Annotated in this window: 52 protein-coding genes and 1 other annotated feature; of the genes, 2 read left to right on the plus strand and 50 right to left on the minus strand. The window is 38.7% G+C overall.

All coding sequences use genetic code 11. The features are described 5' to 3' along the window. Window positions 1-129: 129 nt before the first annotated feature. From J2S08_RS17400 to J2S08_RS17620, 45 genes are all read right to left on the minus strand, one after another. Window positions 130-489: a hypothetical protein gene (locus tag J2S08_RS17400; protein WP_307231786.1), complete on the minus strand. Its 360-nt coding sequence runs from the start codon at window positions 487-489 to the stop codon at window positions 130-132. A 98-nt stretch (window positions 490-587) separates the two neighbouring features. After that, window positions 588-1,223, minus strand: a complete 636-nt coding sequence (gene pyrE, locus J2S08_RS17405) for an orotate phosphoribosyltransferase (RefSeq protein WP_307231788.1) — start codon at window positions 1,221-1,223, stop codon at window positions 588-590. Window position 1,224: 1 nt separating this feature from the next. Continuing rightward, window positions 1,225-1,935: an orotidine-5'-phosphate decarboxylase gene (gene pyrF, locus J2S08_RS17410; protein WP_307231790.1), complete on the minus strand. Its 711-nt coding sequence runs from the start codon at window positions 1,933-1,935 to the stop codon at window positions 1,225-1,227. Between the two features lies 1 nt (window position 1,936). Continuing rightward, window positions 1,937-2,848 (minus strand): dihydroorotate dehydrogenase, encoded by a 912-nt coding sequence (locus J2S08_RS17415; protein ID WP_307231792.1) that lies wholly within the window; start codon window positions 2,846-2,848, stop codon window positions 1,937-1,939. Continuing rightward, window positions 2,845-3,624, minus strand: a complete 780-nt coding sequence (locus tag J2S08_RS17420; protein WP_307231794.1) for a dihydroorotate dehydrogenase electron transfer subunit — start codon at window positions 3,622-3,624, stop codon at window positions 2,845-2,847. Before J2S08_RS17420 ends, J2S08_RS17415 begins: the two co-directional genes overlap by 4 nt. Then, window positions 3,621-6,833, minus strand: coding sequence for a carbamoyl-phosphate synthase large subunit (carB, locus tag J2S08_RS17425; RefSeq protein WP_307231796.1), 3,213 nt, complete (start codon window positions 6,831-6,833; stop codon window positions 3,621-3,623). Before carB ends, J2S08_RS17420 begins: the two co-directional genes overlap by 4 nt. After that, on the minus strand, window positions 6,826-7,917 hold the full coding sequence (locus tag J2S08_RS17430) for a carbamoyl phosphate synthase small subunit (protein ID WP_307231798.1): 1,092 nt from the start codon (window positions 7,915-7,917) through the stop codon (window positions 6,826-6,828). Before J2S08_RS17430 ends, carB begins: the two co-directional genes overlap by 8 nt. Further along, a complete protein-coding gene (locus J2S08_RS17435; RefSeq protein ID WP_307231800.1) occupies window positions 7,914-9,200 on the minus strand; it encodes a dihydroorotase in 1,287 nt (428 codons plus the stop codon). Before J2S08_RS17435 ends, J2S08_RS17430 begins: the two co-directional genes overlap by 4 nt. 11 nt (window positions 9,201-9,211) lie before the next feature. Beyond that, the gene (locus tag J2S08_RS17440; protein WP_307231802.1) at window positions 9,212-10,096 is read right to left on the minus strand and encodes an aspartate carbamoyltransferase catalytic subunit; all 885 of its coding nucleotides are present in this window, start codon (window positions 10,094-10,096) and stop codon (window positions 9,212-9,214) included. A gap of 118 nt (window positions 10,097-10,214) precedes the next feature. After that, on the minus strand, window positions 10,215-11,543 hold the full coding sequence (locus J2S08_RS17445; protein ID WP_307231803.1) for a solute carrier family 23 protein: 1,329 nt from the start codon (window positions 11,541-11,543) through the stop codon (window positions 10,215-10,217). A gap of 226 nt (window positions 11,544-11,769) precedes the next feature. Beyond that, window positions 11,770-12,309 (minus strand): bifunctional pyr operon transcriptional regulator/uracil phosphoribosyltransferase PyrR, encoded by a 540-nt coding sequence (gene pyrR / locus J2S08_RS17450; RefSeq protein WP_307231804.1) that lies wholly within the window; start codon window positions 12,307-12,309, stop codon window positions 11,770-11,772. Between the two features lie 177 nt (window positions 12,310-12,486). After that, complete coding sequence (locus J2S08_RS17455) at window positions 12,487-13,398, minus strand: RluA family pseudouridine synthase (protein ID WP_307231806.1); 912 nt, start codon at window positions 13,396-13,398, stop codon at window positions 12,487-12,489. Then, complete coding sequence (gene lspA / locus J2S08_RS17460) at window positions 13,370-13,861, minus strand: signal peptidase II (RefSeq protein WP_307231911.1); 492 nt, start codon at window positions 13,859-13,861, stop codon at window positions 13,370-13,372. The genes J2S08_RS17455 and lspA overlap by 29 nt, the downstream gene beginning before the upstream one ends. A 175-nt stretch (window positions 13,862-14,036) precedes the next feature. Continuing rightward, window positions 14,037-16,796, minus strand: a complete 2,760-nt coding sequence (gene ileS / locus J2S08_RS17465; RefSeq protein WP_307231808.1) for an isoleucine--tRNA ligase — start codon at window positions 16,794-16,796, stop codon at window positions 14,037-14,039. 159 nt (window positions 16,797-16,955) lie between these two features. Then, window positions 16,956-17,185 (minus strand) — a binding site (T-box leader). Between the two features lie 276 nt (window positions 17,186-17,461). Continuing rightward, the gene (locus tag J2S08_RS17470) at window positions 17,462-17,983 is read right to left on the minus strand and encodes a DivIVA domain-containing protein (RefSeq protein ID WP_307231810.1); all 522 of its coding nucleotides are present in this window, start codon (window positions 17,981-17,983) and stop codon (window positions 17,462-17,464) included. Between the two features lie 161 nt (window positions 17,984-18,144). Then, on the minus strand, window positions 18,145-18,921 hold the full coding sequence (locus J2S08_RS17475; protein WP_307231812.1) for a YlmH family RNA-binding protein: 777 nt from the start codon (window positions 18,919-18,921) through the stop codon (window positions 18,145-18,147). 191 nt (window positions 18,922-19,112) lie between these two features. Next, a complete protein-coding gene (locus J2S08_RS17480; RefSeq protein WP_307231814.1) occupies window positions 19,113-19,373 on the minus strand; it encodes a YggT family protein in 261 nt (86 codons plus the stop codon). Window positions 19,374-19,378: 5 nt separating this feature from the next. Continuing rightward, window positions 19,379-19,828: a cell division protein SepF gene (locus tag J2S08_RS17485; protein WP_307231816.1), complete on the minus strand. Its 450-nt coding sequence runs from the start codon at window positions 19,826-19,828 to the stop codon at window positions 19,379-19,381. 19 nt (window positions 19,829-19,847) lie between these two features. Then, window positions 19,848-20,522 (minus strand): YggS family pyridoxal phosphate-dependent enzyme, encoded by a 675-nt coding sequence (locus J2S08_RS17490; RefSeq protein ID WP_307231817.1) that lies wholly within the window; start codon window positions 20,520-20,522, stop codon window positions 19,848-19,850. A 185-nt stretch (window positions 20,523-20,707) separates the two neighbouring features. Continuing rightward, window positions 20,708-20,986, minus strand: a complete 279-nt coding sequence (locus tag J2S08_RS17495; RefSeq protein ID WP_307231820.1) for a YlmC/YmxH family sporulation protein — start codon at window positions 20,984-20,986, stop codon at window positions 20,708-20,710. Between the two features lie 367 nt (window positions 20,987-21,353). Next, a complete protein-coding gene (sigG, locus tag J2S08_RS17500; protein WP_307231822.1) occupies window positions 21,354-22,130 on the minus strand; it encodes an RNA polymerase sporulation sigma factor SigG in 777 nt (258 codons plus the stop codon). Between the two features lie 199 nt (window positions 22,131-22,329). After that, window positions 22,330-23,040: an RNA polymerase sporulation sigma factor SigE gene (gene sigE, locus J2S08_RS17505; protein ID WP_370875711.1), complete on the minus strand. Its 711-nt coding sequence runs from the start codon at window positions 23,038-23,040 to the stop codon at window positions 22,330-22,332. A 211-nt stretch (window positions 23,041-23,251) separates the two neighbouring features. Beyond that, a complete protein-coding gene (gene spoIIGA / locus J2S08_RS17510; RefSeq protein WP_307231827.1) occupies window positions 23,252-24,181 on the minus strand; it encodes a sigma-E processing peptidase SpoIIGA in 930 nt (309 codons plus the stop codon). A 188-nt stretch (window positions 24,182-24,369) separates the two neighbouring features. Next, window positions 24,370-25,500: a cell division protein FtsZ gene (ftsZ, locus tag J2S08_RS17515; protein WP_307231828.1), complete on the minus strand. Its 1,131-nt coding sequence runs from the start codon at window positions 25,498-25,500 to the stop codon at window positions 24,370-24,372. 220 nt (window positions 25,501-25,720) lie between these two features. Beyond that, on the minus strand, window positions 25,721-27,004 hold the full coding sequence (ftsA, locus tag J2S08_RS17520) for a cell division protein FtsA (RefSeq protein ID WP_307231830.1): 1,284 nt from the start codon (window positions 27,002-27,004) through the stop codon (window positions 25,721-25,723). A 101-nt stretch (window positions 27,005-27,105) separates the two neighbouring features. Next, window positions 27,106-27,468: a small basic family protein gene (locus J2S08_RS17525; protein WP_307231832.1), complete on the minus strand. Its 363-nt coding sequence runs from the start codon at window positions 27,466-27,468 to the stop codon at window positions 27,106-27,108. Between the two features lies 1 nt (window position 27,469). Further along, window positions 27,470-28,189 carry a DUF881 domain-containing protein gene (locus J2S08_RS17530; RefSeq protein WP_307231834.1) on the minus strand — a complete coding sequence of 240 codons (720 nt, stop codon included), beginning with the start codon at window positions 28,187-28,189 and terminating at the stop codon, window positions 27,470-27,472. A gap of 46 nt (window positions 28,190-28,235) precedes the next feature. Continuing rightward, complete coding sequence (locus tag J2S08_RS17535; protein ID WP_307231836.1) at window positions 28,236-28,946, minus strand: DUF881 domain-containing protein; 711 nt, start codon at window positions 28,944-28,946, stop codon at window positions 28,236-28,238. Next, complete coding sequence (locus tag J2S08_RS17540) at window positions 28,924-29,715, minus strand: cell division protein FtsQ/DivIB (RefSeq protein WP_307231838.1); 792 nt, start codon at window positions 29,713-29,715, stop codon at window positions 28,924-28,926. Before J2S08_RS17540 ends, J2S08_RS17535 begins: the two co-directional genes overlap by 23 nt. Window positions 29,716-30,233: 518 nt before the next feature. Beyond that, entirely contained in the window at window positions 30,234-31,337 is a 1,104-nt protein-coding gene (gene murG / locus J2S08_RS17545; protein WP_307231840.1) for an undecaprenyldiphospho-muramoylpentapeptide beta-N-acetylglucosaminyltransferase, read from the minus strand. A gap of 135 nt (window positions 31,338-31,472) precedes the next feature. Then, window positions 31,473-32,573, minus strand: coding sequence for a stage V sporulation protein E (gene spoVE, locus J2S08_RS17550; RefSeq protein ID WP_307231842.1), 1,101 nt, complete (start codon window positions 32,571-32,573; stop codon window positions 31,473-31,475). 50 nt (window positions 32,574-32,623) lie between these two features. Continuing rightward, window positions 32,624-33,976: a UDP-N-acetylmuramoyl-L-alanine--D-glutamate ligase gene (murD, locus tag J2S08_RS17555; RefSeq protein ID WP_307231844.1), complete on the minus strand. Its 1,353-nt coding sequence runs from the start codon at window positions 33,974-33,976 to the stop codon at window positions 32,624-32,626. A 1-nt stretch (window position 33,977) separates the two neighbouring features. Continuing rightward, window positions 33,978-34,952 (minus strand): phospho-N-acetylmuramoyl-pentapeptide-transferase, encoded by a 975-nt coding sequence (gene mraY, locus J2S08_RS17560; RefSeq protein ID WP_307231846.1) that lies wholly within the window; start codon window positions 34,950-34,952, stop codon window positions 33,978-33,980. A gap of 2 nt (window positions 34,953-34,954) precedes the next feature. After that, the gene (locus tag J2S08_RS17565; protein WP_307231848.1) at window positions 34,955-35,404 is read right to left on the minus strand and encodes a hypothetical protein; all 450 of its coding nucleotides are present in this window, start codon (window positions 35,402-35,404) and stop codon (window positions 34,955-34,957) included. A 104-nt stretch (window positions 35,405-35,508) separates the two neighbouring features. Continuing rightward, window positions 35,509-36,969, minus strand: a complete 1,461-nt coding sequence (locus J2S08_RS17570; RefSeq protein WP_307231849.1) for a UDP-N-acetylmuramoyl-L-alanyl-D-glutamate--2,6-diaminopimelate ligase — start codon at window positions 36,967-36,969, stop codon at window positions 35,509-35,511. Window positions 36,970-37,323: 354 nt separating this feature from the next. After that, window positions 37,324-39,237, minus strand: coding sequence for a stage V sporulation protein D (locus J2S08_RS17575; protein WP_307231851.1), 1,914 nt, complete (start codon window positions 39,235-39,237; stop codon window positions 37,324-37,326). A 176-nt stretch (window positions 39,238-39,413) separates the two neighbouring features. Next, entirely contained in the window at window positions 39,414-41,630 is a 2,217-nt protein-coding gene (locus J2S08_RS17580) for a penicillin-binding protein (RefSeq protein WP_307231853.1), read from the minus strand. After that, entirely contained in the window at window positions 41,627-41,995 is a 369-nt protein-coding gene (gene ftsL, locus J2S08_RS17585) for a cell division protein FtsL (protein WP_307231856.1), read from the minus strand. The genes J2S08_RS17580 and ftsL overlap by 4 nt, the downstream gene beginning before the upstream one ends. Before the next feature lie 160 nt (window positions 41,996-42,155). Further along, window positions 42,156-43,100: a 16S rRNA (cytosine(1402)-N(4))-methyltransferase RsmH gene (gene rsmH, locus J2S08_RS17590; protein WP_307231858.1), complete on the minus strand. Its 945-nt coding sequence runs from the start codon at window positions 43,098-43,100 to the stop codon at window positions 42,156-42,158. Between the two features lie 180 nt (window positions 43,101-43,280). Then, the gene (gene mraZ / locus J2S08_RS17595; protein ID WP_307231860.1) at window positions 43,281-43,712 is read right to left on the minus strand and encodes a division/cell wall cluster transcriptional repressor MraZ; all 432 of its coding nucleotides are present in this window, start codon (window positions 43,710-43,712) and stop codon (window positions 43,281-43,283) included. A 146-nt stretch (window positions 43,713-43,858) separates the two neighbouring features. After that, window positions 43,859-45,487: a bacillithiol biosynthesis cysteine-adding enzyme BshC gene (gene bshC / locus J2S08_RS17600; RefSeq protein ID WP_307231862.1), complete on the minus strand. Its 1,629-nt coding sequence runs from the start codon at window positions 45,485-45,487 to the stop codon at window positions 43,859-43,861. Between the two features lie 353 nt (window positions 45,488-45,840). Beyond that, window positions 45,841-46,236: a DUF3397 domain-containing protein gene (locus tag J2S08_RS17605; RefSeq protein ID WP_307231864.1), complete on the minus strand. Its 396-nt coding sequence runs from the start codon at window positions 46,234-46,236 to the stop codon at window positions 45,841-45,843. 3 nt (window positions 46,237-46,239) lie between these two features. Continuing rightward, window positions 46,240-47,133 carry a 2-dehydropantoate 2-reductase gene (locus J2S08_RS17610; protein ID WP_307231866.1) on the minus strand — a complete coding sequence of 298 codons (894 nt, stop codon included), beginning with the start codon at window positions 47,131-47,133 and terminating at the stop codon, window positions 46,240-46,242. A 546-nt stretch (window positions 47,134-47,679) separates the two neighbouring features. Beyond that, window positions 47,680-49,203 carry an acyl-CoA carboxylase subunit beta gene (locus J2S08_RS17615; protein WP_307231867.1) on the minus strand — a complete coding sequence of 508 codons (1,524 nt, stop codon included), beginning with the start codon at window positions 49,201-49,203 and terminating at the stop codon, window positions 47,680-47,682. Window positions 49,204-49,421: 218 nt separating this feature from the next. Continuing rightward, complete coding sequence (locus tag J2S08_RS17620; RefSeq protein WP_307231869.1) at window positions 49,422-50,762, minus strand: acetyl-CoA carboxylase biotin carboxylase subunit; 1,341 nt, start codon at window positions 50,760-50,762, stop codon at window positions 49,422-49,424. A gap of 308 nt (window positions 50,763-51,070) precedes the next feature. On the opposite strand from J2S08_RS17620, the gene J2S08_RS17625 reads away from it, so the two are divergent. Continuing rightward, the gene (locus J2S08_RS17625; RefSeq protein WP_307231871.1) at window positions 51,071-51,550 is read left to right on the plus strand and encodes an N-acetyltransferase; all 480 of its coding nucleotides are present in this window, start codon (window positions 51,071-51,073) and stop codon (window positions 51,548-51,550) included. A gap of 113 nt (window positions 51,551-51,663) precedes the next feature. On the opposite strand, the gene J2S08_RS17630 is transcribed toward J2S08_RS17625, so the two are convergent. From J2S08_RS17630 to J2S08_RS17640, 3 genes are all read right to left on the minus strand, one after another. Beyond that, window positions 51,664-52,263: an RsfA family transcriptional regulator gene (locus tag J2S08_RS17630; RefSeq protein ID WP_307231873.1), complete on the minus strand. Its 600-nt coding sequence runs from the start codon at window positions 52,261-52,263 to the stop codon at window positions 51,664-51,666. A 190-nt stretch (window positions 52,264-52,453) separates the two neighbouring features. Continuing rightward, complete coding sequence (gene rpmF, locus J2S08_RS17635; RefSeq protein WP_307231875.1) at window positions 52,454-52,627, minus strand: 50S ribosomal protein L32; 174 nt, start codon at window positions 52,625-52,627, stop codon at window positions 52,454-52,456. Between the two features lie 35 nt (window positions 52,628-52,662). After that, entirely contained in the window at window positions 52,663-53,202 is a 540-nt protein-coding gene (locus tag J2S08_RS17640) for a YceD family protein (RefSeq protein WP_307231877.1), read from the minus strand. A gap of 1,058 nt (window positions 53,203-54,260) precedes the next feature. Between J2S08_RS17640 and J2S08_RS17645 the strand changes: the two genes are divergently transcribed. Next, window positions 54,261-55,481, plus strand: coding sequence for a nucleotidyltransferase (locus tag J2S08_RS17645; protein ID WP_307231879.1), 1,221 nt, complete (start codon window positions 54,261-54,263; stop codon window positions 55,479-55,481). Window positions 55,482-55,534: 53 nt separating this feature from the next. On the opposite strand, the gene J2S08_RS17650 is transcribed toward J2S08_RS17645, so the two are convergent. Together J2S08_RS17650 and J2S08_RS17655 are read right to left on the minus strand one after the other, a co-directional pair. Further along, window positions 55,535-56,587, minus strand: coding sequence for a SepM family pheromone-processing serine protease (locus J2S08_RS17650; RefSeq protein ID WP_307231881.1), 1,053 nt, complete (start codon window positions 56,585-56,587; stop codon window positions 55,535-55,537). Further along, window positions 56,577-57,374 carry a patatin-like phospholipase family protein gene (locus J2S08_RS17655; protein WP_307231882.1) on the minus strand — a complete coding sequence of 266 codons (798 nt, stop codon included), beginning with the start codon at window positions 57,372-57,374 and terminating at the stop codon, window positions 56,577-56,579. Before J2S08_RS17655 ends, J2S08_RS17650 begins: the two co-directional genes overlap by 11 nt. Between the last annotated feature and the right edge of the window lie 297 nt (window positions 57,375-57,671).

A 57,671-nucleotide genomic window follows, 5' to 3' on the forward strand; every position in this document is an offset into this window, starting at 1 on the left:
TTTAATGCAAAAGTTATCAAAGCCGGTGAAATTTTACTCGTCGTAAAATTTCACCGGCTTTTTCATGTCAGAGGTGGGTTTTGTCCCAACCTCTTCTTCTTTTTTATCCATACACAATATATGAAAATATTAAACTTTAAATGTCTTATTCTTCCATTTATCAAGGCGATCAAGGCGCTGATCATTTTTTTTCACGCGCTTTTTTAAATCATTTTGATCGATTAAAATAGTCGCATTATGTGCATCCAAACTTACTTTCATACTTCCTGTCAATCCAGTAAGATCGTCAACTTTCGCTGTTAGATGTGTTATTTGAACACCTAATTGCTGTATAGAACCACCCATTTGTTCAAAACGTTTGTCTACCTGTCCGAAACGTTCATCTACTTGCTCAAAGCGTTGATCCACCTGCTGAGAACCTTGGCTCATCTCGCCGCGCATTTCTTTTAACTCTTTCATCAGCTCGCCGAACATTTCATTTTCAGTCATGTTTTTCGCCTCCTTATGAACTCTATCATAAGATATATATTTTGAAAAATCAATCACTTTATACAACAAGCGTTCGAATGGATTTCGAACGCTATTCATTAAGATGAAAAATGGTTTCCCCATGCACTTGGATTTTGCCGCCAAGCTTTTAGTGTTTCCATATCACTTTCATGAATGATTGCCAGTTTCAGTGCTGCATCAAGCAAAGCTGAATAATTTGTTAAGGAGTGCGCTTCAATGTTTGCCTCTGTCAATTGCTGCGCTGCTTTTTCTAATTCATAAGTAAAAATAGAGGCAACACCTAAAACGTCGCACTCAGCTGCACGGAGCGCTTCTACTGCTGTAAGTACACTTCCTCCCGTTGAAATTAAATCCTCTACAACGACTACTTTTTGACCACTTGCCACTTTGCCCTCAATTTGATTGCCTTTTCCATGTGCTTTTGCTTTAGAACGTACATAACTCATTGGCAGCTCCATTAGATCACTTACCCATGCTGCATGAGGGATACCAGCGGTTGCTGTTCCAGCAATCACTTCTACATCAGGAAAATGCTGCTTGATCAAAGTCGTTAAACCTCTTGCAATTTCTTTCCTAAACTTCGGATACGAAAGTGTTAAACGGTTATCACAATAAATAGGGGAGCGTAGTCCAGAAGACCATGTAAACGGCTTATCAGGCTGTAAAAAAACGGCTTTAATCTTCAATAAATCCTCTGCAATCTTATGCTTCATATTATTTCTCCTCCCATGCTTCTTTTATCTTCAAATATGCGGTTAATGGTGATGCTGATTCCGTAATCGAACGCCCTACAACAATCCCTGTCGCACCTAATTTTCGAGCATCTTCTGGTGTCACAACGCGCTTCTGATCATGTACTGCTTCACCTGGCAACCGAATGCCTGGGGTTACACGCAAAAAATGTTCATTTGTTTCGCGGCAAATGTGTGCTGCTTCTAAAGCGGAACAAACAACGCCATCTAAACCAGCCTCATACGTAAGCCGAGCATAATGAACGACTGACGTTTGCAGTGTTTTTGAAATCAGCTGCTCTTTTTGCATTTGCTCCTCAGTCGTACTTGTCAGCTGTGTTACAGCAATCAACAAAGGCCGCTGCATCCCTGCTGGAGTTCCAGCCTCAAGCCCTTCTAATGCTGCCTTCATCATATTCATTCCGCCTGCTGCATGAACATTTACCATGTCGATTTGCAAAGCTGCTAATCCTTTCAGTGCTTGATAAATAGTATTTGGAATATCATGAAGTTTTAAATCTAAAAATATATGGTGGCCTTGAGCCTTGATTGTTTCAACGATAGTTGGACCAGACTGATAAAAAAGTTCCATGCCCACTTTAACAAATAATCTTTCATCATGGAAAGACTGCAAAAACAGCTTAGCCTCTTCCCAATTTGAATAATCTAGTGCAATAACCGGCCTTTCTTCCATCTTATTTCCAGCTCCTTCCCGTAAGTTCTGAAATATGTTCGACACCTAATTCATCTAATTTATCAGGAAGTGCTGCAATCAATTTTTCACATATATAAGGATCTATAAAATTAGCCGTTCCTATTGCTACAGCGCTTGCTCCCGCATAAAAATATTCAATCACATCATCAACAGAATGAATGCCTCCCATTCCAATAATCGGAATATCTACCCGCTGGCTTACTTCATAAATCATACGAATCGCCACTGGTTTAATCGCTGGACCAGAAAGCCCCCCTGATCCGTTTGCAAGAATAGGCTTACCAGTTTTCAAGTCAATTCTCATCCCTAATAATGTGTTGATCATCGTTAAACCATCCGCCCCAGCTTCTGCCACTGCAACTGCCATCTCAACGATATTTGCGACATTAGGAGAAAGCTTTACATAGACAGGAACACTAGAAACTTCCTTCACCTGTTTCGTTAATACGTGTGCAACTTCCGGAATCGTCCCAAACGCAATTCCCCCTGTTTTCACATTCGGACAAGAAATATTCAATTCTAATGCGTGGACGTTGTGAGCGGTAGAAATTCTTTTTGCGACTTCTACATAATCTTCTACTTGTGAACCAGCAACATTAGCAATAATTGGGACATCATATTGTGCCAACCAAGGAAGTTCCTCAGCCATAACGTGCTCCAGACCAGGATTTTGCAGTCCAATTGCATTTAGCATTCCTGAGGGTGTCTCGGCTACTCGCGGTGTCGGATTCCCAAATCTTGGTTCAAAGGTTGTTGCCTTTATCATGATTGCTCCGAGGATACTTAAATGATACAACTGGCTAAATTCTTTTCCGAAACCAAAGCAGCCTGAAGCAGGCATAATTGGGTTTTTTAAAGATAGTCCTGGTAATTCAATATGAAGTCGATTCATAATACCACCTCACCAATCGGGAAGACAGGGCCGTCGCTGCATATTTTACGGTATGCAATGCCAGTCTTATCATTAGCAACATGACATACACAGGCAAAACAAGCGCCAATTCCGCAACCCATCCGCTCTTCTAATGATAGAAATGCTCTGCGATCAGAATAGCGCACCTCTAAAGCCTTTAACATCGGTGTTGGGCCGCAAGCATAAAGACAATCAAAGGAAAGTCCATTCTGATCAATCACATCTGTGACAAAGCCCTTCGTTCCTAACGTGCCATCAACAGTAGCAACATACGTTTCACCAAATTGAGAAAATTTTTCTATATAGAAAGCTTTATCCGTTGTTTCAAAACCTAGTATATGGGAAACTTGAATGCCGTTTTCTGTTAGCTGCTTTGCAAGCTCATATAAAGGTGGAACACCAATGCCGCCTCCAATTAATAATGCGTGCTGTCCAGCAGCAAGTGCATCAACAGGAAAACCATTTCCTAATGGTCCTAACACATCCACTCTATCACCTGCATGCTTCTGGGAGAGTATTTTCGTTCCTTTTCCCTCAGTTCGATAAATAAGGGTCAGCTGCTGCTTTGCTTGCTCAAAAGTGGCAATGCTAATTGGCCTTCGCAATAGTGGATCATGACCATCATGAGACCGGACATGTACAAATTGTCCAGGTTCCTTCATTTCCTCCACTAATGAGCCTTCTAATGTCAACTCATATATATCTTTGGCAATTTGCTTCTGACAGACTACTTCCATCTCATCTTGTTTGATCATTCTTGCATAACCTCTTTCTTGTCATTTAAATGTGGCATTGGCTGAGCTGTAAAAGTCATCGACTCTAAAACACCTAATATCGCACTCGCCGTATCTAATGACGTTAAACAAGGAACACCATTTTCAACAGATTCACGGCGAATACGGAATCCATCTCGCTGCGGCTGCTTTCCTTTCGTTAATGTATTGATGATCATTTGCGCTTTTCCTTGTCGAATGATATCCAATAAAGTCGGCCCTTCTGAACCAATTTTTGCAACAATTGCTGCTTCCACACCATTCTCTAGCAAAAATGCGGCTGTTCCTTTTGTTGCCATCAACGTATAGCCAATATTTGCAAAGCGTTTTGCAAGTTCAAGTGCTTCTTCCTTGTCTTTATCAGCTACTGTCAATAGAACTGTCCCGTATTCCCTCATTTCCATTCCCGAAGCAATCAACCCTTTATATAGTGCTTTTTCGAGGGTAAAATCTTTCCCCATTACTTCCCCAGTTGATTTCATCTCTGGTCCCAGAGAAATATCAACTCTCCGTAACTTTGCAAACGAAAAGACAGGTACCTTTACGTAAACACCTGCTTTTTCCGGAATAAGTCCACCTTCATAGCCTAATGTTTTTAACTTTTGTCCTAAAATCACTTTTGTCGCTACATTAGCCATTGGCACATTCGTAATTTTACTCAAAAATGGCACCGTTCTACTCGATCTTGGGTTTACTTCAATAACATAAACCTCATCCCCATAAATTACATATTGAATATTAAGCAACCCAATAATACGCAAACCCTTCGCCAGCCTTATTGTATAATCAACAATCTTTTCCTTTAGTGCATCTGAAATATTTTGTGATGGATAGACAGCAATCGAATCTCCAGAATGAACTCCCGCTCGCTCAATATGCTCCATAATTCCCGGTATTAGCACATCAATTCCATCAGAAATGGCGTCTACTTCAATTTCTTTTCCAACAAGATAACGATCAACAAGTACTGGGTGCTCTGGATTTACCCTGACCGCATTTTCCATATAGTGAAGCAATTCAGATTCTTCGTATACAATTTCCATCGCTCGGCCGCCAAGCACGTAAGATGGGCGAACGAGAACTGGATAGCCGATATCGGAGGCAATCTTGATAGCTTCTTCAATAGAAAAAGCCGTCTTTCCTTTTGGCTGCGGGATTTTTAACATACTCAAAGCCTGCTCAAATTTATCACGGTCTTCCGCTTGGTCCAAACTTTCCAGTGAAGTGCCAAGAATACGAACACCACGCTCGACAAGAGCAGCAGCAAGGTTAATCGCAGTTTGTCCGCCAAATTGAACGATGACGCCTTCAGGCTGTTCTAAATCGATGATATGCATAACATCTTCTATTGTTAGCGGCTCAAAATAGAGCTTGTCAGAAATGCTAAAATCAGTTGATACTGTTTCAGGATTATTATTCACAATAATTGCTTCAAAACCAGCTTCCTGAATTGCCCAAACCGAATGGACAGTAGCATAGTCGAATTCAATTCCTTGGCCAATCCTGATAGGGCCAGAGCCAAGTACGATGACACTTTTATGGTCGTTTTTAAGTGATTCATTTTCTTCCTCATACGTTCCATAATAATAAGGCGTTTCAGAGGAAAATTCGCCTGCACAAGTATCAACCATCTTATACACTGGCATTATCTTGTGCTCTTTCCGCCATTCGTAAATTACTTTTTCTGTTGTCTGCCACAGTTTTGCAATTGTTTTATCTGCAAAGCCCATCGCTTTTGCTTGCTTTGCTATCTCTTTATTAAATGCTGCTTGACCCAATTCTCTTTCTAGTGTAATCAGCTTCTTTAACTTGTAAAGAAAAAATAGATCAATACTGCTCCAATCATGAAGTGTTTCAATTGCTATCCCTCTTCGCAGTGCTTCTCCTAGATAAAAAAGTCTTTCGTCTCCAGCTTTTTTAATTCTTTTTTCTAATAAAACATCAGCAATCATTTCCCCATCCTGCAGTTCAAGATGATAGACATTGCTTTCTAAAGAACGAACTGCTTTCAAGAGTGATTCTTCAAAAGTTCGGCCGATTGCCATTACTTCTCCTGTTGCCTTCATTTGTGTTCCTAAATGTCTGCTTGCCGATTCAAACTTATCAAACGGCCACCTTGGGATTTTTGTCACAACATAATCTAAAGCCGGCTCAAAGCAAGCATAAGTTTTACCGGTAACAGGATTCATCATTTCATCTAAAGAAAATCCTACAGCAATTTTTGCAGCTAACTTAGCAATTGGAAAACCAGTTGCCTTTGATGCAAGTGCGGAAGAACGGCTGACACGAGGGTTTACTTCAATCACATAGTATTGAAAACTCTTTGGATCAAGTGCAAGCTGGACGTTACAGCCGCCTTCGATGCCAAGTTCCCGAATGATTTTTAATGATGTATTTCTTAACATTTGATATTCGCGATCACTCAATGTTTGACTAGGTGCAACGACAATGGAGTCTCCTGTATGAATACCAACTGGATCAACATTTTCCATATTGCAAACGACAATCGCATTATCATTTGCATCACGCATTACTTCATATTCGATTTCTTTAAAACCAGCAATGCTTTTTTCAAGGAGGCATTGATGCACTGGACTCTGTTTTAAACCACTGGAAACAATATCAATTAGTTCTTCTTTATTTTCACAAATGCCGCCGCCTGTCCCGCCGAGTGTGTATGCGGGACGTACAATAACTGGATAACCAACTTTCTTAACAAACAGATATGCTTCTTCTAATGAATGAACGATGTCGCTATCAGGAACTGGTTCATGAATATCGTTCATCAACTGTCTGAAAAGTTCACGATCCTCTGCCTGTTCAATCGCATCAAGCTTTGTACCCAGTACCTCAACTTGACATTCCTCCAAAACGCCTGCGTTGGATAATGCAATTGCTAGGTTAAGTCCCGTTTGTCCACCTAGCGTTGGTAAAATTGCATCGGGACGCTCTTTTCGAATAATGCGGCCTACAAATTCAACGGTGAGAGGTTCTATATATACAGCATCTGCCATTTCAGGATCGGTCATAATCGTTGCAGGGTTAGAGTTAACAAGAATAACGCGATATCCTTCCTCTTTTAATGCAAGACAAGCTTGTGTGCCAGCATAATCAAACTCTGCCGCCTGTCCAATGACAATCGGACCTGAACCAATTACGAGAATACTTTTAATGTCTGTACGTTTAGGCATGATTGCTCTCCTCTCTTTTTCTCACTTCAATCATTTGTAGAAACTCGTCAAACAGATATTTAGCATCCTCAGCTCCCGGAGATGCCTCTGGATGAAACTGGACACTAAAAGCAGGATGTATCTTGTGAACTAAACCTGCAATCGTATGATCATTTAGGTTTCGATAGGTAATTTTTAATGAAGTTGATAGTGCATCATCTTCTTTCACCGTATATAGATTGTTTTGTGCAGTAAAAATTACTTTATTTGTATGTACATTTTTTACTGGATAACTTGAACCATGATGGCCAAATAACATTTTTTCAATTTCAGCGCCATTTGCAAGTGCGAATAACTGATGGCCAAGACCGATTCCAAACAGAGGGATTTTCCCAAGTATTGTTTGAATCATTTCTATTGTTTCTGTTGCATGAAGCGGATTTCCGGGACCATTTGACAGCAGCACACCATCCGGCTTTAATGCAAGAATATCTTGAGCAGATGTATCATAAGGTAAAACTGTTACATCACATTGACGCTGATTGAGCTCGCGTAAAATCCCATGCTTTAATCCAAAATCAACTACCACGATGTTATAACCTCTTCCAGGACTTGGGAAATGTTTTTGTGTAGATACTTGCTTTACTTGATCCTTTGGGAGGGGGGTTGCTTTTAAACGAGCGACAATATCGTCTGTCTTTTCATCCACATTGCAGAATGCACCTTTTAAGATGCCTTTTGATCGAATCATTCTCATTAGCTTCCTAGTATCGATGCCAGCTAACCCAGAAATGCCTTTTTGCTGCAAAAAATGATCTAGTGTCATGTCACTTCGCCAGTTTGAAGGAAATTCAGCCGCTTCTTTTACAATCAATCCCTTTATTGTAGGATGAATTGTCTCAAAATCATCACGATTAATGCCGTAATTGCCAATTAGTGGATAAGTCATCAATACTATTTTCCCATGGTTAGTAGGATCGGAAATTATTTCTTGATAACCTGTTATGCTCGTATGAAACACAACCTCTCCAATGCATTCACGTTCACTTCCAAATGCCGTTCCTACAAAGACTGACCCATCCTCAAGGATAAGCTGCTTTTTCATTCAAACTCACTTCCTTCCGCCCATTTTAATATGCCATCCACAAATGTTGCTACGGGCCATCCTTTACATATCCAACCTGCAAATGGTGTATTTTTTCCTTTCGAAGCAAATTCGGCAGGGTCGATGTTTTTCTCTTTGTTTAAATCGAGAATAACGATATCAGCAACATTACCAATTTTTAACGTACCATACGGAAGCGCAAAGGTTTCTGATGGAATGACTGTTAACCAATCAATAAGCTGTTTCAGTGAAAAGATTCCTGTTGCAACAAAATGAGTATAAAGTAGAGGAAATGCCGTTTCGAGGCCAACAATTCCAAATGGCGCCATTTTCAAGCCTGCCTGTTTTTCCTCTTCTGTGTGCGGCGCATGATCTGTAGCAATAAAATCAATTGTGCCATCAAGCAAGCCTGCGATTAATGCTTGTTTATCTTCTATGCTTCTTAAAGGCGGGTTCATCTTAAAGTTCCCATCATCGCCGGGAATATCATGTTCACTTAAAAGCAAATGATGAGGGGTAACCTCAGCTGTCACCCTTATTCCTGCACGCTTCGCATCACGTACAACTCGAACAGATTCTTTCGTACTAATATGGCAAACATGATAATGGCAATTGGCTGCTTCCGCCAATAGCACATCTCTTGCAATATGAACAGATTCACAAACAGACGGGATGCCAGGGATGCCATGTTTTCTCGAAAATTCCCCCTCGTGAACTGCTCCACCATATATAAGAGAATTATCCTCACAATGAGCGACAATTGCCATGTCAAGGTTCGCAGCAAGCTTCATCGCTTCTAACATTTTACTAGCTTCTTGCACTCCAACTCCATCATCTGTAAAAGCGAAAGCGCCTGCCTTTTTTAAACCGTGGAAATCGGTTAGCTCACGGCCAAGCTGGCGCGTCGTAATCGCACCATAAGGCAATACTCGAACATGTCCTGTCTCTTTTGCTCTTTGAACAACCCACTCCATTTGCTCTGGCGTGTCTGGGACTGGACGGGTATTTGGCATCGCTGCTACTGTTGTAAAGCCCCCTTTTGCTGCAGCCATTGTCCCTGTTGCAATTGTTTCTTTCTGTTCTCCTCCTGGTTCTCGCAAATGAATATGTAAATCTACAAACCCTGGAGATATAAGAAAACCTGTGGCATCAAATTCTTTTTCACCATTGTTAACGAGATTTGGTGCAATTTCCGCTATTTTCCCATCTATGATTCTAATATCAACTATTCGCTCTTCTCCATTTTGCTCAATGATTGTCCCATTCGTTATGAACCAATTCAATTTAACCCCTCCTAGTGGCTGAGCACTCTTTTTAAAATTGCCATTCTGACGAAAACACCATTTTTAATTTGTTGAAAAATACGAGATCGTTTGCATTCTACTAATTTATCTGCGATCTCCACATTGCGATTGACTGGGGCTGGATGCATAATAATGCTATCTTTTTTCATCCGTTTTTCCCGTTCTTCTGTCAACCCATATCGTTGGTGGTATTCTTCTTTTGAAAGGGCAGCAGTTTCATGATGGCGCTCATGTTGGATGCGTAGAAACATACATACATCTGCATGCTCTACCACTTCATCAATTTCCAAGTATTCTCCCGCTTGTAAATAAGATGTACGAAACCATTCCTTCGGGCCTGAAAACATGACATTTGCACCTAGCCTTTTTAACACTTCTGCATTGGAACGAGCGACACGGCTATGCATAATGTCCCCAACAATTGCGACATTGAGATTTTCAAAGCTTCCGAATTCTTGTTCTATTGTAAATAGATCAAGCAGTGATTGTGATGGATGATGACCACAACCATCGCCGCCATTTATAAGCGGAATTTCTAAGTTATCAACAAGTTCCTGATAAAAACCATCTTGATCATGACGGATTACAGCAACATCTACTCCTACTGCTTCAAAAGTTTTTACCGTATCGTACAAAGATTCGCCTTTCGTTAAGCTAGATTTGTCTATTTCAAAAGGTATTACCTCTATGCCAAGCTTTCGTTCCGCTATTTCGAAACTGCTTTTTGTCCGTGTGCTTGGTTCAAAGAAAAGATTGACTGCATATCTTTTCTCCGCTGGGAACCATTGGGCCCCTTTAGAAAACTGATTCGCATCTTGTAAAAGCTCCTTGATTTCAATAATGGTTAAGTCATTTAACGTAAGAAAATTGCTCATTTTCAGTTTCCTCCAGTCACTTCAATTTACGGGGCATAAATCTGTGCCTTAAAGATCAATTTCCATTATGAACACTTATAAATAAGGGTGGGGAATCCCCGCTTATAGAAACGGGGAGCTATGCTGCATGATCAGATTGATCTCCAAACATATTCTTTCCTTCCACTTTGTCTCGTCCTGGAAGGACAAGATTTAAAATAACTCCAATGATTGCCGCTAGCGCCATGCCTGAAATCTGCATCTGATCACTTACTTGAATAAAAGCCCCACCAACACCGATCACCAAGATGACAGAAGAAATAATTAAATTTCGTTTTTTGCCAAAATCAACTTGTTGGTCAATTAACATGCGCAAACCGCTGGAAGCGATAATCCCGAATAGGAGAATTGAAACGCCTCCCATCACCGCAGAAGGAATCGTTCCTATCAAAGCTGTGATTTTTCCGATAAAACCGAAGCAAATTGCTAGTACTGCTGCTCCGCCAATAACGAAGACACTGTATACTCTAGTAATAGCCAAGACACCAATGTTTTCTCCGTATGTTGTATTAGGCGGCCCCCCAATTAGTGAGGCAATCACTGTCGCGATTCCATCCCCAAGGATAGAGCGATGCAAACCTGGTTTTTCAAGAAAATTTCGCCCGACTACTTTACTTAACACCATTTGATCACCTGTATGCTCAGCGAGCGTAACAAGGGCAACAGGCACCATTATAAAGACAACCTCCCACGAAAAAGATGGAGTGTAGGTTACAAACGGAATCACAAAGTCTGGTATTTCAAAAAAGGGTGCAGCGATAACTGAAGTAAAATCTACTAAGCCAGCAATAACTGCTATCGCATATCCGCCTGCGATGCCAATGAGTATTGGTATTAGTCCAAAAAACCCTCGTAAAAACATCGTGCTTATAATCGTAATTGCAAGAGTTGCTAATGCTACCAATAAGTGTTTTGTACTATAAATGAGTTCCGCAGGTGGTGCTCCAGGATTTTGATATGTTGCCATTTCAATTGCAGTTCCTGCTAATCCAAGACCAATGACGATAATGATTGGACCAACGACGACTGGAGGCAATAAATGCATCAGCCATTTCAACCCCATTTTCCATATAAAGAGCGCCACTAGTCCATAAACAAGACCAGCCAAAAACGTTCCCAGCATCGCTGCTTCCGCGCCTCCTAATGATTTAGCAGCGATGATTGGCGCGATAAAAGCGAAAGAAGAACCTAAGTAGGCCGGAATCTGTCCTTTCGTAATAAACAAATAAGCGATTGTTCCCAGCCCGCTTGAAATAAGGGCAACGCCAGGGCTTAATCCGACTAGCATTGGTACAAGGACAGTTGCACCGAACATTGCAAATAAATGCTGTAAACTAAGTGTCAGCCATTGAGAGAATTTCGGTACTTCCTGTACTTCTAATATTGCTTTTTGTTCATTGTTTTCCATGATGATTCCTCCCTGCATGATGTTTTTTATCAACATATTTTCCAGTCAAGCTATAGTCACATATTGTAATTTATCGATTGCCGCCTCATAAAAAAACACCCTCAATTGTTCAAAAAAGACACAAAGAGGGTGTGGTAGCCAAAAAATGCTCTCAAGCAAGCTGCCCCCTTTGTCAGCCTCACTGGACTGCTTTTAAAAGAGGTTATATGATAAAGTTTTTAGACACTCATTTCTCAAAAATCGTTACTTGATCAGATTGATCGACTTCTATTAATTCAACAACGATTCGTTCTGCACTTGAAGTCGGAACATTTTTACCTATGAAATCTGCACGAATCGGTAATTCACGATGGCCTCGATCTATTAAAACAGCAAGCTGAATTTGCGCAGGCCGTCCAACATCCATAAGGGCGTCCATAGCGGCACGCACTGTTCTACCCGTATACAAAACATCATCGACTAAAATCACTTTTTTATTCGTAACATCAATCGGGATATCAGCGCCCTTCACTTCTGGTTCCCCATGATGATGTTTTTTAGATAAGTCATCTCGATATAATGAAATATCCAGTTCACCGACTGCAATCGGCTGTCCTTCAATCTTTTCTATTCGTTCCGCTAATCGGTTTGCGAGGTGGATGCCACGAGTTTTTATACCAGCTAATAAACAATGTTCAATCCCTTTATTTCTTTCAATGATCTCATGTGCTATTCGAGTTAATGCACGTTGGATCGCTTTGTCATCTAAAATAATTGCTTTTTGCATCATTTTCCACCTCTCTTTCCATTAAAAAACCTCACGCCAGAGGCGAGAGGTATACGTATCCTACAGTTGCAGGCAGCACAAAACAAAAGTACTGCTGATCGTTCCTTCTCAGCCTCACGGGACTGTATTAAAGGCTTATTTAATTACTAATAGTTTAATGCTAATTCCCCTGCTTTGTCAATCATTTTTTCGAAGAGATGCAAGCAATGTTGTAAAATATGCTGGCAACGGCGCTCGAAATTCTAAATATTCCTCTGTTCTTGGATGTTGAAAACCAAGTAATCCTGCATGCAAAGCTTGCCCTTCAAGCTGCAATGTCTTCTTAGGACCGTAAGTCGGATCACCGACAAGTGGAAACCCTATATATTGCATATGTACGCGGATTTGGTGTGTCCGCCCTGTCTCTAATGTACATTCCAACAAAGTATAGTCCTGAAACCGTTCTAAGACATGGAAATGTGTCACTGCTTTTTTCCCATTGTCCACAACAGCCATCCGCTGTCGATGTTCGGGGTCCCGACCTATTGGTGCATCTACTGTCCCGTCATCATGTGGGACGCGTCCATGAACGAGTGCACAATATTTCCTTGTGACTGTTTTATCAACAAGCTGTCCTACTAACTGTTGATGAGCTTCATTATTTTTTGCTGCCATTAGCAGCCCCGAAGTATCTTTATCGATTCTGTGTACAATTCCTGGGCGAAGGGGCCCATTTAAATCCGACAGTTCTCCGCAATGTGCTTTTAAACCATTTGCCAACGTTCCGCTGCTATGGCCAGCTGCTGGATGTACAACCATCCCTTTTGGTTTATTAATCACGATGACATCATCATCTTCATAGGCAATGTCAAGATCCATCCTTTCTGGAGAAACAATTAATTCATCTTTTTCAGGCACTTGAATGGTAATGTCATCTCCTGTTGTACATTTGTAATTTGCCTTTGATTGGCGATTATTTACAAGTACATTGCCATCTTTTATCCATTGCTGGACTTGAGAACGAGACCATTCCTTATGTAAACTTGCAACAACTTTATCAAGGCGCTCCTCATGCTGATGTTCAAGAATGGTATATTTTTTTATTTCCACGGCTGCTCTCCTTTGCTTTTCGTTCTTCCAAAAACATTTGAATCAATAAAAGTATGACACCAATGGTCAATGCCGAATCGGCAATATTAAAGATTGGAAAGTCATAAGTAAAAATATATGTGTTAATAAAATCAACAACTTCTTTACGAAACAAACGATCAATAAAATTGCCAATTGCGCCTCCAAGAATGAAAGCAAGACTTATACCTAATAGAGGCTTCCCTTTTGCATGTTTATTCATGTAATATAAAATCCCGCACACAACAATCACTGTTATAATGTAAAACAGCCACATTTGCCCTTCTAAAATACCCCATGCAGCCCCTTTATTGCGATGTGAAGTGAGATAAAGAAAATCATCAATAATCTTGATCGTCTCTCCCACTTCCATTCGTTGAACAACCAACCACTTTGTCCATTGGTCTAACCCAATGACAATCAGCGCCACGATATAAAAGTAAATCACAAAGTCAACCTCCATCTCCAATAACTGCTATGTAAGCATTTTAACATAAAAGAAATCAAGGGAACAATGAACTGAAAATGCTAAGAACCAAAAAAGCCTCGAAAAAAACAAACTCTTTCGAGGCTAATCTGTGTTTGACAAACGGTTATTGTTTTTAATGAATAGTTATTTCCTAATTTTTCACAACCGTAGCACAGCGCGCACAAAGTGTCGGATGATCTTTATCCATTCCTGTATCGGTTGTTACGACCCAACAGCGTTCACATGTTTCTCCTTCAGCCTTTTCCACGACAATGGCAGCGTGCTCCAACTTTAATGCATGATCTGGAGCGTCTTTCAACATGCCGCCAATTTTAAAGTCAGAAACAATAAAGAGCTGCTTCAGATTCGCATCCACTAAACTTGCTAATAAATCCTTCGTCTCCTCTGTTACATAAAGTGTCACTTTTGCAGTCAACGATTTTCCAATCACTTTTTCGTTTCTCGCTTCTTCCAACGCTTTTAGTACATCGTCACGCAGCTTTAAAAATTGCTGCCATTTTTCTGTTAAAGCCTCTGCATTCGGCAGTTCCTTCACTACAGGCATATCTGTCAATTGAACACTATCTGCTTCCACATGTGGAATATAGGACCAAACCTCATCTGCTGTGTGAGCTAAAATCGGAGAAAGCAATTTTGTCAAAGCAATAACCGTTTCATAAAAGACGGTTTGCATTGCACGTCTCTCTAAATTATTTTCCGTTTCAATATATAAGATATCCTTTGCAAAATCTAAATAGAAGGAACTTAAATCAACAGTGCAGAAATGATTCACATGGTGATAAATGTTTGCAAATTCATAATGCTCATAAGCATGAAGAACATCTTTCACCAAATTATTTAATTTCACAAGCATAAACTGGTCTACTTCACGAAGTTTATCAAAAGCAATAGCATCTGTTTCTGGGTGAAAATCTGCTAGATTTCCGAGTAAGAAACGGAACGTGTTTCTGATTTTACGGTAAACCTCTGTTACTTGTTTCAAAATCGCATCAGAGACACGCACATCAGATTGATAATCAACAGAAGCCACCCAAAGTCGAATAATATCTGCTCCTAATTGTTTAATTACTTTTTCAGGAACAATAACATTGCCTAACGATTTACTCATTTTCCGCCCTTCTCCATCAAGTGTAAAACCGTGGCTGAGTACACCTTTATATGGAGCCGTTCCTGTTACCGCAACCGCAGTTGTCAGTGAAGAGTTAAACCAGCCGCGATACTGATCAGATCCTTCTAAATAAAGATCAGCTGGCCTTTGCAAATCCTCTCTTTCCAGCAACACTCCTTGGTGAGAAGAACCAGAGTCAAACCAAACATCCATAATATCCATTTCTTTTGTGAAAAGTCCATTTGGACTGCTTGGATGTGTAAAACCTTCAGGCAGCAAATCCTTTGCTTCCCGTTCAAACCAAACGTTTGACCCGTATTGTCTGAAAAGGTTAGATACATGGTCAATTGTTTCATCTGTAATAATGGCTTCCCCATTTTCTCCATAAAACACAGGAATCGGAACACCCCAGATACGTTGGCGTGAAATACACCAATCTCCTCTGTCACGCACCATATTAAATAATCGGGTTTCGCCCCAAGCTGGAACCCACTTTACATTCTTAATGGCTTCTAATAGTGCTGGACGGAATTTCTCAATTGACGCAAACCATTGAGAAGTTGCTCGATAAATAACCGGCTTCTTTGTCCGCCAATCATGAGGGTACGAGTGAGTAATGAAAGTTAATTTTAAGAGCGCACCCACTTCTGTTAATTTGTCAGTAATTTCTTTATTCGCTTTATCATAAAATAAGCCTTCAAATCCAGGTGCTTCGTCTGTCATGACACCTTTAGCATCAACTGGAGAAAGCACACCCAACTCATATTTCTGACCGATAAAAAAGTCATCCTCACCATGACCAGGCGCTGTATGAACACAACCAGTACCTGAATCAGTTGTCACATGCTCGCCAAGCATCACAAGAGAATCCCTTTCATAAAATGGATGTTTTGCGACAATATACTCCATTTCATTTCCTTTTAACTTTTTGATTACCTTCGGATTTTCTTCCCAGCCGACTACTTCTGAAACCTCTTTTAACAGTGATTCTGCCACAACATATTTTTCATTCTCTACTTCAACAACTACATAAGTAAAATCTGGGTGGATGGCAATCCCTAAATTTGCAGGAATGGTCCAAGGAGTAGTCGTCCAAATAACCATTTTCGTTCCTTGGTCAAGGACACCCTTTCCATCGGTCACCGTAAATGCTACATAAATAGATGGCGATCGCTTATCTTTATATTCAATTTCAGCTTCTGCAAGTGCAGATTCACTGCTTGGCGACCAATACACCGGTTTTTTTCCTTTGTAAATGTAGCCTTTTTTCGCCATTTCACCAAACACTTTAATTTGTTGGGCTTCATAAGCAGGTTTCAAGGTAACATACGGGTTTTCCCAACACCCGCGAACACCTAGCCGTTTAAAGGAAGAACGTTGATTATCAATCTGTTCATATGCATACTCTTCACAGCGTTTGCGAAATTCAGCTGTGCTCATTTCTTTGCGTTTTACTCCTTTGTTTGCCAACGCATGTTCAATTGGCAAACCATGAGTATCCCATCCAGGCACATATGGTGCACAGTAGCCTGTCATAGATTTATAACGAACAATGAAATCTTTTAACGTTTTATTTAGAGCATGTCCCATATGCAGATCACCATTTGCATATGGAGGACCGTCATGAAGAACAAACAATGGCCTTCCTTTTGTACGATCCTGCACCTTTTCATAAATATTCATTTCTTCCCATTTCGCTTGAATTTCAGGTTCTCTTTTTGGTAAATTGCCTCGCATCGGAAATTCCGTTTTCGGCATAAGCAATGTATCTTTATAATCCATTTTTATCCTCCTTGTATCATTTAACCTACATCTCATTGTCGAGCCAGCTCTCTACCTCAAAAATATGTGCAATAAAAAAGTATAGGTGAGGAATATGTGACTCTCACTGATGGAAGTTTCAGTTTATAATAAATGGAACAACAAAAGCCTTCTCATCCCGAAAGGGACGAGAAGGCTTCTTCCCGTGGTACCACCCTAATAGACAAAAAAAGTTTTTGTCCACTCTATCATTCATAACGTGAATGAATCGCTCATAACTACTTGCATATCGCTTTCACTTTGAGTACTCAAGGGTGATATTCCAGTCCTTCATTTATCAGGCTTCCACTCTCCCTGAATCGCTGTTCTGCTTTTTCGAAGTACTGTACTGTCCCTATCATCGTTTTTACCATTTATTCCCTTATAAAAAGTAAGAAATGAACTTTTCCTCACTTTTAATCATTATATAAACAGCATATAGGAATTCTCTTTCATAGCCATAGATAAAGTCATCGTTTCTTTTATAACAAATCCTTTACAAAAAAACTAAAAATTCTTTACTGTTAAAGTTCATTTATCTTCCTTAACCTGTTTGAATTTCACTCAACTAACGAGATAGTCCCGCCCTAGTTGTGTTTCACTTATTTGTTTATTATAAGTGACTTTTTTCTCTGTCGTCAAGCGAATTATAAATCTTCTTCCAATACTTTCAAGTCAGCTACCTTTAAATCAGTTGCATCAATGTCAAATTCCATTAAATGATCCCAATCATCGCTTTTTAATAAATCAAGCTGTGCTTCGATTAACATTTTTAAACGGGTGCGGAACACTTTCGCTTGTTTTTTCAGTTCTTCTATTTCCAACGCAATTTTACGAGCTTTTGATAACGATTCGTTGACAATTCGATCTGCATTTTTCTCTGCTTCTTTTAGAATGATCTTTGCTTCTTTTTGTGCGTTTCCTTTAACATCCTCTGCTGCTTCTTGTGCAACAACAATCGATTTATTTAATGTTTCTTCAATATTTGTAAAGTGGCCTAAGCGTTCTGTTTGTGCGTTTAGTTTCTCCTCTAATTCTTTTTTTTCACGTATGATCTGCTCATAATCTTTAATAATTTGATCAAGAAACTCATTCACTTCGTCTTCATCATAGCCGCGAAAACCTTTACTGAATTCCTTATTATGTATATCAAGCGGCGTTAAAGTCATCTATGCACACCTCCACTACATTCGTCTTCGTATTTCTCTATATTATACTAATTTTCGACGACTTGTGGGAAAAAACCTGCAAAGAATTCATTTTATCTTTTATATCATATTAGTGGCAGAAGCAAGGATCTTTGAGGTTTATTACAAGCTTTACAAACCGTTTACTTTAATTTACCAATTGTTAATCGCCATTTATCCTTCTTTGTCCTTCCATCTATTTTCACTATTTTACCTCTACCAAAGCCTCTTGCAGAAATAATATCTGCTTCCCTACATTCAAAAGCAGGCTGTTCTACTAAATGCCAGTTCACTTTAACTTGGGTTTGCTGGATCATCGCAGCAGCTTTTTGACGTGAAATTCTACAGATAGCGGCAAGCAAAACATCTAAACGTAATGAGCTGGCAGTAACTGTAAATGTTTCCCAATTGTCAGTCGTTATTATTGCCTCTTCTAGTTGTTTTTCTATCAAAGCAACTTTTACATTTCCTATTCTATTTAAATGCAGATATAAGTATTCCTGCATTTCTTTGCAAATAAAAAACTGTATTCGATCATGATGAAATAGAATATCTCCAAATTTTTCTCTTTTTAACCCCAAAGACATCAAAGAGCCTAATACATCTCGATGTTCTATTCGGACAAATTTGCTTGGATACTGTACTTCTAATAAGGTAAGTTGAAAATCTGCTATTGAAGGCTTTAAATAGTCAGGATGTATCCATGCCCGCTTTCTCTCTGCCTTTTCAGTTCCTCCAAAGATTTTAACTTTGATTTCTTCATGTTTGCCAATTACTGATTGAACGATGAACACTTGACGTGGATCTAAAAAATCTGTCAACTTTCCGGTATAGCTGTCTTCCACAAATTGGCGCCAAGAGAGCACTTGATCAATAAATTCTTTTTCCTCCGCTCTAAAATGTTGATAAATATGATGCAATATCATCTCCTGCTTTCATTTAAAAAAGGGATAGCCACTCATGGCTCCCTTTATTTTTTCAATATAATTGAATTCATAGCAGAATGACAGTGATTTAGCGCTACCTTACTAAACATATGTAAGTTTATAGGCCATTAATAGCAACCATCTTACATGTCTTTTCCTAAGCTTTTATGAAAGGAATAGCTTAGTTAAAACATATATTTCAAATAGATTACCCCATATGAAGCAAACCTTAATACTAAAATAGCAACAATCGGGGAAATATCAATCATGCCAAGTGGCGGAATGATCTTCCGAAATGGTTCTAAATATGGTTCGCAAAGATTTGCCATTACTTGTCCAAATGAAGTTTCACGGGAATTCGGAAACCAAGACATTAAAATATAAACGATTAACACCCACGAGTAAAGTACAATGATTTGTCCTAATAAGTCAAAAACGATTCTCATTCTATTTAAGTCCACCTCAAATCCTTGAATTCATCCCCATCCATTAATTCTGAAATGTTTCCTGCTATTTCTACATTGTCTGGGGTGCACAAAAAAATGCTTGCGCCAATACGCTGAATATCACCACCAATAGCGTAGACAGTACCACTTAGAAAATCAACAATTCGTACAGCTTGATCATGTTGAATACGCTGCAAGTTTACAACGACGGAGCGGCGATTTTTTAAATGATCAGCAATTTCCTGTGCTTCTGCATATACCCGAGGCTCCATTAACACCACTTTAGACGATTTTTGTACACTTTGGAGACTTACAACATTCTGTCTATTGGAGTTGGCTTCGGGTGATTGGTGATGAAAATTTGGTTCCATTTCTTTATTAGGTACTCTTCTTTCATTCATTTCTTCTTCATCTTCAAGAAAAAAGAAAGACTTTAGTTTCGTTTTCATTCCCATCGTTAAAAAATACCTCCTATCATCCCTCACCAACTAGGGACGTTCCAAGTCTTACAAATGTTGCTCCTTCTTCAACTGCGATTTCATAATCATTAGACATTCCCATTGACAATTCCCTACATGGTGCATTGTCCAGACCTAACTGCTGAATATCCAGCTGCAGCTCCTTCAGTTTACGGAAATAGGTTCTTAAAGCATCTTGATCATGAATATGAGGTGCCATCGTCATCAAGCCAACAACTACTATATTTGGATAAGCTTGCAGTTGCTGAATAAAATCCTCTACTTCCTCAGGAACCAAACCATGTTTAGAAGCTTCTCCGGAAACATTCACTTGTACAAAACATTTAACTGGTTTGTTTGCTCGTTTGTTGATTTCTTTTGCAAGCGATATTCGATCAAGCGAATGGATATATGCCGCCTTATGAATAATCTGTTTTACTTTTCGGGTTTGCAAAGAGCCAATAAAGTGCCATATCGGCTCTTCCCCTAGCGCTTCATATTTACGCAAAAGCCCATCATCACGGTTTTCTCCTAAATGAACCAGTCCTGCCTGCAAGGCTTCTTTTGCCCTATCAATTGATACATATTTTGTCACTGCCACTATGTTCACTTCATCAGTTTTTCGCCCAGCCTTTAGACAGGCTTTCTCTATTTTTTCATGGATTACTGCCAGATTGTCTTTTACCTTCATCTATCCTAGCTCCTAAAAACTTTTTTGAAATATAAGCTCATTTTTACTCTATACTGGTTATACGTAAATAAGCAATTCAATAGTTTGCTTTCACTAGTGTAACATAAGTAAAGGTCGGCAGTCATCGAATTTTCATTCTTTATTCTAGATAATAGAAGCTTGGGGAAACGGTTACGAGATGTACATCACGTCTTTGGCTCTTGCAAATGTTGCTGCTGCAAATATTGATGATCTTTTATCCTTACTAAAATAACGTCAGTGCCAATTTTAATAATATTTCCCCATGGAATGACGATTTCTTCATCTTTCCCAAATAAGCCAAACATCCTTCCAGAGCTTCCTACAATGACACTTTCTATTTTACCAGAATGTAGATCAATATCAATATCACCAATGTTCCCAAGCTTTCGACCGTCCGAAATATTAACGACGTCCTTCACTTGAAATTCAGAAATTCTAACCACATTTCTCCCTCCATATCCGTGTTGCTTTCCCCTATTACAATGTTCTTCGTTGGAACAATCGAACATTATCTCCGTCGTGTGAGTATTGCTGTTGATGTTTCCAATCCTGTTATAAGGCATTGTATCTCATAGTCAAATTAATGCCACCTTTATGATCAACTGAACCCGATAGAAAATTTCTGTTATTATTATATGCATTAGTTCATTCATTTGATGATATCGGTAAAAGTAAAAAAGGCGACGCTAAGATTTTCCGAATCTATTAGAGTCTGCCTTTCTTATCTTTTCATATTTTTTGCATGTACATTATATCTGTCCTTGAAAACATGAGCAAAAGAACGCTTATAAGCGTCCTTTTACATCATCCTTATTGTATATGTTTGTTCATCTGCTTAATTGCTGCTTTTTCTAGCCGTGAAACTTGCGCTTGCGATATGCCAATTTCATCTGCTACTTCCATTTGGGTTTTCCCATGAAAAAAGCGCTTTCTTATGATTAATTTTTCTCGTTCATTTAGCTTTCGCAATCCTTCCTGCAAAGCAATTTCATCTACCCACTGCTTGTCAATATGTTTGTCATCACTTAATTGATCCATCACATAGATTGGATCCCCACCATCATTGTAAATCGGTTCAAAAAGAGAAACAGGATCTTGGATTGCATCTAGTGCAAATACGACCTCTTCATGTGGAATGTCAAGCACTTTGGCAATTTCTTCAGCAGTTGGTTCTTTCGAAGTCTCTCGTACAAGTCTTTCCCTCACTTGAAGAGCCTTATAAGCAATATCTCGGAGAGAACGTGATACGCGAATAGGATTATTGTCTCGTAAATAACGACGGATTTCTCCAATGATCATTGGAACTGCGTACGTAGAAAAGCGTACATTTTGGCTTAAATCAAAATTATCGATTGATTTCATTAAACCAATACAACCTACTTGGAAAAGATCATCTACATATTCACCCCTGTTATTAAAGCGTTGAATGACGCTTAATACTAACCGCAAATTTCCATTCACGAGTTTTTCCCGTGCTGTTAAATCTCCAGCATGCATCTCTCGCAACAGCTTTCGCATCTCTTCATTTTTTAAGACGGGAAGTTTAGATGTGTCTACACCACATATTTCTACTTTATTTCGCTTCAAGTCATTTTCCCTCCTCACAGGAGCTACGTACAAATTTAAGTATCTCCTTGGAAGGAAAAATTATGCACATCTAAATTTCCATTTGTTGGTGTTTATGTCCAAATAGTGAAGCCGTCTTACTTTAAAAATTATCCTCAAATTTTTTAAAAAATTACGAGAATAATTACTATATCTTTTCATTCTTAACAAACCATTATCATTACACCATTTTGTTAAATTCTTTCCTTAATCTTTTTATAATTCGTTTTTCTAATCGGGAAATATACGATTGGGAAATGCCAAGCATATCTGCCACATCTTTTTGTGTTTTTTCTTCACTATCCAACAATCCAAACCTAAGTTCCATAATTTGCTTCTCTCTTGGTGAAAGTTGATGCAGCGCACTAAATAACAGTGATTTATCCACACTAGCCTCTAAATCCCTCGTAATGATATCTTCTTCTGTTCCCAATACATCTGAAAGCAACAATTCATTGCCATCCCAATCTATATTCAAAGGTTCGTCAAGAGACACTTCTGAACGGGTTTTGTTGTTCCTTCTTAAATACATTAAAATTTCATTTTCAATACAACGGGAAGCATATGTAGCAAGCTTAATTTTTTTCTCGGGATTAAACGTATTGACAGCTTTGATAAGCCCTATTGTCCCGATACTAATCAGATCTTCAATATTAATTCCAGTGTTTTCAAATTTTCTGGCAATATAGACAACGAGACGCAAATTTCTCTCAATTAATAAAGAGCGAGCAGCTTTGTCTCCATTTGGCAGCTTTTTTAACAAGACTGCTTCTTCCTCTTTTGATAAAGGCGGCGGTAATGCTTCACTGCCACCAATATAGTAAATTTCATCCGTTTTCACCCGAAATGCAATGAGCAATTTACTCCAATAATATGAGAAAAAAAATCTTATCTTTTTCAAGAGTTGTCCCCCTTCTAAATAATATTTTTTTGAGTATATTATTATGGCAGATTCATTTTAAACAGTCGCTCGTCCTCTCCATATTTCTCCCTTAACTGGACCGAGTTCTTTAAAATGATCAATGGTGCTTTGATTGTTTTTTGAACAGATTCATTTATCTTTCTTTGAAAATTCAAGATATATGACATTTTACAGTGATACCTTAAGAGGCGGCAGAATCAGAAAAACCTAAAACCATTTTAGGATGAACAATACATTGGAACTTATCATCACTAGATAAAGCTTGGTTTGAAAAAACAACTAGGGCTTTTTTAACATTCCATTGTGATTTTCCTTTTCTAATTTCAATAAAATCAGGCTTAAAAGCTGGCAGTAATTGATGTTTCTTGCCAATTACTTGGGCAGGAAGAAAACGAATCTGCTGTTTCCATTCCATCGGCAGCTCTAAAGCGAGGTCAAACGTGTTTTCAGGATCATTAGCCATTTGGACAATTTTTTGCGGAAGCTGATCTTTAAACTTTAAAATGGAAACAACCATCACAGGTGTTTTAGAAATAGGGTCATAAAGCTGATTTCCGCTATCAATTAAGCCACACATGGAAAATTTTAGCCCATGTATGCTCATTTGAACTTCTACAAGCACATCATATTGCACCTTATTTGTTTCTATTGTTTCGATGCGCTGCTTTGAAAAATACCAAGCAATTGGAAAAACGAAAATAACGAATAACCACGTGATTGGATCTCCATATCCTTGGACATTTGCTAAAAATGTGGCAGATTGCAGTTGAAAGTCAAAATGAAGAAAATAATGACTTCCAATTAAAATCCCTCCAGTTAAAAACGTAACAAAATAGAATGTACATAAACAACTTAGAAAAAAACGAAATCGCCTAAAACCAAAGACAGTAAGCGTCATTAGAATCGAAAAAAATAACTTCACGAATACATTCCCTGCTAAATCTCGTACGTATGGAATAATGCTCATGATCAGCAGCATCGATCCAATAAAGCCGCCACTAATGATCCGCCATGCTTTCACACGGCATTTTAATATAATAGCAGTCAACCACAATAGCATACTATCTACTGTTAAATTAAGCAGCCAGATGAGATCTAGATATACGACCAATCAATCCGCTCCCTTCTGCTCCCTATCTTAAACAGCTTTTCCTGATCTACTATCAAAAAGTATAGCCTAGTTATGTTAGAAAAGGTGTCAGTATTTGCAAGCAAAATAAGAGAGTTTTTTTCTGATTTCTTCGATTTTTGTCAAAAAAAAAATCCAGATGGGCTTCATCTAGATTTTTGTTAGGATTGTTAGCGTCGACGATTTCGATTTCGTAAGAAAGTAGGAATATCTAATGTGTCTTCTGTTTGCGGTGAAGAATAAGATTGTTCTCTAGTATCTTCTCTAACTACTTCTCGCTTCACAGGCTGTTCAGCATTTTGTTTAAAACCAAGAGATGGTCGAACAGGCTGCTTTGGTTGAAGCACTTCTTCGTTAAATCCAGTCGCAATAACAGTCACAACGATTTCTTCTTTCAAATTGTCATTGATAACAGATCCGAAGATCATATTTACTTCTTGATCTGATGCAGAAGCCACAATATCAGCAGCCTCCTGCACTTCATAAAGGCTTAAATTAGAACCGCCTGATATATTCATGAGCACCCCTTGAGCACCATCAATAGAAGTTTCTAATAAAGGGGAAGAAATAGCTTTTTTGGCCGCTTCTGCCGCACGATTTTCCCCAGTGGCAACCCCAATTCCCATAAGTGCTGATCCTTTGTTTGTCATAATCGTTTTTACATCAGCAAAATCGAGATTGATTAGTCCAGGGACAGCTATTAACTCTGAAATGCCTTGAACACCTTGGCGCAGTACATTATCTGCTTCTCGGAATGCTTCTAGCATTGGCGTATTTTTATCAACAATTTCAAGTAATCGGTCATTTGGGATAACAATGAGCGTATCTACTGCTTCTTTCATCTCTGAGATTCCACCAGAAGCTTGCAGTGCACGTTTCCTGCCTTCAAAAGAAAATGGACGTGTGACAATGCCAACCGTCAATGCCCCTATATCTCTAGCAATTTGCGCTATGACAGGAGCCGCACCAGTTCCTGTTCCACCGCCCATTCCAGCAGTTACAAACACCATGTCTGCACCTTTCAGCGCCTCTTCAAGCTGCTCCTTGCTTTCTTCTGCAGCCTTCTTTCCAATTTCCGGGTTAGCTCCTGCTCCCAGTCCTCTTGTTAGCTTTGCCCCTATTTGCATTTTAATTTCTGCTTTTGAAAGATTAAGTGCTTGAGCATCAGTATTCACTGCAATAAATTCAACACCTTTTACTCCATGCTCAATCATACGGTTCACAGCATTGTTACCGCCGCCACCCACACCTATCACCTTGATTGTTGCTAAAGAATCTAAATTTGTATCGAATTCCAACATGGTAAATCCTCCTAATCCATCGATATTCCTCATAGACGCCCTCTTGTTCCCACTATACATCTAAGTGAACTTGTCTGTTAGGCGACGGAAGCATCTTCACCTGAAAGATGCACTGCAAATTGATTGCCAGCTCCACCCTATAGATCACTGATGAACATCATTCATTTGGGGAAATTACGGTTTGTACTATTATTTGATCTATGATGATTCCTCTTAAGCTCTATTCGAAAAAGTAGCCAAAGAACTTTTTCATTCTTGTCGATATTTTTTCATCTGCTGATTTCTTTGCTTTTGGTTTGGACGGTAAATGGCTTGTCTGATTCCTTTCATCTGTTTCTACCTGCATGGTTGGAACACCGATATTTCTACCTTGCAACTTAGCATTTTTATATGCATATTTAATAAGTCCAACAGCAGTAGTGTACTGGGCTTCACGAACACCAATATAATCAGGTATTGCGACTCTTACTCTATTTTGGAACATACATTGTGCTAAATCGAGCACTCCCAGCATGCTAGTCGTTCCCCCAGTCAGTACTAAACCACCTGGCAATTCAGAGAAACCAAGATGTTTTAATTCATGAAGCACTAATTCAAACATTTCTTCCATTCTAGCTTCAATAATATCAGAAATCTCCAACTGGTTAAATTGCTGGTGCTCATCACTTCCGATAATCGGCACGCTAAAAACCTCATCCTCTGAAGCTAAGTCATAAAAAGCGTGGCCATGCTTTACTTTAATTCGCTCAGCCTCAACAGTGGAAGTTTTTAGACCAATAGAGAGGTCTTTAGTGATATGGTCGCCTCCAATTGGCAATACACTGACTGCCTGAATGTGGCCATCTTCAAAGACAGTAACACTCGTGGAGCCTCCACCAATATCAATCAAAGCGGTACCAAAATGCTGTTCATCCTTCGACAATGCCATAATACCAGCTGCAAGCGGCTGAAGAACAATTTCTGTCACTTCCAACCCTGCACGTTCGACACAGCGAAGTGTATTATGTAAAATAGTCTTAGAACCTGTGACAATAGTTCCTTGCATCTCTAAGCGGACTCCAATCATGCCGCGCGGATCGTTAATTTCATCGAGGCCATCTACAATAAACTGCTTTGGAATGACATTGATGATTTCCTTCTCTGGAGGGATCGATATCACTTGCGCCGCATCCATCACTCTAGCTACGTCTTCATCTGTAATTTCCCTGTTGCTGCTAGATACTGCAACCACTCCATGGCATGGCTGGAGTGTAACGTGATTACCAGCAATTCCGACAATGACGTGGTGAATGCTCATCCCTATCATTCTCTCTGCCTGTTCGATTGCCTTCTTTATTGAATGAACTGTTTCGTCTATATCAACAATGGAGCCTTTTCTAATCCCTTCTGACTTTACATTGCCAACACCGATAATATTCAAAGCGTCTTCTACCATTTCGCCAATGATGACTTTCACCGTGGATGTACCGATGTCCAGACTAACATATATTTCATTGTTGCTCATTCTATGGCACCTCCTTCTACATTCAATCAGTTATCCTTCATCTTGATCATTTATCATTAATAAAAACATTCGTCATAAGAGATGGATTTCCTTTAAAATCTTCAAGTTTTTTCACTTTTCTCTCTTGCTGAAGACCATTTACTCAATAACATCCGCCTAATCACAGCGATGTTTTGAAATAAACGGACGCCAAAGGCAAAAACAGCAGCTAAATATAAGTCTACACCAAGATGAACACCTAGAAAAGCTAAACTTGCAGCTAATAAAATATTAAAGAAAAACCCTGATACAAACACTTTATCATCGTAAATATTTTGCAAGTATGCTCGAATGCCTCCAAATAAAGTATCGAGTGCTGCCAGTACAGCAATGGAAAGATAGTTGGCATATTCATCAGGCACTCTAATATCAGTAAGAAAACCTAACAAAACGCCAATAATAAGTCCAAGCAGTGGTAGCCACATTTTATTTCTCCCCTTTTTCGTCAACTGGTTCCAGATCACGAATCCGGATGATATCGTCATATGCTGGAATGATGAGAGAATCTAGCGGCTGAGAGATATCAACCGTTACATTATCAACAAAAAATTCATCGAGTACCGGAGAGATTTGCATACGATTATGCAACTTTTTTGCAGCTTGTTTCGTTTCTGTCATTACTTTTATCTCAAAGGGAATCTGACGAATAGATTGCCCATTCATTTTCGTTTCTCCATTTATATCACGGATAACCGTAGTATTAATCAAACGTTTTTCATCAATCGCTATTTCTTTAGCTTCATACATATTCAATTCATTAACAAGCCTCTTTAACAATTCTGGTGATATCCTCGGAGCCGACTTTCCTTGCCATTCTGCAAACAGCGGCTCAACTGTTAAAATAACGCCAGGACCTTTCACTTCTGTTAAACCTGCCTGAATTTTTAAATCTTGCAGTGTCTGCTTTAATGCTTCTTCTTTACTCCCTCTTCTTTGTGTTTCATATTTTTCAATTGTCTCTTCATTAAAACGAATCTCTTCGATCAGCTTAGAATGTAAATCACGTTCTTTTGCAAGTGCTTCACGCAGTTCCCACATATCGCGAGTATCACGAATTTTTGGCTCTTTCACAGTCTGGAACTGAACTGCAATCATAAAGCCTACAATCATCGTAATCATAAAAAAACTGAATTTATTTTTTTTCACTCTTATATACACAGCCTCCTTTCTGCACTTCGCTCTTATTGATGAACTATGTATTTTCTCCTAGAATTGGCTCTAGGACAATGCGATCTTTTTTTTCTAATGTAAAGATAATGTGATCATTCACTAGTTGATCCTTTACACCTCCAGTCATATTTAACGCAGCTGCCAAAATCTCAGGATCTCCTATTGCACTAATCTGAAATGGCGCTGGGTACTGCACTCCATCCACTGTAATAACTGGACCGTTGCAGACGATGTAAGAATCATAGCTAATACGCTGCCCATTCACAGCTACAGCTGAAGCGCCAGCAATATATAGTTCATTTACTACTTTAAAAACATGATGTTCATGAACGATATAATGATTGACATTTTCCTCTTCAGGCATGTATGCTCCGTCTTCAAGTTTCACTTGAATACCTTTTCCTTGCACCTTTACCTTCCCTAAATACATGCGGTATTTCTCAGCATCTTCCGCCAGATCGAAAAAAACTTGCTTTTCTTTTGATAATTCTTTTTCTATTTTTCTTACTTTCTCTTGCTTTAAATGCAACTCTTTTTGCAATGATTGATTTTGCTCTTGTTGCGAGATTAACTCTCGCCTCAACTGATTTTCTCGTTCATATTGGCGGTCAGTCAACTTAGGGTGTTCTTGTTTTTCCTTGTTTGCAAGATTGTAAGAAAATGCTAAAATAAATCCAACTACAATACTTACTAACGAAAGGACAGCATATTTACCCTTCGTTTTCTTCTTCATGCGCCCCTTCTCCTTCTTCTTCAGCTTCATAGGCTTTGAAATAGGAACCAACCTCTAAATCAATCACTCCCTTCACATTGGGATCTAACTGACTAACGATGGAAGGATAATGAATCATTTTCTTTGAAAATGTCGTAATTGCAGCAGTAACTTCGAAGCCATCATTCATATATAATGTAATATGGTGCTTCTCCGTTTTTTTAGGAGTGAAATGAATTTCTGAAATAGCTTGAATAATTTCTTCAGGAAGCTTGCTTAATTCGGTAATCATGTCTTTTAATTTATCACCTTTTTTAAAGCCAATCAGGATTGGTGCATCAATGTCCGCTCTTGAAGTTATTTGCTCGTCTAGCATAGCCCCGTTTTCTAAAACAGGTATAAAACGATTCTCTTTGGAAAGAAATGCTACACGTTTAAATTCTTCAAGCTTAATGCTTACTTTATTAGGCAAGTGGCGTTCGACTTCTGCTTTTTTAATCTCAGGATGACTCTTAAGATTGTCCAATGCATGTTGACGGTAGCCGCCCCAGATGCTTTCGCCTATTTTAAGCCCACTTATTTGAATAATCGCATTCTGCTCAAGCCTTTTATTTCCTTCCACTGTGATTTCATTGATCTGACTAAGAGGAGATTGGAAATATATAACAAAGAGGATAAGTAAAAAGAACATAGAGATGAGGATGATCAAGCGTCTGTTTGCTTTTTTTCTACGCTGCTCTTTCAATTTTGGAATTCGATTTTCTATCGAAATTACTTTTCTATTATCCAATGTGTTCTCCTCCTACTCTTACTAAATCAGGCCATAGGGTTAAAACGGAAAGAAACGACACGAAGAATTCATGCCGATTCCGCTGTTATCCTTTATCGTATAATATGTCCTGTTACTAGCGACAGCTACAATTTTCCTATTTTTAATTTATTTATCATACTCCCATCAATTAGGTTTTTCGTTCTCTACAAGAATATTTCAAGTTAACAAACGCTCCCGCCTCTCACTTTTAAAACAGTGAGATATAAGATTCGTAAAGACGAGGAGAAAAGATTGCAAGCACTAATTTTAAAGCTATCTTTCTTTACTGTTTTCTTCATTTTAGCGTAAAAAGAAAAGAGAAGAAAGCCAGATTAATCAATTAGAACTTGCCAATGATTTCCACCTTGGATTCAATTTAATTAATAATGAAGCGGTGCACCTATTCAAATCGACGTATGATTTCAAGAGGCTCAGCTACTTTTTTTCACGTTTCATTTTCTCTGTGCCCATGATGTCTTTTACATTTTATTCTCCCCTCAATTCGAAGGTTTTTCTACTATTTCCATCATTAATGAAAATAAACGGTCAGCGGCATCAGGTATTCCAATAGCTTTAGCAGCTTTTGTCATTGTCTTTCGTTTATGCTCATTTAACATAATAAGATCAATTTTTTCGACTAATTTGTCGCTCGTTAGTGTTTCTTCTAACAGCATTACACTTGCTCCTTTTTCAACCAACATGTGAGCATTTTTTTCCTGATGGTTGTTAGTCACATATGGACTAGGAATTAAAATACTTGGAATACCAAGCGCTGTGATCTCCGCCAGCGTTGTTGCACCAGCTCTTGATACAACTAAGTCAACTGCTTGCAGTATTTGAGGCATCTCATAAATAAACGGAACTACCTTTATATTACTTGCAGTTCCAATGATAGATAGCTCCTTTTCCACTTGAGAAAAATGCGCTTCACCTGTTACATATAAAATTTGATAAGGTTTTTCTTTCCAAACTGCAAATGCGTTAATAACGGCGTTATTAATCGGTTTCGCTCCTCTGCTGCCGCCAAAAATAAGTACAGTTGGAACAGCGTTTTTAAGTTGAAATGTTGATAGGATATTTTTGTTCCATTTTCCCATGACTTCTGTTGCACGGGGATTGCCAGTCAGTACTGCTTTATGAGACGGAAAAAAATCGCGGACGTGCTCAAAACAAATTGCAATCTTATCTACATATCGGCTTAAAAAAGTGTTTGTTAACCCTGGAATACTGTTTTGTTCATGAATAATGGTAGGAATTCGTTTCTTTGCTGCTGCATAGACGACAGGTCCACAAACATATCCACCTGTACCAACAACAATATCGGGCTGGAATTGGCGTAAAATTTTTTTGCTTTCCCATAGTCCCTTGAAAAAAAGCAGCACCGTCTTTATATTGCTTAGCGATAAAGAACGTTTAAAACCCATAATTGGAATCGTATGAAATGAAATGTTTTCTCTTGGAACAAGCTTTGCTTCCAGTCCATGCTTTGTTCCAATATAAAGAAACTCGAAATCAAGGTGCTTTGCTTTCATTGTTCTAATTAAAGCAAGTGCTGGATATACATGCCCGCCAGTTCCTCCACCGCTGATCATTACCTTCATTCTTTCACCTCCACCAATTATTCATCATCTGTACAGCAAAACTCAGTAATTGGCTTACAAGCATTCTAGCTCTATTTTAAACAATCTTGACTCAATAGTAAAAGAATGTTATTTGTTTCTTATTTTCATGACATCTTAAATCCGTGCATATCGGCTAATATTTAACAACACGCCAATTGCAAGCAGCATGAGGGTAAGAGACGAGCCGCCATAGCTTAGAAAAGGAAGCGTGATGCCTGTTACAGGAATAAGCCCTGTCACAACACCAATATTTATCATTACTTGGATCGCGATCATTGAAATGATGCCAACCGCTAGAAAGCTTCCATATAGATCCGGGGCTGACAGGGCAATTCGAATCCCGCGCCATAGCATGAGGGCAAAGAGCAATAGCACAAAACTTGCTCCAATGAAGCCTAGCTCTTCAGCAACAATCGAAAAAATAAAATCTGTTTGTGGTTCGGGCAAATAAAAGAATTTTTGGATGCTTTCGCCCAGCCCTAAACCAAATAGCCCCCCTGGACCAATTGCATAAAGGGATTGAATGATTTGAAAACCACTTTTTAATGGATCTTGCCATGGGTCTAAAAAAGAAGTAATGCGATCCATACGATAAGGTGCGGAAAGAATAAGGCCAACAAACCCACTAATGCCAAGCATCCCTAAAACAGCAAAATGCATGATTCTTGCCCCCGCAATAAAAATCATAATGACACATGTGCCAATCATCACTGTACCAGTTCCTAAATCGGGCTGGAGCATGATCAATCCAAACGCTAAAAAAACGAGCGACAACGTTGGCAAAAGCCCTTTTTTAACTGTTGTGATATGTTTTTGATGCTCAGATAAAAACTTTGCTAAAAAAACGATCATTGCAAGTTTAATAAATTCGGACGGCTGAATCGAAAAAGCACCAACGCCAATCCAGCTTCTTGAACCATTTCTTTCAAGGCCAATTCCTGGAATTAACACAATAATTAGAAGTAAGAAACAAAAGATGAGCAGAGGCTTGGACCACTTTCTCCAAGTCCAAAAGTCAATGCCCATCATAAAAAACATGGCAACTACTCCAATGCCTGCAAAAAGCATTTGTCTTTTAGCGAAGTAAAGAGAATCTTGAAACTTGTAATCTGCCCAAACGGCGCTTGCACTGTACACCATAATCAAACCAATTGCCAGCAAAGCTAAAGTAACGAACAACAGCATAAAATCGGGATTTGTTTTTTTAAATGGCAAGTTCTACACCTCGGGAGGACATATTAGAGCTTTACTAGAAATGAGAGCCCTTATAAAAGCTTATGCACTGCATCAATAAAAATATCACCGCGTTCTTCAAATGTTCGATATTGATCCCAGCTCGCACAAGCAGGAGATAATAGAATGACATCCCCTTCATCAGATAACTCATAGGCTGCAGGAACAGCCTTTGCTACATTATCGACACGCTGAATCATTTCTATTCCTGCATCTCGTCCCGCCTGTTCAATTTTTTCTGCTGTTTCCCCAAAAGTAATCAATGCCTTAACATGGGATAATACTGGAACAAGTTCAGTAAATTCATTTCCCCTATCAAGGCCTCCCGCTAACAAAATCGTTGGTGCGTGAAATGCTTGTAAAGCTTTTTTCGTTGCTAATATGTTCGTCGCCTTTGAATCATTATAAAATAAGCGTCCTGCGATTTCACAGACAAATTGTGTTCGATGCTTGACACCTTGAAAAGATGTTAACACTTGGCAAATAGCTGTATTGCTTACTTGACTTAATTTTGCTGCTGCAATTGCAGCAAGTATATTTTCAAGATTATGGCTGCCTGGAAGGACGATGTCTTGCTGTTCTATCACCTTTTCACCACGAAACATGATTACACCATTCTTTACGGAACAGCCATTTTCAATATATCTCGAAGCAGAAAATGGGATCACTTGTGCTGTGGTTTTTTCCGCTGCTTTCATTATCATTTTTTGATCGCCATTTACAATAAAATAGTCTTGCTCATGCTGGTTGCCAGTAATATTTAATTTCGTTTCTGCATAAGCTTCTCTTGTCCCATGGTAGTCAAGATGAGCATCATAAATATTTGTGATAACCGCAATATTTGGACGAAAAGCAGAGATCCCCATTAATTGAAAAGAAGACAGCTCCATTACGATTGTCTCCTCTTTTTTGGCTGTTTCTGCTACAAATGAGGCAGGCGTCCCAATATTACCAGCAACAAGCGGTTTTTGCCCATCTGCTGCCAGCATTTCATAAATTAATGTAGTCGTAGTCGTTTTTCCGTTAGTACCAGTAATCCCAATGATATTTGCTTCCGAAACAAGATAAGCAAGTTCGACTTCAGTGATAATTGGAAGCCCTTGTTCCCTCGCACGAGATACTAATGGATTCGTATACGGTATGCCAGGATTTTTCACCATTAGCTCAAATCCCTCATCTAATAAAGCGAGTGGATGCTCGCCGCATATCACTTTAATCCCCTTTTCCAGCAACCCTTGAGCATCGGGATTTTCAGAAAAAGGTTTATAGTCATTGACTGTTACAAATGCTCCAAGCTTATGTAAAAGAAGCGCAGCACTAACGCCGCTTTTTGCAAGTCCTAGAACTAATATTTTTTTATGTTTGAATTGATTGATCATTTTCACTTTACATCCACACCTCAATATAAATTCCTAAAACAGCACAAAGAAAGCCTACCGACCAGAACGTGACAACTACTCTCCATTCCGACCAGCCAACAAGCTCATAGTGATGGTGCAGTGGACTCATTTTAAAAATCCTTTTACCCGTCGTCTTAAAGGATATCACTTGTAGAATAACCGATAGGGTTTCAATGACGAAAACACCGCCAATAACGACTAATATGAGTTCTAAATGTGTCATTAATGCAATTGCTGCGATGGCACCGCCCAAAGCGAGAGAACCGGTATCGCCCATAAACACCTTTGCTGGATGAGCATTAAAAACAAGAAAACCAAGTACACTCCCAACAATTGCGACTGAAAATATCGCAATATCGTACTGTGACTGATTCCATGCTAAAACGGCAAACGCACCAAAAGCGATTGCTGCAGTTCCTGAAACAAGGCCGTCCAGCCCATCCGTTAAGTTAACGGCATTAGAAAAGCCTACCAACCAAAAAACAACAATCCCAATGTATAGCCATCCCATCTCAATAGATGCATCAGTAAACGGGAGCGATATCGCTGTAGAAAATCCCTGCCACTTCATGATGAGAAAAAAAACAATTGAAATAAGCAATTGTCCAATAAGCTTCTGCTTTGAAGTGAGGCCTAAATTTCTTTTCATTGCGACTTTAATAAAGTCATCTAAAAACCCGAGAAGACCAAAACCAACTGTAACAAAGAGCAGCAAGTAAATCTCAGTACTCCATTCGGAAAATAACCCCGTCATCGTCAAGGCTGTAATAATGATGGAGAAAAGAAAGACAATCCCGCCCATCGTCGGTGTTCCTTGCTTTTTCTGATGCGATTTCGGCCCCTCTTCCCGAATGCTCTGACCAAACTTTAGTCTTCTTAAAAAGGGAATAAAGATCGGAGAAAGCAAAACCGTAGCCAAAAATCCCATCAAGATTGTATATAAAATAACCTTTTCAAACAATATTATCCCCTGCCTGTCTTTTCTCGGTATATATTGATCGTTTTGCGCAATAACGCACGTTCATTTTTACAAGCTAAATCATATGTTATTTTTTCGTTGTTATTTGTATAAAACACAAAATGTGTCACATTATCTTCCATTTCTTTCTCAATTTTCTCCATGTATACGTCAGCAATTTGTAAAAATGCTTTTAGCGGATTGCTCACGAAAAAGACTGGGAAATGGATAGGCAAGCTAGCAGGCAATGGAGTGTTTTTTTCCCATACAGCAGCAACAGCTCCATTTTGAATTGCTGTGCTTAACACTTTGCCTTTATCTTCAGAAAGTGGAATAAATAATCCCATTTTTTGCTGAACAGAGGCATCAATGGAGACCATCCTAAAGAAAAAGTTACGCAAATCATAACCGCTTGTATAAGGAAACAAAGAAGAAACTTCACAATACAAAAGCATGTGTATTTGCTCCTTTCACCCTATTTTAAGAAACCGCCTAAAACACTACCTGCATAAAACGATCTATTAGAGAGAATGCTTTATTCATAAAATATTTACTCCAACTAGACGTTCTTCATTGCTTTAAGTGCTACCTTGCGATCATCAAAATCAAACACTTGATCCCCGATAATTTGATATGTTTCATGACCTTTTCCAGCGATTAATACGACATCTCCAGCTTGAGCAGACCGGATCGCTGCAAATATGGCTTCTTTACGATCGGTTATCGCTTCATACTGCTTGCCAACAACACCTGCTTCCATTTCTTCAATAATTGTTCTTGGATCTTCGCTCCGAGGATTATCAGAAGTAAAAATTGGATTTGTCGCATATTCACAAGCAATTTTTGCCATTAAAGGCCGCTTTGTCCGATCGCGATCCCCGCCGCAGCCAACGACAACAAAAATCCTTTTCTCAGCAAACTGCTTTATTGTTGTCAGTACATTCTTAAGGCTGTCAGGTGTATGAGCATAATCGACGATTACAGTATATGGTTTCTTCCCATCCACCTGCTCAAAACGGCCAGCAATTGCGGTCATCTTTTCCATTGACGCTACAATAGAAGGGAGAGGAAGTTTTGCTGCAAATCCGCAAGCAATAGCAGCCAGTACATTGTAAACACTAAATTTTCCAATTAACTGCAAGTTCACTGGCATACTTCCTGTCGGAGTTGTCAATGTAAAAGTTGTTCCTTTTGCATTCATTTTAATATTTGTTGCCATAATATCTGCATCATGATCGATTCCATATGTTATCACGTGGGCGGCAGTACCTACTAAATAGTCAGATGCTGCTTCATCATCAGCATTCATAATCGCAACTTTCGGCTTTGTAAATGAGTAGGTATTTCCTAATTGAGAAAATAACAGCCCCTTCGCCTGTTTGTACGCTTCCATCGTTTCATGGTAATCGAGATGATCTTGAGTTAAATTGGTAAAAATTGCAATATTAAAATCACAGCCGTAGACCCTTCCTTGGATAAGTGCATGAGAAGAAACCTCCATGATGGCTGTTTCGACATTTGCATCACACATTTGTCGAAATGTTTGCTGAAGGGTTAAACTGTCTGGTGTTGTATTGACCGTTTCTAAAATTTCTTGGCCAATTTTTCGATACATTGTTCCAATTAATCCAGTTTCCTGCCCATTGTCTCTAAGCATCTGTTCAATTAAATGACTAGTTGTCGTTTTTCCATTCGTACCAGTAATACCAATCAAACGCAACTGTTTAGTAGGCTGTTGATAAAACGCATCCGCTAGTATTGCCATCGCTCGTTTAGTGTCGTTAACGATGATAACTGGAACGGCAATATTAACTAAAGGCTTTTCAGAAACAATAGCTGCCGCCCCTTTTTTCACAGCAGCTTCAGCAAATTGGTGGCCGTCAAACTTACTTCCTCGGATACAGATAAATAGGCTGTCAGCTTCTACCTTGCGATGATCTTGAGTCAATGCTTTAATCTCTGGATTGTCTACTGGCATCGCTTGAAAGGGGAGAGCTTGCAATAGTGTATGTAATTTCATGACTCCAATCCTTTCTGTTTGATCAAGAGCAGTGCACAACTACTCCATTAATCCATTCTTTAGTGCTTTCATATTTGCTTGAACCTCATTGGAAGCATTCAATCGATTTGCAAATGAAAAGCTTCACAACTATCGAACGCTTCCTTTCCGTTAGTAATATAAACCATGAGGCCACATTTTCATTCATAGATGTTTTTCTATTTTAACGGCAAGCGGACTTTCTTTATTATATAAAAAGTGGAAAGTTTAGCAACTAGCAGCGTGCAGTTCTTTTTCCACTTTTCATCTTAAAGAAGGGGAACCAATGCCTCCTTATTACTTTAACATGTCAGAAAAAAGTTTGAAATCAATTCTTCATTTTAGGAAAACACGTATAGTAGAGCCTGCTTCGACTTTCACACCTGGTTCTGGCGCTTGACCGATTACAATTTCTCCTTCGCCTTCGACATCAAGCTGTAAATGATCTTGTTGCTCTAAAAGCTCTTTCTTTGTTAATCCAATTAAATCAGGAACTTCTATCATAACTGGATCAAGCCAAGACGTTTCTTTTTCGAGCTGCCCTTTTCGAGGTTTAACTTCTAAAGCTCTGAGGCTATCTTCCATTATGTTGCCAACGATAGGTGCAGCGACTGTTCCACCAAATTGAACGGTTCCTTTCGGATTGTCAACGGCAGCATAAATAACAATTTGTGGATCATCAGCAGGGGCAAAGCCAATAAAGGAAACAATATGATTGTTTTTTAAATAAACGCCATCTTTTGCTTTCTGAGCTGTTCCTGTTTTTCCTCCAACTCGAAATGACTCAATAAAAGCATTTCTGCCAGTACCTTGTGCAACAACGCTTTCTAATGCATGCCTCATTTTCTGTGAAGTTTCGCTTGAAATCACCTTTCTTTTTGCTGTTGGCGATTTCCTCATGATTACTTCTCCAGTCACAGGATCTACTAGCTCTTTCGCAATATAAGGCTGATATAAAGTACCGCCATTTACTGCTGCGGCAACAGCGGCTACTTGCTGAATCGGCGTTACCGAAACCCCCTGTCCAAACGAAGTCGTTGCTTGCTCCACTGGCCCAACGCGATCAAGATTAAATAGTATTCCAGTTCCTTCTCCAGCTAAATCGATCCCTGTTTTGGACCCAAATCCAAATTTTTTAATATACTCGAACAATTTTTCTTTTCCTAAGCGCTCTCCAAGTTCTACAAACCCAGGGTTACAAGAGTTTTGCACGACTTCTAAAAATGTTTGGCTTCCATGTCCACCGCTTTTCCAACAGCGCAGCTTTCTGCCTCCTACTTTCGCATGACCCGGGTCGAAAAAATGATCATTTTCCAAATTTACTTTTCCTTCCTCTAATGCTGCGGCCAACGTAATGATTTTAAAGGTGGATCCAGGCTCATACGTACTCCATATCGGTAAATTGCGGTTATAAATTTCTTGTGGTACTGTCTGAAATTCTTCTGGATGAAACGTTGGCCTGCTCGCCATACCAAGTATTTCCCCATTGTTTGGGTTCATAGCGATAGCAATAATCCCATCAGGATTGTATTTTGCTTCTGCATCATCCAACTCTCTTTCCATTATCGTTTGAATTTTAGAGTCAATTGTCAGCTTTAAATGTGCCCCATCAACTGGAGCATCATAATCATCAGACATATCCGGCAATCTTCTTCCTTTTGCATCTGAATAAAACTGGACAGAGCCCCGTTCTCCGCTAAGTTCCTCATCATAGGAAAGCTCCAAGCCCATGAGCCCTTGATTATCAATCCCAGTAAAGCCAAGTACATGAGATAAATAAGCGCCAAATGGATAATGCCGCTTAGAGTCTTCTGCAATGTACACACCCTTTAGCTTTAAGGCGCGAACTTCATTTGCTTTTTCAAAGGAAAGCTTGCGACCCTCTGGAATTCTTTCAATCATAGATTGTTTTGTTAAATATTGATATGCTTTTTCCACAGACATATTTAAAACCCTAGCAAGCTTTTCAGCCGCTTCAGCTGGATTTTCAATTTGGCGCGGAACGACATAAACAGTAGGTGCACTTTGATTTGTTGCTAAAGCAACTCCATTCCGATCAATTATTTCGCCGCGTTCTGGTTCGAAAGGAATATTTCTACTCCATAAATCTCGAGCTTTATCCGTAAGCATATTGCCCATAAAAAATTGTACATAGCCTAAACGCACGTTAATAATAAAAAAAATGAATAAACCGATAAGCAGAGTGATTGTTAACCTTCTCCGAACAGTAACAGCTGATACCCTTTTCACAAAACGAACCCCCTCATTTTTCGGCTCGTTCTACTATATGCCTGTACAAAATTCAATAGAACAGCCCTTCCTTACTTGAAAGGGCTGTTCATCTTTATACAGCTAAAAGGTAAAAACTCGTTGGATCTTCTAAACAGTCTAAGTAGAATCTCATTGGATCCGCAAAAGAAGATCACTCACTCAGCAGCAGCTTCGTTCTCTTCCATATCCGCTTCTTCTTCCTCCTCTTCTGCTGCCTGCTGTTCTAATAACTTCTCTTCGTATGTTTTAAAGTTAACAACTAATTGGTCCCCTTTTTTAATTGGAGAGTCTGCTTTCAAATTTTGCTTCACAACATAACCATTACCAATCATATTTATTTTTAAATCGGCTAATTCAGCTACTTTTAATACATCACGCTTAGACCAATTTGTCATATCCGGAATAGACAACTTACCATCAGCCTTTAGGATCATGCGCTCGCCTTCTATCAGTGCCGTATTCGAAAGCGGCAATTGCTGAACAACCTTATTGCCTTTTCCGATAACAACCGGCTCTAATCCTGCATCACTTACTGTTTTTATTGCCTTTTCAACTGTCATTCCTGTTAAGTCAGGAACTTCAACAGTACGCAATTCACGGCCTTTTTCAGGTTTAATATTTAGATACTGCAAGCTATTTTTAACAACTGGGTTAAAAATCATTGACACTGGGACACTACCATTTTCATTATTTGCTAGTTTGGGACGATCGACTACTACATACATAATTAATTTCGGATCATCTTTTGGAGCCATCCCAAGAAAAGAATATAAAAACTCATTTTTTAAATAATCTGTTCCATTTGAATCAGGCACTTGTGCTGTTCCCGTTTTTCCTGCTATCGAATATCCTTCAAGATTGAATATTTTCCCCGTACCATGTTCACTAGTAACAGTAGTTTCCAAAATATTTCGCACTTCTCTGGCAGTTTCTGCACTAATCGGGGTATCAACAACTTTAGGCTTCGTCTCTTCAACGATTTGATCATTTGGGTCTACAACCTTTTCAACAACATAGGGCTTCATCATTTTCCCATCATTTGCTATCGCACTCATCGCTTGTACCATTTGGATCGCATTCACGGTTGTTCCTTGACCAAAAACTGTTGTTACCTTTTCAATTGGATAATTATATAAAATTTTACCTGAAGCTTCATTTGGGATGCCTATTTGTGTTGGTACACCAAAATGAAAGCGATCTAAGTATTCCCTAAATGTTTCTGTTCCCATTGCATTTAATAGTCGTGCAAAAGCTGTGTTAGAAGAACGTTGGATGCCTTCTAAATAAGTGATAGGTCCCCATCCTATTCCTTTATTATGGTCTCTAACCTCATCAATTCCAACTTTATAGGTTCCTGATTCAAAGAATGCATTCCCATTATAGACACCTTCTTCAATGGCAGCTGCCAATGTGAATGCCTTCATTGGTGAACCTGGCTCAAAGGTTGTTTCAACTAATTCATTCAACCACGATTCTTCAATCCCGTCACGTGTCATTGGATGAAAAGTGGGACGCTGCCCCATCGCGAGAATCTTTCCTGTTTTTGGATCAGCAACTATTGCCATCATTCTTTCAGGGTCATACTTCTCATTTACCTGTGTCATTGTATCTTCTAAGAAAGCCTGTATTTTTTTATCAATCGTTAAATAAATATTACTTCCATTTTCTGGTTTTTCCACCTTTTTATCTGTATTTGGTAGTAGATAACCCCATAAATCACTGCTATAATGAATAAAACCATCTTTGCCGCGCAACACATCATCAAACGTTTTTTCGATTCCCATTTTTCCAACCGTTTCTACCTCTTCATTTTCTCCTTGTTCCTTTTGCGCATAGCCAATTAAATGAGAAGAGAAAACACCGTTAGGATAAAATCGTTTTGAATCGCTTGTGAATATAAGCCCTGGAAGCTTTAAAGCTTCTATTTCCTTTTTCTTTTCGTAGGATAAATCCCTTCCTGCGGCGCCAAATTCAACTTGAACGCGGTTTTCCTTCGTCAATAGCTCATATATTTTATCAGCTGGCATATCGATTACCTTTGCTAGCTTTTTTGCAGTTTTTTTCGGGTCAACAACGTGCTTCGGTTTACTTTTATTCGTTGTCATTTTACTATCCAAAATCGCAATGAGTGTATAGGCAGGAGTGTCTTCAGCGAGAATATTGCCCTTATGATCATAAATATTTCCTCGTCGAGCAGGTATCACAGCATTTCTTTCATACTTTTGTTCTGCCTTCTCAGCAAGTACTCGCCCCTCAACTTGCCCAGTCAATTGGATAGTAAAAAATCGAATGAGGATGACAAAAAAGAGCAGACCAAATATTAAAAATAATAGTGCTGCTCCCGCATTCATATTCTTTTTCTTCCCCTTCATTTCTTGTCAACAACCTTAACATTATTTTCTTTCAAATCAAAACCAAGCTCTTTCGCTTTTTTCCAAATTCTTTCTGCATTGCTCAATTCTCTCACTTGCTGTGTTAAATTATTGTTTTCCTTTCCTTGCTCTACTATCTTTGTTTGTGTATCTTGGATATCTTTATTCACTTGATAAATTGCTGCTTGAGTGGAGATAATTTTAACTGCCATGAAACAAACGACGCCAATCACTAATATGGCTAATAATCTTTCACCAGGTGTGACACGTATCCGTGTTGGCCTCGGCTTTGTCTGTGATTGTATTTCTGGTTGTTGTATATGTATTTCTTCTTGCTCCTGCTGCTTATGTGCCAGATTGCTCATGATTCTCCCTCCAATCTCCTATAGAGATCTTTCTTTATCGTTTCAGTGAAAAGTTTGCTGCTTGTTTCAAAAACCAACTGTTCAAAAAAGTATCGTAAAAATTTGAACAAGAAGTAATAAGAGCAGCAATAAAGATTTTTATAAAAAGTAATGATTGAGTCTAACCTTCGTTTGCTTGTTTTTCTGCAATGCGAAGTTTAGCTGATCTTGCACGATTATTTTCTTTTAGTTCAGCCTCGCTTGGCAAAATTGGCTTTCTTGTGATTAACTTTAGAACCGGTTTAGCATGTTCTGGAATCACTGGCAAGCCTCGTGGCAATGTCGGACCAGTACTTGCATCTTTGAAAATCGTTTTACAAATTCGATCTTCTAACGAATGGAACGTAATCACACTGATTCTGCCTCCTGAACGCAAAAGACCGATCGCTGATTTAAGCGACTCCTCAAAAGCCGAAAGCTCATCATTCACTGCAATCCGAATCGCTTGAAAAATTCTTTTTGCAGGATGTCCGCCTTTTCGTCGAGCTGGTGCAGGAATTCCCTCTTTAATAAGCTCAACAAGTTCACCTGTTGAATGAATAAGTTTCTCCGACCGAGCAGCTTCAATTTTTCTTGCAATCTGTTTAGAAAATTTTTCTTCTCCATATTGGAAAAAAATTCGCACCAAATCTTCATACGGCCAGTGATTGACAATATCATAAGCGGAAACATCACTGGAACGATCCATTCTCATATCTAGCGGCGCATCATGGTGATAACTAAATCCTCGCTCTGGAACATCAAGCTGCGGAGAAGATACGCCAAGATCATATAAGATCCCGTCTACTTGCTCCACATGACGAGCTATAAGCTCATCCTTTAAATGGCGAAAATTTTGTTTAATATAAATCACTTGATCTTCGTAAGCAGCGAGCTTTTCTTGAGCATTTAACAGTGCTGTTTCATCTTGATCAAACACATATAGTCTGCCAGCTTTTGAAAGCTTCGACAGCAAATAGGCGCTATGCCCTCCACCTCCAAGTGTACAATCGACATAGATGCCATCTGGCTTTATATTCAGTCCATCAACTGTTTCCTTTAATAATACTGTCGTATGCTGGAACATCTTTCTTCCCTTTCTTGCCATATGGGCACAAACTTTTAAAGTGCTCGACTCACCGCTTCGATGGTAGAGATTCCTAGTGAACTACTCACCACTTATCGACCTTACGGTCTGATTAAAGTGGGAGAATTCTTTTCGGAAATCCAGTTAAAATAGAAGCTTGCATCTAATATACTGAATTACTCAAATATCGAAACCAATCATATTCTCGGCAATTTCCGCAAACGATTCCTCCGACTCCATGAAATACTCTTCCCATAGATGCTTGCTCCATATTTCAATTCTATTAGACACACCTAAAACAACGCATTCTTTTTCAAGTGCTGCATATTGAAGGAGTGTCGCAGGCAAATTCACTCTTCCTTGTTTGTCTATTTCACACTCTGTTGCTCCTGAGAAAAAAAATCGCGTAAATGCACGTGCATCTTTTTTCGTTAGTGGGAGCGTTTTTAATTTACTTTCTAATTCTTTCCATTCGGATAAAGGATAGCCAAATAAACATTTATCCAATCCTCTTGTAATGACAAACTGTTCACCGAGATGTTCACGAAATTTTGCTGGGATAATCAAACGGCCCTTTGAATCAATGTTATGTTGATATTCACCCATGAACATAACGGTGTCCCCCACTTTCTACGATAACTTTACCACAATCCCCCACATATCACCACTTGTTTTTTAAAATTCTCCCCCCTTGAACAGAAAAATGTTACTTTTTGATCAGAAAAAAAACTGGCTTACTCAAAGCCAGTTTGTAAATGCTAAATTTTGATTATTTGGTGGGTTCCATCAAAACGATAAGGAAGATCGGTTAAGTTTTGAATCAAGCTAGGGCCATAATGATTCAAATAGTAAAAAACATTCCAGATTCTCTCTTGAGGAGAATCATGAGGATAAAGATAACGTTCCACTCTTGCATACTTTTCTAAGGTGACATCGTGCTTCAGCTCTAAGCGTTCGAGCGTTTTTCGCTGCAAAAAATCAATTTGCTGAAGATGAAACTCTTTATTTTTCTCTACAAGCGGCAGCATGCCTTTATCCAGCTCCTTGATTTTCTGCTGAATCTGTTTATACTGCATACCTAAAACATGCTTTGTTTCTTCTAAAAGACTATTTAAATCCTTATCTATGATCGTATCCCAATATGCATGTCTTTCCGCTTTCGTTCCTTCTTGAAGGACCCGTTCCAGCGGTAATTTCAGCTCTTTCATATCAGAATCCAGAGCGCTCGTTAGAAGTGTCATATTCAAACGAGGAACAAGAGGAGGGATCATGCCATCCATTACTTCAAATGCTTTTTTTAGCTCTGCCCAATACATCATTTCTCCAGGACCTGCGATAAAAGCTAGTGTAGGAAATAACCATTCTTGCATGAGCGGTCTAGTAGCAACGTTATTACTGAATAATGCCGGATTTTGTTCAAGCTGAAGAAGCAATTGCTGCTTTGTCATACGGAGATCCCCATTCTTTCCTATATAACATTGATCTTGAGGATCAAAACTGAGGAGCACCCGTTCATTTTTTTCGTAGTAAAAGATATTTGCTGCATACTCTTCCATTTCAATTGCCTTGCTAAAGTGATTTTGTACAATCATTTCTTGCTGTTCTAAGACAGCTGCTGTTATCTCGCTATGATTTTCAATTAGCTGCTTGAAAAATGGTTTTTCGAGTTCTCGCAAAGGTTCAAAAGCAGAATCTATAATAAGCAAACCTTCATGTTTAAACATATCCATCACTAGATAAGCAAAGAAATCTACAATTGTTGAAGTATTAGCAATTGCCTGTTCTACCGATGCAAGCACATCTTTTGTATAGCTTGTTTCACCGAACGTCTCAAATATATTTTTTACCCATTTGGTCAACAGTTTTTTGTCAAATATAATATCAGAGGCCATCTTTTTGCCAACAGATTTATCTGAGTAACCAATTTTTTCTATCTTTCGATTTTTCTCGACAAACACATGGTTAATTTCTAGAAAATCATGATCTTCTCCTGCAATCCAAAAGATAGGAACGACCGGTTTTCCTAGCTTGTCTGTTTCTTGTTTTGCAAGATGAATAATCGAAATAATTTTATGTATCGTATATAAAGGGCCTGTTAAAAGACCTGCTTGTTGTCCACCAATCACAACAGCAGATGCTTCATTTTGGAGCCTTGCTAAGGACGCTTCTGTTTCTTGTGCTTGTGGGAACCGGCTCATATAGTGCTTGATGCAGGCAGCCAGCTTATCACGCTGAAATGAACGCTGTTGCAAATCTTCATATCTATCAGCAAAAACGCTCTCCTTCTTCCATTCATAATGAAAAAAATCCTTGACAGGCTGTTTTTGCTCTATATAGAGGGAAGCAAAACGGTTGACTGCTGGAATCATGATGTTTTCTAATTCCATAAAATGTACTCCCTTTCTTCTTTATCAAATTGTTCTGCATCGAGTATAGCAAAAGCGTACATGAAATGAAAAAAAGTTGCTTATCATGAAAACGATTTCTACCCTTTGAAAAACCGCCCCGTAAAAATAAGGACTCTAAAAAAGTGTATAAACGCTTAAATTCAGGAGAATAAATCAGTAAATTTTCCCTTCCTTTTTAAATAGCAGTAGAAAAAATTTTTTCATCAGCACGCTGCATACTAGACTCGTGATAAATAGAAGGTATCAGTTATTCATTATTATTCAATGCGAGAACAAACTTTATTTCGTGCAAATACAGCAACTGCTGAAGTCTTGTGAATTTTTAGCAATCATTAAGTATTTGCGAACCCCTCAACTATTTTTTTTATCAATCCAAACAGAAGTAAAAAAAAATAGACGGAGCTGAAGACCAAAAAATGTATCCGCCAATATCCTCTCAACACTTTTCCAATATGAATTTCTTTTTTTGTTTTCCAATGAAAAAAAACTAGAATAATACCAATAATAAACATCATAATAAATAGCAGCCAAAGATAAGATACTGACCAAATAACAATCATTAAATAATGGACCGAAAAAATAAGCAGCAGCGTAGTAAAATCAATTCCGATATATTTTGCCATCCGGTGATTTTTTGTCGTTTGCTTCACACATACAAAAATAATGAGATAACCTAGAAATGGAAAAATCATTAATACCGCAAGCAAGTTAGAAAAAAAAGCGCTCATTTTTTATGTTCTCCCCTCTCTCTCCTTCCCTTTTATGACATGATATAAACTCCATGTGATCGGGATTTCTCGCCCTTCTTTTTCTCCTTTGTCTAAAATAAACCCTAATATCCCCTCTATTTCTGTTTTTCGGCCGTTTTCTACATCTTTTAACATCGAAGAATGATTATCCTTTGTATTTGTACAAATTTGTATGATCATTGTCTTCATTTTCTCACGATTAATTTGTGGAAACAACTCGATGAACTCTTCAAAAAGCGCCAAAAGAAGTTGATAATAATGTTTATTATGAATGAGTCGGCCATTTTCGACACCTAACGTTGCTGTAAGTGGATTAATAGTCGCATTGACTAATAATTTTTGAAGAAGCATTATCTCATTATTTTCATGGTATACAAATGGAAAAGAAGCAGATTGCATATCAATTAGCTCCGCTATTTTCTGAAGATCACCTCTGAAAACAGCGATATTCGTTTGGCCGACTCCGTTATGCTTGACACATTGTTCTGTCACTTTTGACGCACCATGTTCAACCGTCGCTACAAAAACTTGGCTGTGCGGCAATTTCTCAAGCACCTCTAAATGACCAAGCCCATTTTGCAAAAAGATAAGCGGTGTATGTATGGGAATGGAAAGCAGCGTATGAACAAGTCCTTGTATATGGTATTGTTTTACGGCTATTATGATACAGTCTTGTTCTGAAAAGTCGTGGCAATTTGCTGTTGCCTTTACAGAAGCTGTAAACTTTTCATTGTTTTTTTGTACCGTAATGCCTATCAATTGCAGCTGAACTGCTTGCTCCTTGCGGCGAACCATCATTGTAGTTTGATGTTTTCTTCCTAAATATCCGCCAAACAAAAGACCAATTGCACCGCCGCCAATTATCCCAATCCTCATCCTTATCGCCTCTGCTTATGCATTTTATCCGCGCTTGTAAAGACTAGAAAATGAACACATTAAAAAATTAGAACCCATTTTCCAGTTTACAAAAACATCATATGTTAACTTTATTCTAACAAATATATAGTTAATCGGATAGAGAAATTGTGCGAAGGGTCCATGTTATTTCTTAAATGCAATTGCGTCAATTGAGGAGGCAATCATACGATAAAGTAATAAATCCCAAATTGTACAGGAGAAATTCTTTTCAATATGAAAGCTCCTCGAAGCATGAATTATTTATTGTTCTGTTAAAAACCAGCAGTTATCCTTTCGCGGCTAAGGTTAAATCAGTGGAGGTTCTCTCATCCCCCACTGAAGTACAACAAGGGCTAAAATCGCCTAGCGTCCTCGAAAAAAGAAACCGCTTTTTCTTCGTGCAATGTATCGCCACCAATCGGACATTTAACTTTTTGTTATCCCCTACCTAGCACTTCTAATGTGTGGGAGGCTTGATTGAGATGTGGGATAAAAGAATAACCGCATTTCAATTCATAATAGCCTTTATACTGGATAGACTGGATGTTTTCGTGTACTAAAATGAATTTCTTTTGTTTCATATATATTGAAACGTTCTATTAATGTCTTTCGCAAATCATTTGGGGCAATAATTTCATCAACGATCAACTCGGAGGCAAGTGTAAAAATATCAATATGTGCTTCATATTCTTTTTGCTTATCTTGAATAAAAGCAAGACGCTCTTTAGGATCGTCGATAGCTTGAATTTTATTTGAATACACCGCATTAACTGCTGCTTCAGGGCCCATTACCGCAATTTGGGCAGAAGGGAGCGCAATACAACAATCTGGTTCAAATGCGGGACCAGCCATTGCGTAAAGGCCTGCTCCGTAAGCTTTGCGTACAATGACAGATATTTTTGGAACAGTGGCACTACTCATCGCTGCGATAAACTTCGCGCCGTGACGTATAATCCCCGCTCTTTCCACTTTTGTTCCAATCATAAAACCTGGAACATCCGCCAAAAACAGAAGGGGAATATGAAAGGCATCGCATAGTTGAATAAAGCGAGCACCCTTGTCAGCGGAATCAACAAATAAAACGCCTCCTTTTATTTTAGGCTGATTAGCAATGATACCGACAGCACGGCCGCCAATGCGGGCAAAACCAGTAATTAACTCTGGGGCAAAAAGCTTTTTCATTTCGAAGAAGCTATCCTGATCGATCAAAGTCTCGATCCCTTCATACATGTCAAAAGGAGCGTTTTGATTAGTCGGAATAATTGCTTCCAGCGAACGGCCTTTCTTCGGTTCTAACGCCTCAAGCATTGCTGGCTTCTCCTTATAATTAGCTGGAAAATAAGAGAGATACTTTTTTGCTTGTATAATTGCCTCTTCTTCGTTACTAACTAAAAGATCTCCACATCCGCTAACCGAACAATGCATGCGAGCTCCGCCCATTTCTTCTAAACTAACTTTTTCTCCGATTACTTTTTCAGCCATTCTTGGAGATCCAAGGTACATGGAAGCGTTTTTATCAACCATAATGACAATATCACAAAATGCTGGTATGTATGCACCACCGGCAGCTGAAGGGCCAAATAAGAGACAAACCTGAGGGATCACTCCTGAAAGCTTGACTTGGTTATAAAATATTTTTCCTGCTCCACGGCGGTTAGGAAACATGTCTAACTGATCTGTAATTCTTGCCCCCGCCGAGTCTACTAAATAGAGAAGCGGCAGTTTTAATCTTTCAGCAGTTTCTTGCATACGAATCATCTTTTCTACTGTTCTCGCTCCCCAAGATCCAGCTTTTACAGTTGAATCATTTGCAATCACACAAACCTTCTTCTCATTTACTTTTCCAATTGCAGTCACAACGCCATCAGCCGGCAAACTCTCGGAATTTGCATTTGCAAACAATCCGTCTTCTTCATATTGGCCATTATCGAAAAGTAATTCAAGCCGCCTTCTCACGAACATTTTTCCTTGGTTCGCTAACTTATCATGATACTTTTGGGCACCGCCAGCTTTAATAGCTTCGCGACGGTTCTCTAATAATTCTGACATATGTGGTACCTCCTTTTATATCTTCCCTTATGCGTCTATCAAAATGGAGAGATTATATGTAAGCACCTCTCATTTATTTACGACGCTTCCCTTTTTATGATTAGTGGTCTATCAAAAAGTTGCTTTTACATCGTTCAACACTCGTTCCATCAATAATGACAGAATACTTAAATTTACTGGAGCAGTTTCATTCCGGAGCATACGATCTGCTTGTTTGTTTATGACCGCTTTTTTATTTGTGCAGTTAAGCTGGTTGTATACGTTCCCTCTGCAAAACAATGATTATAAAGCACTTCCAAAAGGAAAGGGATATTTGTTTTAATGCCTTCGATTTTTGTAGTCTTCAAAAAATGAATCATTTTGTGCAAACAGTCACTGCGATTTTGTTCATGTATAATGCATTTTGCAATCATTGGATCGTAAAATGTTGTGACTTCTGAAGCTGCAGTATATCCGCTGTCAATGCGGCAGCTTGGCACTTCTCCCCATACTAATGTCTTAATGACTCCAGGCGAAGGATAGAAAGTATGTGGATCTTCAGCATAAATTCGACATTCTAAGGCATGGCCTTTTGGAACAATTTCAGCTTGCGATAATGGCAGCTTTTCACCTGCTGCAACTAACAACTGCCATTTTACTAGATCAAGCCCCGTAATCGCCTCTGTAATTGGATGTTCTACCTGAAGGCGAGTATTCATTTCTAAAAAATATATATTTTCCTGTTCATCAACAATGAACTCAATCGTTCCTGCATTTTCATACGCAACTGACTTTGCAGCCTCTATTGCAAGCCTATACAATTTATCCTGCGTCATGCTTGATAACTGTGGAGAGACTGCTTCTTCCAGCACTTTTTGATTCCTGCGCTGAACGGAGCAGTTACGTTCATAAAGATGAACAATATTTCCATATTGATCTCCAAAAATTTGAACCTCTATATGACGGGCGTTTTCGATACATTTCTCAATAAATACGCCATCTGTACCAAAATAAGCTTTAGCTCGTGCTTTCGTTGAGGAAAAATGTTGATTGAGCGCTTGCTCATTTGCGCAGCGCACCATTCCGACTCCTCCGCCCCCTCCACTCGCTTTAAGCATCACTGGATATCCGATTGCTTTTGCAATTTTCTGTGCTTCTTCAAGATGATCCACATCGCCATTGCTGCCGGGTACGACTGGAATTCCCGCTTGCTGCATCGTTTTTCGTGCTGCAATTTTATCTCCCATTTTTTCGATTGTTTCTGTTAACGGTCCGATAAATTTCAAACCCGCATTTCTAACCTTTTCTGCAAATAAGTGATTTTCTGATAAAAGTCCATACCCAGGATGGATGCTATCAACTCCTTCTTTCAATGCTAAAGCAATGATTGCATCCATATTTAAATAAGACTGGCTAACTGGAGAATCGCCAATTCTATACGCGGCATCCGCGTCATGGACAAAAGGCAGCGATGCATCCGCATCAGAATAGACAGCTACTGTTTCTATATCCATTTTTTTACACGTCTGAATGATTCTTGAGGCAATTTCTCCTCGATTGGCTATTAACACCTTTTGCAAGTTAAAACCCCTTTCTGATTGAATTTTCTTCCACTCTTCTATGAATAATTTCTACAAAAAAACTAAAAATCCTCCTAAAAATGCAACCGCTTTCTTCTTTACGTAGAGATATTTTTTATAGTTTAGTATATAATCATGTTAGGAAATCACTTTAAGTGATTCTTTTCATCCGCAACCTATTCTTCACCGTTCTCTCCAACTCCTTGTAGGGGAATGGGAGAAACGACTTTGAACATTCACCTGCATGAAACAAAATCCTGAAGGGGATAAGGACAAAAATTAGCGTAATGTAAAGGGGGCTTTTTTTCATGCCTATGAAAGTGGAAAAATTAAAAATCAATTACAAAACGTTAGAGGAATTTAAAAAATTTAAAGAGTATGGTGCACAAGAACTTTCAATGCTTGAAGATTTACAAATGAATATGATCGAAGATGATTCTGACTCGCCTTTTTATGGCATCTACTATGGCGATAAGCTTGTAGCAAGAATGAGCCTTTATCAACGAGATGCCAAATATGATTTATATTTCGATCCACCGCAAAATTACTTAGAACTATGGAAACTAGAAGTACTTCCAGAGTATCGTAGAAAACATTATGGAAAAACCCTAGTTGAATTCGCCAAAAAGTTTGAATTGCCAATCAAAACAAATCCACGCTTAAAATCAGACGAATTCTGGAGTAAAATGGGTTTTCAGCCAGTGACATATGACATGCAGCGTGATCTTGGAGAAAACCCTTTAGTTTGGTATCCAGAAGGCGTTAGTGAACAAGCATTAAAGGAATAATGAAAATGAATGAACAATAAGATCAACCAACTGGTAAATTACTTATTATGAAAGAAACAAGATCGAAATCCTATTTTTTCTTCCTTCAGCGGAGAACACTCCACTGAAGGAAACTACTTTTCTATACGTTGTAAATTTCCGTTTTTATCCATTTGAAAACGAATCTTATCTTGATGCTCCTCCTCTTCTAGCATTGCTAACTTTCTCGCCTTATCAAGAATAATTAACAAAGAAGAGTGGTCTTCAACTAATGTTCTGTAATCATGCTTATATTTTTCACAACTTGCTTCCATTTGCTTTACCGTTTCATTTAATGTTTCGACTTTCTTTTTTAAAGCCTTGTTTTGTTCGTACAAATATTCTTTCTCATCTTTCAAGCTGCTTAAATATTGAAATACCTCCGACAATGTCCATTGCTGCTTATCATTGTTAACCTCTGTTTCTACTTGTTTTACAATCCTATTAGAATCTTCTTCATTTTTCTTTAAGCTGTTCTTTCGTTGTTTTTTTGCTAGCTCAATCCCTGCTTTATACTGCTTTCTTACATATGAATTCCAGCGAAATCCACAAGCTGCAGCCGTTCGATTGACTTTTTTCCCAACTTTCTCAAACGCCTGAAGCTGTGTTCCACCTTCTCTAATATGTTTCAGAACAGTATCTGCTAACATCAAGTCTTCATCTTCTGTCCATGCATCTTGACGAGTAGAAGTCACATCTATCCCTCCTGCCGTTTTAGCTCACCTTCACTGTTTGCTTGAAATTTCCCTTTATACAGCGTATGCGATTGCTAGAAGAGATAGGACTATATCTTACAAACTAAAAAAAATCGTGAAGATGGTTCCTTCACGATTTTACAAGCTTCAAAGCATAAATGAATTGCTAATATTGCATCCCATGCTTCTCTTAATTATTTACAACTTCTTTGCCTTTATATGTTCCACATGCTTTGCAAATGCGATGTGCTAACTTCATTTCTCCACAATGAGAACATTCTACCATACCTGGCACTTGCAGTTTAAAATGAGTACGGCGTTTTCTTTTTACTGTTTTTGATGTTCTTCTTTTAGGTACAGCCATTCTACCCACCTCCTTAAAACATTCAATAAGTTTCTTTATTCTTTGTTTTTAGAAAAGAAATCGGCTAACCCTGCTAATCGCGGATCAACTTTTTCTTCATTCTGCTCTTGTCCATTGATTTGATCTTCTGTAAGAACCTTCCAATCATGTCCTGATGGAAGTGTAGAAGCGTTTTTAGCTTGTTCGCTAAACACTTGCATTGGAACTTCTAAAAGAAGCAACTCTTCAATGATAGGGATAAGATCAATAACATCCCCATTTATAAGATGATATCCTGCTTCAGTATTCTCTATCTCATCCATAGGTTGAAGTAAGAATACTTCCATTGTTTCAACCTCAATCGGATAGCGGACGTCTTCTAAAGTACGTGCGCAAGGCAAGACGAAATAACCGTTTAGTTGCAAGTAACATGTTATCTTTTGCTCGTTCACATTTATTTTGCCTTTTACATGGATTGGTGAAAGATCTCGGATATCTGGGTGTCGTTTCTGAAGGCTTTCTGTTATATTGATTTCTTCATCGATTTCCAGTTCTCTATCTTGCAATTTTTTTAATTGAATGATGGACCATTTCAATACTATCACCTCAAAGCAACAAAAGTAATTATAGACTTCATCCCACCATTTGTCAATATTATTTCTTTACATTCAAACCTCGGTTTGTCTTATTATGATGTTTCAGAGCACAACATGTACGAAAGTGAGACTTCTAACGGTAGGAGCTTTCAATCATTTCGTGATGTCATCGAAAAAGAATAAGCATTTTTTATTCGTACATGCTGATTAATAAAGTGAAACTTCCGTGAGTGGGGGTTTTCTCTCATCCCCCACTCATGGTTAGTTGAACCAATCGGACATTTGACTTTCAGTTATCCCCCACCTATACTTCTTCGATCCCTCTTACTCCCCGAGGTGGGGGTCTTACTGCCAGTTAGATGTGGGAGAAACTTTCTTATCCTGCCGGAATAGAAATGACATGTGAAAGAAATTCACTTCTGCAACCATCACTCAAATCTAGAAAAATCTAGATTACTTCGACTCCATAAAAAGTAGGGATAAGGATCTTCACTTGCCATATATGTGGGAGAAAAAGCATTCCTTACTAGCATCCCCAGAAAGGAAAAAACCATCGCTAGTTTTCTCTATATTCCTAAATAAAGGGACAATTCGTTTATTTTTTGATAGTGATCGTATAGGATCTCAAGCTAAAAACCAATGCAACCGAAAAAGAAAAGTCACTTTCTCTTCATGCATTATATTGCTTTCAAAGCGTTCTTGCTATCTCAGCTAAAACAAAGCGCCATCAAGAAAGAAGAACGCTTTTCTTCGTGTGTTCTAAGACAAGAAGTTCAAGGCCTAGCTATTAGACACATTTGACTTTCAGTTAGACTGCGGTCATTTCTTTGGTTTGCTAGTTAGATGTACGATATATGATGTTGTGATATGATATAGTGAAATCTCCCTCCCCATCTCTTAAAAAATGTGCATACAGCATCTAGAGTGAAACCTACTGAGCAATTCACATGCTTACATCATGAAAATGTTGCTCATGTACTAGAAGCGCATATCCTGACCATTTAAAAGCGACGACAAATTCAAGTACGTTTGAATACGATGATAAGGAGGAATAGCACATGAGAAGTGTTGGACTTATAGTTGAATATAATCCTTTCCATAACGGACACCTCTACCACCTGCAGCGAGCGGCACAACAAACTGGTGCAGAGGTCGTTATCGCTGTGATGAGCGGTCACTTTTTACAACGCGGCGAGCCAGCTCTCACATCCAAATGGTCGCGAACTAAAATGGCATTGTTAGCAGGGGTTGATTTAGTTGTTGAGCTTCCATATGCTTTTGCCGTTCAAAAAGCAGAGACATTTGCTTTTGGTGCTATTTCTATTTTAGATGCTTTAAAAAGTGATGGTTTTTGTTTTGGTAGTGAATCTGGAAAAGTAAAGGCATTTATGCGTACATACGAAACCATAACCAAACATAAGCAAGATTATGATGCTGCGATCCGTACTGCAATTAAAAAAGGGATGAGCTACCCTGCCGCTCTTTCTCAAGCATTTTTGTCTTTAGGACAAACGGAACAATTAGTAGATTTGTCTCAGCCAAATAATATACTTGGCTATCATTACATTGAAGCCGCCATGGAAATAAACAGCAACATGAAGGCGGTTACGATTGAACGCAAAAATGCAGGATACCATGACGAAACCTTAACAACTGAACAAATTGCCAGTGCGACAGCTATTAGGAAAGCGCTCGTCGAAACTGGAGAGCTGACTTCGATTATGAACTATGTCCCCGCAACAACTTATGAAGAACTGCACCACTATCTCGATACTTATAAACAGTACTCAAATTGGGAACATTATTGGCCATTTTTACAATATCGACTATTGCACATGACAGAAGAAGAGACTGCAGCAATATATGAAGTGGAAGAAGGACTAGAATATCGCCTAATAAAAATAGCGGCTGAGGCAAACAGCTTTCAATCTTTCATGAGTAAATTAAAAACAAAACGCTATACTTGGACAAGACTGCAGCGAATGTGTGTACATATTTTAACAAATACAACAAAGACTGCGATGGCAGAACATGCAAAAGAAATCAAGTATCTTCGGCTGTTGGGGATGAGTCAAAAGGGAAGAGCATATTTACAGCAAATAAAGAAAAAACTCAACATTCCGCTTATCTCCAAGCTTTCCGCTTTCCCTAAAGAGAAAATTTCTCTCGACATTCATGCATCTTCTATATTTGCCCAAGGTTATCAAGAACCAGCACGGATGCGATTAAGACGCTTAGAATACGAACAGCCTCCGCTTTTTGTATCTCGCAATGTATGATGGATGCTAAAGGAAAAAGCCAGTGTCTTTTCACTGGCTTTTTCTTAAACGCACTAGGATTTATTTTTATCTAAACTTCCTAAAAAGAGAAGCGCATCATCAAAAGTTTTTACAGGTACAATCTTCATATTTGTTCCAATATCTTCAGCAGTCTTCTTCGCTTCCTCATAATTTGTTAAGACATCAGGATGATCTTTCCATTCATCCGGAATTTCATCATCAGGGGCAAAAAATAAATCTGCACCAGCACGATGCGCTGCCACAACTTTTTGATCAATGCCGCCAATTCTGCCGACTTCTCCGTTTGGAGAAATCGTTCCTGTTCCTGCAATAAAATAACCGTGTGTAATATCTTCTTCTGTTAATTGATTGTATATTTCGAGGCTAAACATGAGACCCGCAGAAGGTCCCCCGATGCCCTCTGTATCAACATGAATTGCTGGATCAGTATGCATCTCACGATCATCTACTAACTGTACTCCTATTCCAACTTTGTCACTCGTATCGTCAAAAGCAGCAACTGCTATTTCCTTGGTCATTTCTTTATCATTACGCAAAAATGTAATGCGAACGATATCATCTGCTTGTTTTTTTCCAACATAATCGATAAATTCTTGCGAGGCACTAAACTGATGACCATCCACCTTTATAATTCGATCTCCTGCTTTTAGCACCTTCGACGCAGGCATACCGTCTACTATTTTTAATACATATACTCCCTTATAATCAAAACGCACCTCTTTGTTTGCTTTTTCATAAGCAACTTGAACAGCATGATGCTTAGAGTTTTCCATATAATATAGTTGCCGCACGTTATATTCCTCTTCTGACTCCCCCTCTAAGCGCAAATCTTTTGTTGTTAGAATTTCTTCGTATTTATTGAAATGGGCTAACGCATACGTATAGAGATTCGCCTTTCCAATTTGCACTGTTGTCAGCATAAATGTCCCTGCTTCTCCTGTATTACCGCCTTCCACCTCAATCATCGGTTGTAATTCACGAGCAACTCCAGGCTTCTGTACAAAGTAAGGCAAGCGGTAAAATGATACAAGGACTAAAATAAACATAATGAGGAGTAGTCTGCGAAATAATTTGTTACGTTGCATTCGAGTTGGTCTCCTTCCAGTTTTCAATCACTGCTTTGATAGTAGGCAGCATCTGCTTTGTTGCATCTTCACCTATCATAATCATTTCTTTAGAATTTGTAAAAGCTCTTGTACTGAACATTTCAACATGTGGACGAATCATTACATCAGAAGCTAGCTCTCTTGTTTGAACCAGCTCCATTTGTAAAATATCAATGCTTTGCATGATCACATCATAAATCGTCTTTACATCTGCTTGTTTATTCACATGGGAAACATCGACAGCTATCACAATATCTGCCCCCATCTCTTTTACAACTGAAACAGGAACACGGTCAATCACACCGCCATCAACGAGCAGCGTGCCATTCCACTTTACTGGAACAAAAATACCGGGAATTGAAATACTGGCTCGGACAGCATTAGCAACGTTCCCTTTTCTAAAAACGACCTTTTCTCCTCGTTGAAGGTCTGTTGCGACAACAGAAACGGGAATATTTAAATCTTCCAAGTTTTTCCCGTGAGTAAACAAGCTAATAAAATCTTTTAGACGTTTTCCAGAAATAAACCCCATTTTCGGAACGGTCACATCGATAAAAAATTTCCGTTTAAATGCATATGAAAATTTAATCAGTTGATCTATTTCATGACCAGCTGCAAAAAAGCATCCAATCAAAGCTCCCATACTGCTTCCAGCAATGAAATCGATCGAGATATTATTTTCAGTCAGCACCTTTACTACACCTAAGTGTGCAAATCCTCTAGCTCCTCCAGATCCAAGTGCCAAACCAATTGTTGGTTCCATCATCATCTCCCCTTTATTCAACCTATGTGTATCATAAAGGAATCGCACAATCACAAAAGAAGTGTTGCTTTATTTTATGGTCTATTTCCTATCTTCATGAGTATATTGAATCTTAGGAGGACAAACCAACAGTTATTTCAAAAGTGCGAAAAAATATTGAGTAAATGTTTTTTTGAAATCTAAAGAGATTGAGATTTTTTCCTCTTCTCTAACTCCTTATCTATTATTGTTCGATTGGCCTTCATTTTTAAACGTAGAACCTCCAAATGGGACTACAGCTAAAGAAGGAAAATACAACGA

It is taken from the genome of Bacillus chungangensis (assembly GCF_030812995.1).
GTDB classification, from domain to species: domain Bacteria; phylum Bacillota; class Bacilli; order Bacillales; family Bacillaceae_C; genus Bacillus_CF; species Bacillus_CF chungangensis.

What these genes read in the sequence shown, in the direction of transcription:
- J2S08_RS17400 (WP_307231786.1), bottom strand. Translation starts at nt 489, where the DNA reads ATGACTGAAAATGAAATGTTCGGCGAGCTGATGAAAGAGTTAAAAGAA.
- pyrE (WP_307231788.1), bottom strand. Translation starts at nt 1,223, where the DNA reads ATGAAGCATAAGATTGCAGAGGATTTATTGAAGATTAAAGCCGTTTTT.
- pyrF (WP_307231790.1), bottom strand. Translation starts at nt 1,935, where the DNA reads ATGGAAGAAAGGCCGGTTATTGCACTAGATTATTCAAATTGGGAAGAG.
- J2S08_RS17415 (WP_307231792.1), bottom strand. Translation starts at nt 2,848, where the DNA reads ATGAATCGACTTCATATTGAATTACCAGGACTATCTTTAAAAAACCCA.
- J2S08_RS17420 (WP_307231794.1), bottom strand. Translation starts at nt 3,624, where the DNA reads ATGATCAAACAAGATGAGATGGAAGTAGTCTGTCAGAAGCAAATTGCC.
- carB (WP_307231796.1), bottom strand. Translation starts at nt 6,833, where the DNA reads ATGCCTAAACGTACAGACATTAAAAGTATTCTCGTAATTGGTTCAGGT.
- J2S08_RS17430 (WP_307231798.1), bottom strand. Translation starts at nt 7,917, where the DNA reads ATGAAAAAGCAGCTTATCCTTGAGGATGGGTCAGTCTTTGTAGGAACG.
- J2S08_RS17440 (WP_307231802.1), bottom strand. Translation starts at nt 10,096, where the DNA reads ATGAGCAATTTTCTTACGTTAAATGACTTAACCATTATTGAAATCAAG.
- J2S08_RS17445 (WP_307231803.1), bottom strand. Translation starts at nt 11,543, where the DNA reads ATGGAAAACAATGAACAAAAAGCAATATTAGAAGTACAGGAAGTACCG.
- pyrR (WP_307231804.1), bottom strand. Translation starts at nt 12,309, where the DNA reads ATGCAAAAAGCAATTATTTTAGATGACAAAGCGATCCAACGTGCATTA.
- ileS (WP_307231808.1), bottom strand. Translation starts at nt 16,796, where the DNA reads ATGGATTATAAAGATACATTGCTTATGCCGAAAACGGAATTTCCGATG.
- J2S08_RS17470 (WP_307231810.1), bottom strand. Translation starts at nt 17,983, where the DNA reads ATGACTTTAACGCCGCTTGATATACATAATAAGGAATTCAGTAAAGGT.
- J2S08_RS17480 (WP_307231814.1), bottom strand. Translation starts at nt 19,373, where the DNA reads ATGAGAATCGTTTTTGACTTATTAGGACAAATCATTGTACTTTACTCG.
- J2S08_RS17485 (WP_307231816.1), bottom strand. Translation starts at nt 19,828, where the DNA reads ATGGGAATGAAAACGAAACTAAAGTCTTTCTTTTTTCTTGAAGATGAA.
- J2S08_RS17490 (WP_307231817.1), bottom strand. Translation starts at nt 20,522, where the DNA reads ATGAAGGTAAAAGACAATCTGGCAGTAATCCATGAAAAAATAGAGAAA.
- ftsZ (WP_307231828.1), bottom strand. Translation starts at nt 25,500, where the DNA reads ATGTTGGAATTCGATACAAATTTAGATTCTTTAGCAACAATCAAGGTG.
- ftsA (WP_307231830.1), bottom strand. Translation starts at nt 27,004, where the DNA reads ATGAGCAACAATGAAATATATGTTAGTCTGGACATCGGTACATCCACG.
- J2S08_RS17525 (WP_307231832.1), bottom strand. Translation starts at nt 27,468, where the DNA reads ATGTGGCTACCACTGCTTGGACTTATTATTGGCGTTTTGTTAGGTTTT.
- J2S08_RS17535 (WP_307231836.1), bottom strand. Translation starts at nt 28,946, where the DNA reads ATGAAGAAGAAAACGAAGGGTAAATATGCTGTCCTTTCGTTAGTAAGT.
- murG (WP_307231840.1), bottom strand. Translation starts at nt 31,337, where the DNA reads ATGAAGGTAATGATCAGCGGTGGAGGAACTGGCGGGCATGTATATCCA.
- J2S08_RS17565 (WP_307231848.1), bottom strand. Translation starts at nt 35,404, where the DNA reads ATGCTTTTGTATTGTGAAGTTTCTTCTTTGTTTCCTTATACAAGCGGT.
- J2S08_RS17570 (WP_307231849.1), bottom strand. Translation starts at nt 36,969, where the DNA reads ATGAAATTACATACACTATTGCAAGCTCTCCCCTTTCAAGCGATGCCA.
- J2S08_RS17580 (WP_307231853.1), bottom strand. Translation starts at nt 41,630, where the DNA reads ATGAAGGGGAAGAAAAAGAATATGAATGCGGGAGCAGCACTATTATTT.
- ftsL (WP_307231856.1), bottom strand. Translation starts at nt 41,995, where the DNA reads ATGAGCAATCTGGCACATAAGCAGCAGGAGCAAGAAGAAATACATATA.
- rsmH (WP_307231858.1), bottom strand. Translation starts at nt 43,100, where the DNA reads ATGTTCCAGCATACGACAGTATTATTAAAGGAAACAGTTGATGGACTG.
- mraZ (WP_307231860.1), bottom strand. Translation starts at nt 43,712, where the DNA reads ATGTTCATGGGTGAATATCAACATAACATTGATTCAAAGGGCCGTTTG.
- bshC (WP_307231862.1), bottom strand. Translation starts at nt 45,487, where the DNA reads ATGGAATTAGAAAACATCATGATTCCAGCAGTCAACCGTTTTGCTTCC.
- J2S08_RS17605 (WP_307231864.1), bottom strand. Translation starts at nt 46,236, where the DNA reads ATGAGCGCTTTTTTTTCTAACTTGCTTGCGGTATTAATGATTTTTCCA.
- J2S08_RS17610 (WP_307231866.1), bottom strand. Translation starts at nt 47,133, where the DNA reads ATGAGGATTGGGATAATTGGCGGCGGTGCAATTGGTCTTTTGTTTGGC.
- J2S08_RS17615 (WP_307231867.1), bottom strand. Translation starts at nt 49,203, where the DNA reads ATGTCAGAATTATTAGAGAACCGTCGCGAAGCTATTAAAGCTGGCGGT.
- J2S08_RS17625 (WP_307231871.1), top strand. Translation starts at nt 51,071, where the DNA reads ATGCCTATGAAAGTGGAAAAATTAAAAATCAATTACAAAACGTTAGAG.
- rpmF (WP_307231875.1), bottom strand. Translation starts at nt 52,627, where the DNA reads ATGGCTGTACCTAAAAGAAGAACATCAAAAACAGTAAAAAGAAAACGC.
- J2S08_RS17645 (WP_307231879.1), top strand. Translation starts at nt 54,261, where the DNA reads ATGAGAAGTGTTGGACTTATAGTTGAATATAATCCTTTCCATAACGGA.
- J2S08_RS17650 (WP_307231881.1), bottom strand. Translation starts at nt 56,587, where the DNA reads ATGCAACGTAACAAATTATTTCGCAGACTACTCCTCATTATGTTTATT.
- J2S08_RS17655 (WP_307231882.1), bottom strand. Translation starts at nt 57,374, where the DNA reads ATGATGGAACCAACAATTGGTTTGGCACTTGGATCTGGAGGAGCTAGA.